The sequence below is a fragment of the Mitsuokella jalaludinii DSM 13811 genome, assembly GCF_000702905.1.
In the GTDB taxonomy this organism is placed as follows: domain Bacteria; phylum Bacillota; class Negativicutes; order Selenomonadales; family Selenomonadaceae; genus Mitsuokella; species Mitsuokella jalaludinii.
Genome location: NZ_JNKR01000013.1, coordinates 1 through 55,007 on the forward strand (window position 1 = coordinate 1; position 55,007 = coordinate 55,007).

General features: G+C 57.5%; 67 protein-coding genes (1 of these 67 running past the window's edge). 64 read left to right on the top strand and 3 right to left on the bottom strand.

All coding sequences use genetic code 11. The annotated features are described in order from the left end of the window. The first annotated feature begins 46 nt into the window (after positions 1 to 46). The 6 genes from T518_RS07325 to T518_RS07350 all read left to right on the top strand — a co-directional run bounded on the left by T518_RS07325 (position 47) and on the right by T518_RS07350 (position 5,964). Complete coding sequence (locus T518_RS07325; protein ID WP_081828461.1) at positions 47 to 703, top strand: carboxymuconolactone decarboxylase family protein; 657 nt, start codon at positions 47 to 49, stop codon at positions 701 to 703. 26 nt (positions 704 to 729) lie between these two features. Further along, positions 730 to 1,899, top strand: a complete 1,170-nt coding sequence (locus tag T518_RS07330) for an iron-containing alcohol dehydrogenase (RefSeq protein ID WP_036377602.1) — start codon at positions 730 to 732, stop codon at positions 1,897 to 1,899. Between the two features lie 148 nt (positions 1,900 to 2,047). Further along, positions 2,048 to 2,938 (top strand): LysR family transcriptional regulator, encoded by an 891-nt coding sequence (locus tag T518_RS07335; protein ID WP_036377605.1) that lies wholly within the window; start codon positions 2,048 to 2,050, stop codon positions 2,936 to 2,938. Between the two features lie 218 nt (positions 2,939 to 3,156). Then, entirely contained in the window at positions 3,157 to 4,245 is a 1,089-nt protein-coding gene (locus tag T518_RS07340) for an alpha/beta hydrolase (RefSeq protein WP_051652248.1), read from the top strand. 119 nt (positions 4,246 to 4,364) lie between these two features. Then, complete coding sequence (locus T518_RS07345; RefSeq protein WP_155948105.1) at positions 4,365 to 4,742, top strand: cyclophilin-like fold protein; 378 nt, start codon at positions 4,365 to 4,367, stop codon at positions 4,740 to 4,742. A gap of 40 nt (positions 4,743 to 4,782) precedes the next feature. Next, a complete protein-coding gene (locus tag T518_RS07350; RefSeq protein ID WP_036377607.1) occupies positions 4,783 to 5,964 on the top strand; it encodes an MFS transporter in 1,182 nt (393 codons plus the stop codon). A 9-nt stretch (positions 5,965 to 5,973) separates the two neighbouring features. On the opposite strand, the gene T518_RS07355 is transcribed toward T518_RS07350, so the two are convergent. Next, complete coding sequence (locus T518_RS07355) at positions 5,974 to 6,888, bottom strand: LysR family transcriptional regulator (RefSeq protein ID WP_036377610.1); 915 nt, start codon at positions 6,886 to 6,888, stop codon at positions 5,974 to 5,976. Between the two features lie 192 nt (positions 6,889 to 7,080). Between T518_RS07355 and T518_RS07360 the strand changes: the two genes are divergently transcribed. The 7 genes from T518_RS07360 to T518_RS07390 are packed head-to-tail and all read left to right on the top strand — an operon-like array spanning position 7,081 to position 11,198. Further along, positions 7,081 to 7,632, top strand: coding sequence for a flavin reductase family protein (locus T518_RS07360; RefSeq protein ID WP_036377613.1), 552 nt, complete (start codon positions 7,081 to 7,083; stop codon positions 7,630 to 7,632). Positions 7,633 to 7,649: 17 nt separating this feature from the next. After that, positions 7,650 to 7,883: a hypothetical protein gene (locus T518_RS07365; RefSeq protein ID WP_036377616.1), complete on the top strand. Its 234-nt coding sequence runs from the start codon at positions 7,650 to 7,652 to the stop codon at positions 7,881 to 7,883. Next, positions 7,873 to 8,559 carry a flavodoxin family protein gene (locus T518_RS07370; RefSeq protein WP_036377619.1) on the top strand — a complete coding sequence of 229 codons (687 nt, stop codon included), beginning with the start codon at positions 7,873 to 7,875 and terminating at the stop codon, positions 8,557 to 8,559. The genes T518_RS07365 and T518_RS07370 overlap by 11 nt, the downstream gene beginning before the upstream one ends. A gap of 28 nt (positions 8,560 to 8,587) precedes the next feature. Continuing rightward, complete coding sequence (locus tag T518_RS07375) at positions 8,588 to 9,595, top strand: aldo/keto reductase (protein ID WP_036377621.1); 1,008 nt, start codon at positions 8,588 to 8,590, stop codon at positions 9,593 to 9,595. A gap of 48 nt (positions 9,596 to 9,643) precedes the next feature. Then, positions 9,644 to 9,877, top strand: a complete 234-nt coding sequence (locus tag T518_RS07380; RefSeq protein ID WP_036377625.1) for a hypothetical protein — start codon at positions 9,644 to 9,646, stop codon at positions 9,875 to 9,877. Continuing rightward, a complete protein-coding gene (locus tag T518_RS07385) occupies positions 9,874 to 10,536 on the top strand; it encodes a hypothetical protein (protein WP_036377627.1) in 663 nt (220 codons plus the stop codon). The genes T518_RS07380 and T518_RS07385 overlap by 4 nt, the downstream gene beginning before the upstream one ends. A gap of 14 nt (positions 10,537 to 10,550) precedes the next feature. Then, positions 10,551 to 11,198 carry a flavodoxin gene (locus T518_RS07390; protein ID WP_248617170.1) on the top strand — a complete coding sequence of 216 codons (648 nt, stop codon included), beginning with the start codon at positions 10,551 to 10,553 and terminating at the stop codon, positions 11,196 to 11,198. Positions 11,199 to 11,237: 39 nt separating this feature from the next. Here T518_RS07390 and T518_RS07395 read toward each other — a convergent pair whose 3' ends face one another. After that, complete coding sequence (locus T518_RS07395) at positions 11,238 to 12,488, bottom strand: purple acid phosphatase family protein (protein ID WP_036377633.1); 1,251 nt, start codon at positions 12,486 to 12,488, stop codon at positions 11,238 to 11,240. Positions 12,489 to 12,652: 164 nt separating this feature from the next. On the opposite strand from T518_RS07395, the gene amrA reads away from it, so the two are divergent. Both amrA and amrS read left to right on the top strand, forming a co-directional pair. After that, on the top strand, positions 12,653 to 14,041 hold the full coding sequence (amrA, locus tag T518_RS07400; RefSeq protein WP_036377636.1) for an AmmeMemoRadiSam system protein A: 1,389 nt from the start codon (positions 12,653 to 12,655) through the stop codon (positions 14,039 to 14,041). Beyond that, entirely contained in the window at positions 14,034 to 14,906 is an 873-nt protein-coding gene (gene amrS, locus T518_RS07405) for an AmmeMemoRadiSam system radical SAM enzyme (RefSeq protein ID WP_036377638.1), read from the top strand. Before amrA ends, amrS begins: the two co-directional genes overlap by 8 nt. Here the strand turns inward: amrS and T518_RS07410 are convergent, their stop codons facing one another. Beyond that, the gene (locus tag T518_RS07410; RefSeq protein ID WP_036377641.1) at positions 14,907 to 15,605 is read right to left on the bottom strand and encodes a TVP38/TMEM64 family protein; all 699 of its coding nucleotides are present in this window, start codon (positions 15,603 to 15,605) and stop codon (positions 14,907 to 14,909) included. Positions 15,606 to 15,783: 178 nt separating this feature from the next. Here T518_RS07410 and T518_RS07415 point away from each other — a divergent pair, with 178 nt between their 5' ends. The 49 genes from T518_RS07415 to purF form a co-directional block, all read left to right on the top strand. Further along, entirely contained in the window at positions 15,784 to 17,055 is a 1,272-nt protein-coding gene (locus T518_RS07415) for a hypothetical protein (RefSeq protein WP_036377644.1), read from the top strand. Between the two features lie 31 nt (positions 17,056 to 17,086). After that, positions 17,087 to 17,971 (top strand): glucosaminidase domain-containing protein, encoded by an 885-nt coding sequence (locus T518_RS07420; protein ID WP_414683472.1) that lies wholly within the window; start codon positions 17,087 to 17,089, stop codon positions 17,969 to 17,971. Positions 17,972 to 18,054: 83 nt separating this feature from the next. After that, the gene (locus tag T518_RS07425) at positions 18,055 to 19,674 is read left to right on the top strand and encodes an ABC-F family ATP-binding cassette domain-containing protein (RefSeq protein ID WP_036377650.1); all 1,620 of its coding nucleotides are present in this window, start codon (positions 18,055 to 18,057) and stop codon (positions 19,672 to 19,674) included. A gap of 47 nt (positions 19,675 to 19,721) precedes the next feature. Further along, positions 19,722 to 21,323 (top strand): ABC1 kinase family protein, encoded by a 1,602-nt coding sequence (locus T518_RS07430; RefSeq protein WP_036377653.1) that lies wholly within the window; start codon positions 19,722 to 19,724, stop codon positions 21,321 to 21,323. Positions 21,324 to 21,486: 163 nt separating this feature from the next. Further along, on the top strand, positions 21,487 to 21,843 hold the full coding sequence (aroH, locus tag T518_RS07435) for a chorismate mutase (RefSeq protein ID WP_036377818.1): 357 nt from the start codon (positions 21,487 to 21,489) through the stop codon (positions 21,841 to 21,843). Positions 21,844 to 21,978: 135 nt separating this feature from the next. Next, entirely contained in the window at positions 21,979 to 23,982 is a 2,004-nt protein-coding gene (gene tkt / locus T518_RS07440; RefSeq protein ID WP_036377656.1) for a transketolase, read from the top strand. A 275-nt stretch (positions 23,983 to 24,257) separates the two neighbouring features. Beyond that, entirely contained in the window at positions 24,258 to 24,515 is a 258-nt protein-coding gene (locus tag T518_RS07445) for a ribosomal L7Ae/L30e/S12e/Gadd45 family protein (RefSeq protein ID WP_036377659.1), read from the top strand. A 70-nt stretch (positions 24,516 to 24,585) separates the two neighbouring features. Beyond that, positions 24,586 to 24,969: a 30S ribosomal protein S12 gene (rpsL, locus tag T518_RS07450; RefSeq protein WP_005842087.1), complete on the top strand. Its 384-nt coding sequence runs from the start codon at positions 24,586 to 24,588 to the stop codon at positions 24,967 to 24,969. Between the two features lie 56 nt (positions 24,970 to 25,025). Beyond that, positions 25,026 to 25,496, top strand: a complete 471-nt coding sequence (rpsG, locus tag T518_RS07455; RefSeq protein ID WP_036377662.1) for a 30S ribosomal protein S7 — start codon at positions 25,026 to 25,028, stop codon at positions 25,494 to 25,496. Between the two features lie 54 nt (positions 25,497 to 25,550). Continuing rightward, positions 25,551 to 27,629: an elongation factor G gene (gene fusA / locus T518_RS07460; RefSeq protein WP_036377666.1), complete on the top strand. Its 2,079-nt coding sequence runs from the start codon at positions 25,551 to 25,553 to the stop codon at positions 27,627 to 27,629. 17 nt (positions 27,630 to 27,646) lie between these two features. After that, entirely contained in the window at positions 27,647 to 28,840 is a 1,194-nt protein-coding gene (gene tuf / locus T518_RS07465; RefSeq protein ID WP_036377671.1) for an elongation factor Tu, read from the top strand. 175 nt (positions 28,841 to 29,015) lie between these two features. Then, positions 29,016 to 29,327: a 30S ribosomal protein S10 gene (gene rpsJ, locus T518_RS07470; protein ID WP_029540488.1), complete on the top strand. Its 312-nt coding sequence runs from the start codon at positions 29,016 to 29,018 to the stop codon at positions 29,325 to 29,327. Between the two features lie 18 nt (positions 29,328 to 29,345). Next, a complete protein-coding gene (gene rplC, locus T518_RS07475) occupies positions 29,346 to 29,990 on the top strand; it encodes a 50S ribosomal protein L3 (protein ID WP_036377679.1) in 645 nt (214 codons plus the stop codon). Between the two features lie 23 nt (positions 29,991 to 30,013). Further along, a complete protein-coding gene (gene rplD / locus T518_RS07480; protein WP_036377685.1) occupies positions 30,014 to 30,637 on the top strand; it encodes a 50S ribosomal protein L4 in 624 nt (207 codons plus the stop codon). Next, positions 30,637 to 30,918: a 50S ribosomal protein L23 gene (gene rplW, locus T518_RS07485; protein ID WP_005842100.1), complete on the top strand. Its 282-nt coding sequence runs from the start codon at positions 30,637 to 30,639 to the stop codon at positions 30,916 to 30,918. Before rplD ends, rplW begins: the two co-directional genes overlap by 1 nt. 23 nt (positions 30,919 to 30,941) lie before the next feature. Then, positions 30,942 to 31,769: a 50S ribosomal protein L2 gene (rplB, locus tag T518_RS07490; RefSeq protein WP_072003590.1), complete on the top strand. Its 828-nt coding sequence runs from the start codon at positions 30,942 to 30,944 to the stop codon at positions 31,767 to 31,769. Positions 31,770 to 31,818: 49 nt separating this feature from the next. After that, positions 31,819 to 32,100: a 30S ribosomal protein S19 gene (gene rpsS / locus T518_RS07495; protein WP_036377701.1), complete on the top strand. Its 282-nt coding sequence runs from the start codon at positions 31,819 to 31,821 to the stop codon at positions 32,098 to 32,100. A gap of 21 nt (positions 32,101 to 32,121) precedes the next feature. Next, complete coding sequence (gene rplV, locus T518_RS07500) at positions 32,122 to 32,457, top strand: 50S ribosomal protein L22 (RefSeq protein WP_036377705.1); 336 nt, start codon at positions 32,122 to 32,124, stop codon at positions 32,455 to 32,457. A gap of 17 nt (positions 32,458 to 32,474) precedes the next feature. Continuing rightward, positions 32,475 to 33,143: a 30S ribosomal protein S3 gene (gene rpsC / locus T518_RS07505; protein ID WP_036377712.1), complete on the top strand. Its 669-nt coding sequence runs from the start codon at positions 32,475 to 32,477 to the stop codon at positions 33,141 to 33,143. Continuing rightward, on the top strand, positions 33,143 to 33,586 hold the full coding sequence (gene rplP, locus T518_RS07510; protein WP_036377718.1) for a 50S ribosomal protein L16: 444 nt from the start codon (positions 33,143 to 33,145) through the stop codon (positions 33,584 to 33,586). Before rpsC ends, rplP begins: the two co-directional genes overlap by 1 nt. After that, positions 33,576 to 33,770, top strand: a complete 195-nt coding sequence (gene rpmC / locus T518_RS07515; protein ID WP_005842110.1) for a 50S ribosomal protein L29 — start codon at positions 33,576 to 33,578, stop codon at positions 33,768 to 33,770. Before rplP ends, rpmC begins: the two co-directional genes overlap by 11 nt. Positions 33,771 to 33,808: 38 nt before the next feature. After that, positions 33,809 to 34,066 carry a 30S ribosomal protein S17 gene (gene rpsQ / locus T518_RS07520; RefSeq protein ID WP_036377724.1) on the top strand — a complete coding sequence of 86 codons (258 nt, stop codon included), beginning with the start codon at positions 33,809 to 33,811 and terminating at the stop codon, positions 34,064 to 34,066. A gap of 30 nt (positions 34,067 to 34,096) precedes the next feature. Continuing rightward, the gene (gene rplN / locus T518_RS07525) at positions 34,097 to 34,465 is read left to right on the top strand and encodes a 50S ribosomal protein L14 (RefSeq protein ID WP_005842114.1); all 369 of its coding nucleotides are present in this window, start codon (positions 34,097 to 34,099) and stop codon (positions 34,463 to 34,465) included. A gap of 18 nt (positions 34,466 to 34,483) precedes the next feature. Then, positions 34,484 to 34,816 carry a 50S ribosomal protein L24 gene (rplX, locus tag T518_RS07530; protein WP_036377730.1) on the top strand — a complete coding sequence of 111 codons (333 nt, stop codon included), beginning with the start codon at positions 34,484 to 34,486 and terminating at the stop codon, positions 34,814 to 34,816. A gap of 20 nt (positions 34,817 to 34,836) precedes the next feature. Continuing rightward, complete coding sequence (rplE, locus tag T518_RS07535) at positions 34,837 to 35,376, top strand: 50S ribosomal protein L5 (protein WP_005842117.1); 540 nt, start codon at positions 34,837 to 34,839, stop codon at positions 35,374 to 35,376. 14 nt (positions 35,377 to 35,390) lie between these two features. Beyond that, positions 35,391 to 35,576: a type Z 30S ribosomal protein S14 gene (locus T518_RS07540; protein WP_036377733.1), complete on the top strand. Its 186-nt coding sequence runs from the start codon at positions 35,391 to 35,393 to the stop codon at positions 35,574 to 35,576. Between the two features lie 33 nt (positions 35,577 to 35,609). Beyond that, positions 35,610 to 36,008, top strand: a complete 399-nt coding sequence (gene rpsH, locus T518_RS07545; RefSeq protein WP_036377737.1) for a 30S ribosomal protein S8 — start codon at positions 35,610 to 35,612, stop codon at positions 36,006 to 36,008. Between the two features lie 22 nt (positions 36,009 to 36,030). After that, positions 36,031 to 36,582, top strand: coding sequence for a 50S ribosomal protein L6 (gene rplF / locus T518_RS07550; RefSeq protein WP_036377741.1), 552 nt, complete (start codon positions 36,031 to 36,033; stop codon positions 36,580 to 36,582). Between the two features lie 30 nt (positions 36,583 to 36,612). Beyond that, entirely contained in the window at positions 36,613 to 36,972 is a 360-nt protein-coding gene (gene rplR / locus T518_RS07555) for a 50S ribosomal protein L18 (protein WP_036377745.1), read from the top strand. Between the two features lie 25 nt (positions 36,973 to 36,997). Continuing rightward, the gene (rpsE, locus tag T518_RS07560) at positions 36,998 to 37,504 is read left to right on the top strand and encodes a 30S ribosomal protein S5 (RefSeq protein WP_036377748.1); all 507 of its coding nucleotides are present in this window, start codon (positions 36,998 to 37,000) and stop codon (positions 37,502 to 37,504) included. A 15-nt stretch (positions 37,505 to 37,519) separates the two neighbouring features. After that, on the top strand, positions 37,520 to 37,705 hold the full coding sequence (gene rpmD, locus T518_RS07565) for a 50S ribosomal protein L30 (RefSeq protein ID WP_036377750.1): 186 nt from the start codon (positions 37,520 to 37,522) through the stop codon (positions 37,703 to 37,705). A gap of 22 nt (positions 37,706 to 37,727) precedes the next feature. After that, entirely contained in the window at positions 37,728 to 38,168 is a 441-nt protein-coding gene (rplO, locus tag T518_RS07570) for a 50S ribosomal protein L15 (RefSeq protein WP_005842128.1), read from the top strand. Position 38,169: 1 nt separating this feature from the next. Further along, entirely contained in the window at positions 38,170 to 39,426 is a 1,257-nt protein-coding gene (gene secY, locus T518_RS07575) for a preprotein translocase subunit SecY (protein WP_036377753.1), read from the top strand. 14 nt (positions 39,427 to 39,440) lie between these two features. Continuing rightward, complete coding sequence (locus T518_RS07580) at positions 39,441 to 40,085, top strand: adenylate kinase (RefSeq protein ID WP_036377758.1); 645 nt, start codon at positions 39,441 to 39,443, stop codon at positions 40,083 to 40,085. A gap of 209 nt (positions 40,086 to 40,294) precedes the next feature. Continuing rightward, positions 40,295 to 40,513: a translation initiation factor IF-1 gene (gene infA / locus T518_RS07585; protein ID WP_009645081.1), complete on the top strand. Its 219-nt coding sequence runs from the start codon at positions 40,295 to 40,297 to the stop codon at positions 40,511 to 40,513. Between the two features lie 133 nt (positions 40,514 to 40,646). Beyond that, complete coding sequence (gene rpmJ / locus T518_RS11630) at positions 40,647 to 40,760, top strand: 50S ribosomal protein L36 (RefSeq protein WP_005842139.1); 114 nt, start codon at positions 40,647 to 40,649, stop codon at positions 40,758 to 40,760. A gap of 26 nt (positions 40,761 to 40,786) precedes the next feature. Continuing rightward, the gene (gene rpsM / locus T518_RS07590; RefSeq protein WP_036377765.1) at positions 40,787 to 41,158 is read left to right on the top strand and encodes a 30S ribosomal protein S13; all 372 of its coding nucleotides are present in this window, start codon (positions 40,787 to 40,789) and stop codon (positions 41,156 to 41,158) included. A gap of 17 nt (positions 41,159 to 41,175) precedes the next feature. Further along, a complete protein-coding gene (rpsK, locus tag T518_RS07595) occupies positions 41,176 to 41,568 on the top strand; it encodes a 30S ribosomal protein S11 (RefSeq protein ID WP_005842142.1) in 393 nt (130 codons plus the stop codon). Positions 41,569 to 41,587: 19 nt separating this feature from the next. After that, positions 41,588 to 42,181 (top strand): 30S ribosomal protein S4, encoded by a 594-nt coding sequence (rpsD, locus tag T518_RS07600; protein WP_005842145.1) that lies wholly within the window; start codon positions 41,588 to 41,590, stop codon positions 42,179 to 42,181. A 49-nt stretch (positions 42,182 to 42,230) separates the two neighbouring features. Further along, positions 42,231 to 43,190, top strand: coding sequence for a DNA-directed RNA polymerase subunit alpha (locus T518_RS07605; protein WP_036377770.1), 960 nt, complete (start codon positions 42,231 to 42,233; stop codon positions 43,188 to 43,190). 19 nt (positions 43,191 to 43,209) lie between these two features. Beyond that, complete coding sequence (gene rplQ / locus T518_RS07610) at positions 43,210 to 43,548, top strand: 50S ribosomal protein L17 (RefSeq protein ID WP_036377775.1); 339 nt, start codon at positions 43,210 to 43,212, stop codon at positions 43,546 to 43,548. A gap of 185 nt (positions 43,549 to 43,733) precedes the next feature. Further along, positions 43,734 to 44,624: an energy-coupling factor transporter ATPase gene (locus tag T518_RS07615; protein WP_051652247.1), complete on the top strand. Its 891-nt coding sequence runs from the start codon at positions 43,734 to 43,736 to the stop codon at positions 44,622 to 44,624. A gap of 1 nt (position 44,625) precedes the next feature. Further along, the gene (locus T518_RS07620) at positions 44,626 to 45,522 is read left to right on the top strand and encodes an energy-coupling factor transporter ATPase (RefSeq protein WP_036377778.1); all 897 of its coding nucleotides are present in this window, start codon (positions 44,626 to 44,628) and stop codon (positions 45,520 to 45,522) included. After that, on the top strand, positions 45,512 to 46,303 hold the full coding sequence (locus T518_RS07625) for an energy-coupling factor transporter transmembrane component T family protein (protein ID WP_036377780.1): 792 nt from the start codon (positions 45,512 to 45,514) through the stop codon (positions 46,301 to 46,303). Before T518_RS07620 ends, T518_RS07625 begins: the two co-directional genes overlap by 11 nt. A 42-nt stretch (positions 46,304 to 46,345) precedes the next feature. Next, complete coding sequence (truA, locus tag T518_RS07630) at positions 46,346 to 47,140, top strand: tRNA pseudouridine(38-40) synthase TruA (RefSeq protein ID WP_036377783.1); 795 nt, start codon at positions 46,346 to 46,348, stop codon at positions 47,138 to 47,140. A 186-nt stretch (positions 47,141 to 47,326) separates the two neighbouring features. Further along, a complete protein-coding gene (locus T518_RS07635) occupies positions 47,327 to 51,595 on the top strand; it encodes a 2-hydroxyacyl-CoA dehydratase (protein ID WP_036377785.1) in 4,269 nt (1,422 codons plus the stop codon). 858 nt (positions 51,596 to 52,453) lie between these two features. Then, on the top strand, positions 52,454 to 53,326 hold the full coding sequence (locus T518_RS07640) for a phosphoribosylaminoimidazolesuccinocarboxamide synthase (RefSeq protein WP_036377788.1): 873 nt from the start codon (positions 52,454 to 52,456) through the stop codon (positions 53,324 to 53,326). A 150-nt stretch (positions 53,327 to 53,476) separates the two neighbouring features. Beyond that, positions 53,477 to 53,962 (top strand): 5-(carboxyamino)imidazole ribonucleotide mutase, encoded by a 486-nt coding sequence (gene purE / locus T518_RS07645; protein WP_036377789.1) that lies wholly within the window; start codon positions 53,477 to 53,479, stop codon positions 53,960 to 53,962. A gap of 86 nt (positions 53,963 to 54,048) precedes the next feature. Further along, a protein-coding gene (gene purF, locus T518_RS07650; protein ID WP_036377791.1) for an amidophosphoribosyltransferase crosses the window boundary here: on the top strand, positions 54,049 to 55,007 show its 5' portion. The gene runs 481 nt beyond the window's last position; the window shows 959 of its 1,440 coding nt (coding positions 1–959); it begins with the start codon at positions 54,049 to 54,051; the stop codon falls past the right edge of the window.

The window sequence follows — 55,007 nt, forward strand, 5'->3', positions numbered from 1 at the left end:
TTACGAATTTTGTGTGGTAACTTAATTGTACTAGCGGCAATAGACTATGTCTATTTTTTATGAAATTGAATTTGCGAAATATATTTTACCTTATCTCGCGACGGTCTCGGCGCTTGTCGGCAAGGGCACTGCTGGTGACGCACTGCGCTACCACCTGCAGACGGCGCGGCAGCACGGTGTCACGAGAGAGGAGATGGCCGCATTGCTCACGCATCTGGCCTTCTACGCTGGCTGGCCGAATGCCTGGGCTGCCTTCCCCGTGGCCAAGGAAGTCTACGCCGATGCAACGGATGCAGAGGGGCGCGGCGGCTTCTTCGGACTCGGCGAGCCCAATGATGCCTACGCCAAGTACTTCACGGGGCGGTCGTATTTGAACGTCTTGTCGAAGCCGGGCGAGCCGCTTGTCATCTGCAACGTCACGTTCGAGCCGGGCTGCCGCAATTTCTGGCATATCCACCACGCGAAGCAGGGCGGCGGCCAGGTCCTCATCTGCGTCGACGGCGAGGGCTGGTATCAGGAAGAAGGCAAGGCGCCGCAGAGCCTCACACCAGGCGACATCGTCGAGATTCCCGCAGGCGTCAAGCACTGGCACGGTGCCAAGCAGCACAGCTGGTTCTCCCACCTCGCCTTTGAGATCCCGGGCACGGAGACGAGCAACGAGTGGTGCGAGCCCGTCACGGAAGCCGAGTATCCGCAGGATTGACGCCTTATGTTAGAAGGAGAAATACTATGTTAGGAAATTTTACGTACTGCAATCCAGCAAAGCTTTATTTTGGCGATCAGTCGCTCGATTACTTGAACACGGAACTGCCGAAGTACGGCAAGAACGTCGTCCTGATCTACGGCGGCGGCTCGATCAAGAAGAACGGCATCTACGATGATGTCATCAAGATCCTCGAGGCGCAGGGCAAGAATGTGGCAGAGATCGCGGGCGTCATGCCAAATCCGACGCTCGCGAAGCTCTATGAGGGCATCGAGATCGCGCGCAAGCATCAGGCGGATCTGCTCCTGGCCGTCGGCGGCGGTTCGGTCTGTGACTATGCCAAGGCGGTGTCCGTCTCAGTCAATTGCGAGGAAGATCCGTGGGAGAAATACTTCGTGCGCTTTGAGGAGCCGTCCTGCGAGACGCTGCCGGTCGGCTGCGTGCTGACGATGGTCGGGACGGGCTCGGAGATGAATGCAGGTTGTGTCATCACCAATCAGGAGACAAAGCAGAAAATAGGTCACGTCTTTGCAGACGAGAAGATCATCCCGCGCTTTGCCATCCTGAACCCGCGGTACACGATGACGTTGCCGCACCGCCAGATGGTAGCAGGCATCTACGATATCTTCAATCACATCTGCGAGCAGTATTTCTCCGGTGAGGATGATAACACGAGCGATTACATCAGCGAGGGCCTGATGCGCTCCGTCCTGCATGCCAGCCGCATTGCCAACAAAAACCCGCAGGACTACGAGGCACGCAGCAACCTGATGTGGACGGCGACCTGGGCGCTCAACACGCTGATTGCCAAGGGGAAAAGCACGGACTGGATGGTTCACATGCTCGGCCAGGCCGTCGGCGCCTATACGAATGCGACGCACGGCATGACGCTTGCAGCTGTCTCACTGCCGTACTACCGCTACATCCTGCCGTACGGCCTGCCGAAATTCAAGCGCTTCGCCATTGAAGTCTGGAAGGTCAACCCGGAAGGCAAGACAGATGAGGAGATTGCCGAGGAAGGCCTCAAGGCCATGGAAGATTGGATGAAAGAACTCGGGCTTGCCATGAAGATCTCCGAGCTCGGCGCGACAAAAGATATGATCGATGGCATCGCCGATGCTACGCTCCTACTCGAGGGCGGCTACAAGGTGCTGAGTCGTAAGGAAATCGTTGAAATTTTGGAGGAAAGTCTCTGATGAAAAAAGGCTCTCGCGGAGAGGGCCTTTTTGATTTTATAGGGTGGCGACGGAAGAGACGTTCCGTTCACCCCCTCGTCTATTTCATTTCTTTTATATATAATAGAGGAGGTGTACCAATCATAGAAGATGATGGAGGAGTGGGAAAATGGAGATACGCGTACTGCAGTACTTTATGGCGGTAGCCAGGCATGAGAACATCACCAAGGCGGCGGAGGAACTTCACCTGACGCAGCCGACGCTTTCGCGGCAGCTGTCGGATCTCGAGGACGAACTGGGCGTGCAGCTGCTCGTGCGCGGGAAGCGCAAGACGCAGCTGACGGAAGCCGGACTGATATTCAAGGCGAGAGCGCAGGAGATTCTCAGCCTGACAGAAAAGACGAAGGAGCAGTTTGCCAAGATGGATGAGCTCGTGGCGGGAGACATCTACATTGGTGCCGGCGAGACGCAGGCGATGGCCTGTGTCGCGAAAGTCCTGGCGCCGCTGCGCCGCTCCTATCCGCACATCCAGTTCCATCTGGTCAGCGGCGATGAAGACCGGATCTACGATTCTCTGCAGAAGGGATTGCTCGACTTCGGGATTGTCTGCCGGCCGGATGCACCGCGGGCGTATGTGTTTCGCCGCATCCCGCACGACGATGCCTGGGGGCTCATGATGCGGGCAGACAACCCTCTGGCGGTCAAAGAGGCCGTACAGCGCGCCAATCTCTTGCAGGAGCCGCTCATTGTATCGGAGCAGGCGATGAAGCATCACGAGCTGGATCATTATTTCGGCAGCGCAGCGGAGAAAATCGAGGTGGCCGGCACCTACAACTTGCTCTACAATACAATCTTCTTCATCGAGGCGGGCATGGGCAGTGCGCTTTGCTTCAAGGGCATGGCGGATGCCGTAGGTTCGTCACGCGGGCTCGTCTTCCGTCCCTTGGACCCCGTGATTCGCTCGGCGAATTATGTGGTCTGGCGCAGAGACCAGGTCTTCTCCCGCGCCGGTCGTCTCGTCGTGGCGGCCCTGGACGAGGCGTTCTCTCATCATGCCTAAAATGTATCATAGGTTATTAAAACCAAGTATTTGTAATCATATACCCCTTCTCTTATAATGAATGCATCAAGTAAAACAACCGGGCATGCAGCGGTGAGCTGCAACGATGCAACAATAAGGAAGGGGTTTTTTCCATGAAGACATTCAAGAGCAAGAAAAGAGCCGCTTGGCTGATGGCCGCTGTGATGATGGGGACGTTCACTTTTGGAGGGATGACGATGCATACGACTTATGCAGCCGTGCCGACGAAAACGCTTGTGCACGATTCACAGATGAAGCATGCGACGATCAAGGATCTGGACAACGACACGCGCGTCTTCGCCGTGGACAAGACGATTGAGGCCAAGAAGGTCACGTTCCAGAACCGTTACGGCTTCGATGTGGCGGGCCACCTCTACCTGCCGAAGGATTTCGATGACAAGAAGCAGTACAAGGCTGTCGTCGTGACGGGCCCGTTCGGCGCAGTCAAGGAGCAGTCCTCAGGCCTCTACGCACAGGAGATGGCCAAGAATGGCTTTGTTGCCGTCGCCTTCGATCCGTCGACCACGGGGGAGAGCAGCGGCAAGCGCCGCAATATGGGCTCGCCGGAGATCTTCACGGAAGATTACAGCGCGGCGGTCGATTTCGTCAGCAACCTCAAGTTCGTCAACCCGCAGCAGATCGGTGCCATTGGCATCTGTGGTCTCTCGGGCATGGCCATCACGGCAGCGACGAATGATACGCGCATCAAGGCGGTCGCGACCTCGGCTATGTACGACATGTCGGACAGCATCCGCAACCACTATCAAGGGGATTACTATACGCCGGAGCAGCGCGAGATTGTCAAGCACCACCTGGCCGAGATGCGCGATGAGGAGGCAAAGACAGGCAAGTCCATTCCCGGCTCGCATGAGCTCGCCGTCGATAAGGATGGCAAGGTGATCTCGACGAAGACGATGTTCCCCGACAAGCTGCCGGCGGATGCACCGGATGTCGTGAAGGGCTTCTACGATTATTACGTCGGCCGCGCTTACCATCCGCGCGCCATCAACTCCAACACGCTGGCCTGGGATTCGACGACGCCATACGGCTTCTTCAACTTCTCGCTGATGGATCACATCAAGGAACTCAGCCCGCGCCCGCTGCTGCTCATCACAGGGGACAAGGCGCATTCTAAGTACTTCTCGGATGCGGTCTATGAAGCGGCAGATGGTCCGAAGGAGGAGATTGTCGTTCCGGGTGCTACGCATACGGATCTCTACGACCAGATGGACAAGATCCCCTTCGACCGCCTCGTCGCGTTTTTCAACAAGTACCTCGGTGAATGATTGCTGGAAAGACGTACCCGGGAGGAAGATGTTTGATGAGCAGATTGTTCTTTTTCTGTTGTGCTCTGATTGCACTTCTCGTGCTGGGATGTGGCGGCCCCGGAGTGGCAGCCACATCCTTGTCCGGGAAGGAGGCAGAGATGCACGAGACAGGAGCAGCATCCCTACTAGTGGGCAGCAAAGCGTATGCTCTGAAGTGGGCTGACACGGAGGCTGCTGCCGAGCTGCGGCAGCAGTTGCCGCTGGCCAAGACGTTTACAGAACTCCATGGCAACGAGAAATACTACAAACTGCCGCAGCACCTGACAGCGGCGGACGAAGATGTCCGCGAGATCCATAAGGGAGATGTCATGCTGTTTGACGGCCAGTATGTCGTGGTGTTCTATCAGGATTTTCAGACGACCTACCGCTACACGCGTCTGGGTCACGTCGAAGCAGCCAATGATCTGGACGCTGCTCTGGGAGCAGGTGATGTATTCCTGACCTTGCAACCATGAGATGGGGAGAGCGGTCTGGAGGCGGAAAGGATGAGATGATATGAAACGACAGCAGCTATTGCTCTTGATCTTGGCATTTGGTGTGTTCAGCATCCTCAATACGGAGATGGGCATCATCGGTATCCTGCCGATGGCGGCGGAGATGTACCAGGTGGATATCGTACAGGCGGGGATGCTCGTCAGTCTGTTCGCGCTTGGCGTGGCCATCGCAGGGCCGACGATGCCGTTGCTGTTCTCGCGCTTCAATCGCAAGCACGTGATGCTGCTTGTGCTGGGCGTGTTCACGATCTGCAATGCACTGGCCGTCGTTGCGAGCGACTTCCAGCTCCTTTTAGTGCTGCGCGTCGTGCCGGCCTTTTTCCACCCGGTCTACTGTGCACTCGCCTTCAGCGTGGCCGCTGCCTCGGTGGCTCCAGAGGATGCGCCGCGGGCTGTGGCGCGCATCAACATGGGCGTCGCGGCCGGCATGGTCGTCGGCGTGCCCATCAGCAATGTCCTGGCAGCGACGTTTGACTTTTCGATGGCGATGGTCTTCTTTGCAGGCGTGACGGGGCTCATGTTTCTGCTGACACTGGCCTTTGTGCCGGACTTGCCGGTGACGCAGCCAATGCGCTACGGCGCGCAGCTTTCCGTTCTGAAGCGCCCGCCGGTCTGGCTGGCCATCGTGGCGGTCATCTGCCTCAACGGTTCCATCTTCGGTGTCTACAACTACCTCGCTGATTATTTGCAGAAGGTTGCGGCACTGCCGGGAGAGCTCATCGCAGCGCTGCTCCTCGTCTATGGCCTCTTGAACATCTGCGGAAGCTATCTGGGGGGCAATTTCCTCGCCAGGTGTCCCAGCACGACCGTACGCCTTTTCCCGCTGTGTACCATCGCGCTCTACTGCCTGCTCTTTGTGGGCGGTGGGAAGTTGCTGCCTCTTCTTGCGGCACTGATTGTGGCCTGGGGTATCCTCGGTGGCATCAATGCGAACATCAATCAGTACCTGCTGGCCTGCGTGGCATCGGATGCGCCGGATTTCAGCAACGGCCTGTTCCTGACAGCGGCCAATCTCGGCTGCATGGCGGGAACCATAATCAGCGGCTTTTTCATCCGCAGCCTCGGCCTGCCCTTCGTCGTCTGCGGTGGCCTGCTGCTGGCGGCCGCTGCCCTGCTACTCACAAAGTTCGTACACTGCCGGGCAGATGAGCAACAGGCGACGGATTGTCCTATCGGCTCGTAACAAGTGGTTTTATGGCAGATTGCTGTTCGTTTTTGACGCTTCGGCGATGTGCTTCCGGAGCTCTTCAAGGAAGACACTGCTGGATTTTGAGAGCAGGCGGTATTTCTTCCAGACGATGACGGCGCTGAGCGTGAGGGCGGGCTCGCGTGGGATGAACTTTAAGTGGCCGGTGTCGAGCTGCAGCAGTTCGTCGATGCCAATCGCATTCACGATGCCCGTGCGGATGAAGTGGGAAGCGTTGCTGATGAGGTCGAACTTGCCGACGATGTTCATCGTTTCAGCGGATACCTTGCCGCCCGACCATTGACGGTAGTCATAGCGGTTGAGCGACTGGCGTGAGGAGACGAGCAGCGGCATTGCGTTCAGGTCATCGGGCGTGATGCCGCTATTCTGCGCCCATTTGCTGTCATCGCGCGTCACGATGCCGACGCGCATCGTTTCGGGCAGCCGGATGAAGTGATACTGCTCGACGTTGAATGGTTCGATCATCAGCGCAAAGTCGATAAGGCCGTGGGCGAGTTTTTCCTCGACGGTGTCAGCATTGCCGGTGAAGAGCTCGACCGTCAGGCGCGGGTAGCGGCTATGCAGCTCGGCAAAGAGATCGGCGAGGATGTGCATGGCATGCGTCTCGCCTGCGCCGATGCGGATACAGCCCGCAAGGTCAATCGTGTCATTCTTCATCTCGTCTTCTGTCTGGTTGACGAGCGCGAGGATTTCCTCGGCCCGCTGGCGCAGGTGTATGCCGTCCTCTGTCAGCACGGTGCTGCGGCTCGTGCGCGTGAAGAGCTTCTTGCCGAGCTCGTCTTCGAGGTCGGCAATCTGGCGCGAGAGTGTCGGCTGCGTCACATGCAGCACATTGGCGGCCTCGGTCATATTCTGTTCCCTGGCCACGGCCAGGAAGTACGATAAGGTGCGCAGTTCCATCAAAGATTCCCCTTTCGTCCGTATGCGATAAAAGTACCTGCTTCTATTTTAGGGAGCAGGTACTTTTTTGACAAGCATTTAATAATAAAAATGTATGACGCAAGCTGAAATATAAGCATTTCACATTTCAATGTAGAGCAGGTAAGATAAGAGTAGCAAGAGACGAAGATAAGAACTGGGAGGACAATAGAAATGAAGAAAAATATTGGTAAAGCCTTGGCACTGTATCCGGCACCGCTTATCGTTGTCGGCAGCCTGGTCGACGGCAAGCCGAATTGGACGCTCGTCGCGCATGCAGGCATCATGGCTCACAGCCATCTGATGCTCTCGATGGTCGAGAGCCATTATACGAATCGAGGAATCCTGGCGACGAAGAACGTATCGGTCAATGTCGTGGATGAGAGCTGGCTCAAAGAAGCGGACTATATGGGCGTAGTTTCCGGGAACAAGACCGATAAGTCTGGGACGTTTGCCTATACGCTCGGAGAGCAGGGGACACCGCTCATCGACAAGGCCAAAGTCTCGATTGAGTGTTCTGTCATCGATGACTACAAGCTGGATGGATTCGATAATTTCATCTGCCGCATTGAGAATACGTATGCAAGTGAGACGATCCTCAACAAAGCAGGCAAGATCGATTACCACGTGTTCAAGCCTGTCCTGTTCGAATTCCCGACGTATGAGTACTTCGTCACGGGAGAAAAGGTCGGTGACTGCGCGCGCATGAATCGCAACGCTCAGTGACGGTATGAGGGAAGCATATGGATTTGAAATCAATGAACCGCGGATATCAACAGGGAATATGTGAGGCCGATGCCTGCCGGTGCGAGCTTTCATCGTTGCCGGACGATGCCGCGCGCATCTGTTTTCTCAAGCGTCATCGACGCAAGCTCATGGCAGCCTTGCATGAGGCGGAGGAAAAGCTCTCCTGCATCGACTACATGATCTATGAACTGGAGAGGAAGCAGAAAGGGGGCGGCTCTGATGAATCGTAGGGAATTCTTGAAACTGACAGGCATGGGAGCCATGACGGTATTCCTCAGCGGCTGTGGCCTTTCGGCACTGACGGGACAGGAAAAGGATGCTTCAGGTATGGCAGCGCATGAGAAAGGTGAGATTTCGGGAGGGAAAGCAATGAAGATTGTCGTGATCACAAGCAGTCCGCATCCACATGATGAATCAACATCCATCTATCTGGCTGACCGCTTCACAAAAGGAGCAACACAGGCCGGCCATGAGGTATTCACCTTTGACGCGGCCAACAGTGAGACGCATCCGTGCCGCGGCTGCGACCAGTGCCATATGGATGGCCCGTGTATCTGGAAGGACGACATCGAGAACGCCTTGATGCCGAAGATGCTGGAGGCAGATCTGCTCGTGCTGACGACGCCGCTCTATTACTTCGGCATGTCGGCACAGCTCAAGACAATCGTTGACCGCTTCTACTCGCGGACGGGCAGGCTGCACGGCAAGAAGTCCATCCTGATCGCGACGGCTTACAACCGTGACGATTGGACGATGGCGGCACTCGTCGATCACTACGACACACTGGTCCGCTATATGGAATGGCAGGATGTCGGCAAAGTACTCGGCATCGGCTGCGGTTCGCGCTCGCTCGTTGAGAACTCGAAGTTCGGCGACATGGCAGAGCAGATGGGGGCGAATCTTTGAGTAATAGGGTGAATGAAGGAGCAGGAATATGGAATACACGAGATTGGGCAAGACGGATATTGAGGTTTCGCGCGTATGCCTGGGCTGCATGAGTTTTGGCAAGCCGACGATGCATGCGTGGACGCTCGATGAAGCGGCGAGCGAGCAGGTGATCTGCCACGCGCTGGCCCTTGGCATCAATTTCTTTGACACGGCAAACTGCTACAGCAGCGGGACGTCGGAGGAGTACCTTGGTCGGGCGCTGCAACGCAATCATATTCCCCGGGATAAGGTTGTGTTGGCCTCGAAGGTCTACTTTAATGAAGGCCGTCTTTCAAAGAATGCCATCCAGAGGGAAATCGAGGGCAGCCTGAAACGCCTCGGCACGGATTACCTGGACCTTTACATCATCCATCGTTTCGATTATGACACGCCGATGGAAGAGACGATGGAAGCCCTGGATGGGCTTGTCCGGGTCGGCAAGGTACGGGCCATCGGAGCTTCCGCGATGTATGGGTACCAGTTTATGAACATGCAGCATATCGCTGAACAGCACGGTTGGACGCCGTTCTCTGTCATGGAGAACCACTACAACTTGCTCTACCGCGAAGATGAGCGGGAACTCATCCCCATCTGCAAGCAGATGCAGGTTTCATTGATGCCGTACAGTTCGCTAGCAGCCGGTCATCTGGCGCGCAGGACATGGCGTTCTGATTCCCTGCGTGGCAAGACCGACCGCGTGGCCATGGGGAAATATGACCGAAGCGAACAGGAGGACATGAAGATTGTCGAGCGTGTCTATGAGCTGTCGGAGCGCTATGGTGTCAAGATGCAACAGATTGCTCTGGCCTGGGAATGGGCGAAAGGTGTTGCCACCCCGATTGTCGGCGCGACAAAGACGAAGTATCTCGATGATGCAGTTGGCGCACTCGCCGTCTCGCTGACCGAAGAGGACATTGCCTATCTGGAGGAGCCTTACATTCCACACAGGGTTGTCGGGGCCATCCTCGAGAATCCGCCGCAGGGCGTCGTTCTGCTCGATGAAAAGAACGAATAAGAAAAGCATATATGAATCCATGAGGAAAGGAAACTGGGGGATGATGGTATGATTTTTCAGAGGAGCAGACCGGATTGGAAAGGGCGACTGGCCAACGTCCTCATCCTCTTTGGACTTGTCTATGCGTGGCTCTGCTTCACATGCGTCTTGCGTCAGGGCCATGTCTCGGAGGACGACTACGTGCGCATGACGCAGGAAATCGTCGAGCAGAGCTTGCCGAAGGATGCTGTGCCGGCTGGTTGGGAGCGTTCGGTAAGGGAGACGAGAGAGGTGCAGCCATGAGGTACGGCCTGGATATCTTGATGCTCGTCCTGCTGGTCGGTGAGATGATGTTCTTCTATCTGCCGCCTCTGGTACATGAAGCTGTAGGGGTGGCCTTCTTGTTGCCGATTGCCTGGCATCTCGCACTCAACCGCCGCTATGTCTCGTCGCTTGGAAGCGGACGGTGGAATGAGCCGCGGGCTCTTCGGTGCCTGCTGAACATCCTGTTCGCTGCTGCCTGCTTTTTGACGGTCATCAGCGGCTGCCTGACATCGAGCGAGCTCTTTGCAGATGTCGTGCCGTTCTCGCTGCGCGGCAATCCTTCGCTCTATCAGCTGCACAGCACGGCGGCGCGGTACTTCCTGGTCTTAGCGGGACTCCATCTCGGTCTGCACTTGAAGGCTTGGTGGCAGAAATGGCTGCACGCTGCAGGCATCCCCTCGCGGCCATTGCCTGCAAGGATGCTCCTATTGGGGTTCGGTATGCTGCTAGGGGCAGCCGGTATCTATGCAGCCCATCAAGATCGGCTCGTCGAGCACCTGCAGGGCGCACATATCTTCATGACGCCGGCACTTTCATATAATGGTGCGGGCTATGCGTTGACGCAGGCAGGCATCTTCCTGTTGTTTGCCGAGATTGGCTGGCTTTTATCGCTTTGGAAAGGAGTGCGGAAAAAATGAATCGCAGAGAGTTTTTGAGAATCGGTGGCATGAGCATGATGGCTCTGGTACTTGGCGGATGCGGACTGTCCTCGCTGACGGGGGAGTCATCGGGCGGACAGGCTGGCAGCAGCGCGGCCGCCGGCACGGCAGCGTCCTCCTCGTCGGGTACGGCAGCGGCGGCAGGCGGCAAGACGCTTGTCGTCTATTATTCCGCCACAGGACGCACGGAGCGGGTGGCTGAGGTCATTGCCAAGGAGCGTGGGGCGGATATCATGAAGCTTGTCCCTTCGCCGGACTACATGGAGGCAGACCTCGACTACAATGACGCGGGCAGCCGCGTGAGCCGCGAGCACGACGACGCTTCGCTGCGCGAGAAGATCCAGCTCCAGAAGGCGGTGCCCGACAACTGGGCCTCGTATGACACGGTCTTCATCGGCTACCCGATCTGGTGGGGGATTGCAGCCTGGCCGGTCGATGCTTTCGTCAAGGCCAATGATTTTTCGGGTAAGCAGGTTGTGACCTTTGCGACGGCTGCGAGCTCACCGCTCGGCAACAGCGGCAAACTCCTCGCCGAGATGGCCGGAGGCAAGGGCAGCTGGCAGGACGGCACGTGCTTCACGGGCAGCCTCAGCGATGCCAAGGTCAAGGACTGGCTCAAGTCCCTCAAGCTGTCAAACTAACAGAAACACCTCGATGCATGGACGGCATCGAGGTGTTTTTCATTTCGTCAGCGTGACGCGGTCAATCGTGGAGCCGTCTTCCAGGAAGCAGGTGGCGATGAGCTTTGCAGGCGTGACGGTGAGCGTCATGTAGTTGCGGTAGCGGTTTGGGTCGGACTGGTCGAGGCTGACTTTGTCAAAGGTCGTGTCGGGCGGCACGGTGTACCGCTCGTTGCCGGCGGGACCGAACATCAGGTAGACCGGACCGCGGCGGTCTGGCTGTTCGTTGTAGATATGGCCGCGGTTGCGGTAGGTGTGCATGTGGCCGGTGAGTACCAGGTCGATGCCGAGCGCATCGAAGGCCTTCATGAAGTCGTGGCCGACATCGCTGATGCCGCCTGCATGGCCCGTGCCCGGCTGGTACTCGTCGTAGGCGATGACGTCCTTGTGCATCAGGACGATGTTCCAGGGTTTTTGGGAAGATTCGGCATCGTGCTTGAGCCAGAGCAGCTCTTCCTGCAGGAGGCCGGGCTTCAGGTCGTCGAGCTCAGTGATCTGCGTGTTGAGCACGATGAAGTGGGCGGGGCCGTAGTCGAATGAATAGTAGTAGCCGGGGAAATTCCGACTGCCGTTATCGGGGACCGAAAAGGATGTGAGATAGCGGCGCGGCAGGGCAAACTGCCAGTCGAGACCGTAGCATTCATGGTTGCCCATGACGGGGACGAACGGCATGTCCTTCGCGCGGCCGCCCGTGAGCACGGAGAGAAAACTGTCCCAGTGCCAAGAGGATTGGCCGTTGTCGGTGAGGTCGCCGATGTCGGCGAGAAATGATGCCTGGGGATTGCGCGCAAGGGCTTTCTCGAGGAGCTGTGCGAAGGGTTCATATGTTTCGCCGCACTGGGAGTCGTCGATCAGCAGTGCCTCGAAGGCGGATACTTCACTGGCAGCCGTCACAATCGGCAGTGTGACGGTCTCATCTGCCATCCGGATGGTGCCCTCGTAATGCGTTGCGGGTGCCAGGCCCGTGAGGTGCACGGTGTAGAACGTCGTGGTCGTCGCGTCCTGCAGCAGGGTGTTGGCCTCTGGTGCATAGGGCTCAGGACTGCCGCCCGGCGCGGTCAGTACAAAGGCTGCATCCTGACGCCCGCCGTCTGCCTGCCACATGACGGTGCGGCTCGTGCTGGAGTCTGCTGTGATGATCTGGCGCGGGAACTGTATCGTGCGGCTCGCAGCAGATGCCGGGATGTATCGCCCGAGGCCGAGTGCTACGAGCGCGCTCGTGCAGAGTTTGAGGAAGGTTCTTCTGGACATTTTATGCATGATTTCCTCCTGTCGATTTCTTACTAGTATTATACGTCATTTGCCCCGCTGGGACAATTTTCCTGCGATGAAAGCAGGATTTTTTTGAAATTTCTCGTAATCTTTTTATTAGTGATGAATTGGATTTTGATTCCTGGTCAAAAGGAGGGATTCTTATGGCAGTCGTGGCTGCTATGGCGGTGCCACATCCGCCCATCATCCTGCCGGAGATCGGCAGGGGTGAGGAGAAGAAGATTGCGAGGACGACGGCGGCTTATCGCGAGGTCATGCGCCGTGCGGCGGCGCTGGAGCCGGATACGGTCGTCATCACGAGCCCGCACGCGACACTTTACAGCGATTACTTCCACATTTCACCGGGCAAGAAGGCTGTGGGGGATTTCTCGGCGTTCCGTTGCCCGGAAGTCAAGATCGAGGCGGCGTACGATGATGTCTTCTCAAAGGCACTGGCGGATTCCTGTGCGGCAGACGATCTTCCTGCCGGATTCCTCGGCGAGCGGGAGCCGGCGCTCGACCACGGCACGATGATCCCGCTCTACTTCCTGCAGCCGGAGCTCAAAAAGCCGGTCAAGGTCGTGCGCATCGGGCTCTCGGGCCTCGGCGCGGATGTCCACTACCGGCTCGGCGAGAAAATCGCAGAGACGGCAGAAAAGCTCGGCCGCCGCGTCGTATTCATCGCGAGCGGCGACCTCTCGCACAAGCTCAAGGAAGATGGCCCGTACGGCTTTGCCAAGGAAGGGCCTGTCTTTGACGAGAAAGTCACGAAGGCTCTCGGCGCGGCGGATTTCCTGTCTCTTCTGACGATCTCGCCGGAACTTGCTGAGGGCGCGGCAGAGTGCGGCCTGCGCTCCTTCTGGATCATGGCGGGCGCCTTTGACTGCCAGATGGTCCATGCGGAACTCCTCGCGCATGAGGGCCCGTTTGGCGTCGGCTACGGCGTCGCATACTTCACGCCGGAAGGCCGTGATGATTCGCGCGACATCGGCCGCCAGCTCATCGAGAAGGAGGCGAATGACATCGCGGCGATACGCGAGCATGAGGACGCTTATGTGCGCCTGGCGCGCGCGAGTCTCGAAACGTTTGTGCGCAGCCACGTCATGATGCCCCTGCCGAAAGACCTTCCTGAGGATCTGCAGGACAGGCGCGCGGGGTGCTTCGTCTCCATCAAGAAGGATGGACGCCTGCGCGGCTGCATCGGCACGCTGGCACCGGGCCGCCGCAATCTCGCCGAGGAGATCATCTGCAACGCCGTCTCGGCTGGCATGCACGACCCGCGCTTCCCGCAGGTCACGCCGGACGAACTTTCGAGACTAGTCTACGATGTCGATGTGCTGTCTGAGCCGGAGCCGATTGACTCGCCGAAGGCTCTTGACGTCAAGCGCTACGGCGTCATCGTGCAGAACGGTGAGCGGCGCGGCGTCCTGCTGCCGGATCTCGCGGGCGTCGATTCCGTCGAGCAGCAGATCGCCATCGCGCGCCGCAAGGGCAATATCGGCGCGAAGGAGAAGGTAACGCTCTGGCGCTTCGAGGTGAAGCGCCATGTCTGATGCAACTGGAGTACCTGGCAGAAAAGCTGTCTGCTGGCTCTGCCCGCACCGCTGCCATCTTTCTGATGGGCAGACAGGATTCTGCCGCGCGAGGCAGAATCAGGGTGGCATCATCCGCTCTCTGAGTTACGGCCTCTTGACGTCGGCGGCACTCGACCCCATCGAGAAGAAGCCGCTCTATCACTTCCGTCCCGGCAGCATGATCCTGTCGCTCGGCAGTTTCGGCTGCAATCTGCGCTGCCCGTTCTGCCAGAATTACACGATCTCACAGGCGGGGCGCGACGGATTTGAGGGACAGCAGCTGCCGATGGACCGCACATCGCCGAAGGAGATTGTGGCGGCGGCTCAGCGGCTCGAGGAGACGTCGGGCAATATCGGTGTGGCCTTTACCTACAACGAACCGCTCGTCGGCTATGAATTCGTCTGCGATACGGCACGCCTGCTCAAGGAAGCGGGCCTCGCCGTCGTGCTCGTGACGAACGGCCAGATCACGGCAGAGCCTTGGCTGCACTTGCTGCCGTATGTCGATGCGGTCAACATCGACCTCAAGGGCTTCACGCAGTCGTTCTACGACTGGATCGGCGGTGACCTCAAGACGACAAAAGCCGCCATCGAGATGGCGGCCGAAGCGGGCGTCCATGTGGAAGTCACGACGCTCGTGATACCGGGAAAGAACGATAGCGCCGAGGAGATGGCGGCGGAGGCAGAGTGGCTGGCGGGCATCTCAGCGGAGCTGCCGCTCCACCTCTCGCGTTACTTCCCGCGCTACCTTTCAGATATCCCCATGACGCCTGCTGAGACGCTGCAGCGACTCAGGCGGATTGCCGGAGCAAGGCTGCGCTTTGTTCACCTCGGCAATGTCTGATCACGCTTCTGGTGCGTGCTTGGCAGCTCGTTTCTCGTAGATCCAGGCGCCCACGACCAGGACGACGGCGAAGATGCAGACGACGATGAGGCGCGTCGGGTCTTCCTGATGCGTGAGCGTGTCGTGGCCAATGATGGCCTCGATGCCCGTCGAGGGGAATTTGCCGACGAAGGAGGCGATGACGTAATCGCGCATCGACATGGCGGAGAGTGCGCCGAGCGCATTGAGCAGGATGGAGGGGAAGTACGGCACCATGCGGGCAATCAGCATGACGACGAAGCCCCGCCTGCCGCTGTACTTATCGAGATTTGATAGGGTCGGGTGCTTGTTGATGATCTTCTCGGCCGCATCGCGGAAGAAGAAGCGCAGCAGCACGAAGCTCAGCAGGACGCCGACGGTCTCGGCGGTGACGGAGAGGAAGATGCCCCAGAAGATGCCGAAGATCAGCGTGTTGGCTGTCGAGAAGATGATGGCGGGCGGAAAGCCCAGCGCATTGACGAAGAGCGTCAAGAGGAAGCTGAAGACGACGGCCCATTTGCCGAAGGAGGCGATGTAGGCGGCTGTCTCCTGGATGTCGCCGCGTGCGAGCAGCCCGCAGAGGTGCGGCAGGAAGGCAGGGTCTGCCAGGTGGATGATGAGGAAGAGCAGGACGATGGCCAGTGCAGCAGCCACCTTGACCATGCCCATGGATTTTTTCATATGGTGATTCCTCCTAGAGTCAATCTTGCTGGTGTTTGTCTTTTCATTATAGCATCGATTCGATGGAGATTGCCTGAATCCCACCGACTTTTTGCAGGAGTTCCTGTACATCGATGGAGATTCCTTGGATTCTATGATAAAATAAAAAATATTAGTCTGATTTCAAGGAGGAGTTCTCATGCAGGAATTGCTGCCTGGATTTTTGGCAGCGCTCTCTCTTTCGGCCTCGCTGCTGCTCGTGCCGACGCTCCTGACACAGGTGGGGGCGCCGTTCATGGGCATCTACACGGCCTCGATGCTCATGGCCTTCGCGGGCACGCTGGCCTTCGGGAGGCTCGGTCTGCCCGTCGCTGCAGCGCCGGGAGCGGCGCTGACCTCGTGGCTCGTCGCCATCGTCATGCTTGCGCACGGCGTGAGCTGGCAGATGGTGCTCTTCATGGGCGCTGTCGTCTCGCTCGTCATGACGGCAGCACTCGCCTTCACTGTATTCTCGAAGCGGCCGGGACGGCTGGCGGGACTTGTTCAGCTTTTCCCCCCGTGCATCGCGGACGGCCTTCAGGGTGCTGTCGGCCTCATGCTGCTCGTGCAGGGCCTCTATCAGGGGCACCTCCTCATGGGCTCGCCGACGGGCCCTGTGCAGCTCGGCAATATGGCCGATCCTGTCGCGTATATCAGTCTCGTCGGCATCATCGCGATGCTCTCCCTCATGGCTGTCGGAGCGCGCTGGGCCGTGCTCGGCGGCGTTCTCACGAGCGCTGTTCTCGCTTTCTCTGGCGGCTTCTGGGTACTGCCGGACGCTCCTTTTTTCCTGCCGGAGGGCCTTGACCGCACCGGCCTTCAGCTCATATTCATGAACGGGTGGGAAAATATAAGGGTATGTGATTATGCAGACCTCTCGCTCGTCCTTGTGCTCTTCCTCATTCTCTCAGGGTGGGGAGGGCTCAAGGCACTTGCTCCGCATCTTGATGACGGGCAGATGGGACGGTCACTGCTATCCCTGAGTGGCCTGAGCTTCATCGCCTGCCTGCTCGGCACGATGCCGCTGACGGCGGCGCCGGAGTCGGCGGCGGGGCAGGCCACGGGCGGCCGCACGGGCCGCATGGCGTACTGGACGGCAGCCTTCCTCGCGCTCCTGCTCTTCATGGAGCCGACGCTGCAGTCGATGGCCTCATTCCCGAGCATCTTCGCTCCGGCCTTCGCCGGGGCAGGGCTCGTACTCCTGCTGCGCATGAAGCCGGTGTTCTCAGGCGGTCTTGCAGACAAGGTGGCAGCGGGGCTGCTCTTCCTCATCTTGCCGCTGACGCAGGACGTTGCGGCAGGTCTCGGGGCGGCCTGCATCGCTTACGTCAGCCTGACCCTGCTGTCGGGCGGGCACGTCAGCCGCTTCCTGCGCGTGCTGGCGGTGGCCTTCCTCTTGTATTTTTTCTATGGTTTCTGGTCAATCTTGTAACTCGTATATCGTATAAGGAGTGTTTCGATCCGTGTCAATGCATTGGAATTCGTATGGAAAATATCTGTTAACGGGAGTCGTTCTCGGCTCGTTCCTGCTTTATGCGCCGTCTGTCACAGAGGCAAAGCGCGCCCACAAAGCACCGCAGAACAGCGCTGAGGTCACGGTAGCCGTGCCGGATGTCATGAACGAGACAAAGCAGGCACAAAGACCTTCCCGCAAGCATCAGGCCGACCCGAAGATCGGCATCCGCCAGGATCTGCGCGGTGAGGATCAGCTGCACGCAACATCGGAAAAGGAACTGTCGGGCGGCAGCGACTTCCAGTCGCGCATCCACAACATCCTCTATCCGTCTGGACAGGCCGCTCAGCAGATGACACCGCTTGCCGTGCCGCAGACCATCTCGGCTTACGACAACTCGATCATCGGCACGCCGCTCGCGAGCCAGGAGCAGTGCGTGCGCTACCTCTTGAGCAACAACCCGAACCCGGACATCACCGTTTCGCCGCAGCAGCTCGTCTCGTACTACTATGAAGAGGGTGCGCGCGAGGGCATCCGCCCGGACGTCGCCTTTGCTCAGGCGCTCAAGGAGACAGGCTTCTTCCGCTACGGCGGCGATGTCATCCCGCAGCAGAACAACTTCTGCGGCCTCGGGACGACGGGCGGCGGCGTCAAGGGCGCTTTCTTCGCGACGGCGCAGCTCGGTGTCCGCGCGCACATCCAGCACCTCTTGGCGTATTCGTCGACGCGCGAGCCGAGCGAGCCGGTCATCGACCCGCGCTACCAGCTCGTGCGCGACTCCTACGGCACGCGCACGCTCGGCACGTGGGAAGACCTCAACGGCCGCTGGGCTGTGCCGGGATACACGTACGGCCAGAGCATCCTCTCGATGTTCCGAGCCATGCTGACCGAATGATGCAGGGGCATCTGAGCCCTCTGTCATGCATAAAGAAATCAAGATCGCAATTATTTCCAGATTGAAAGGGATGAAATCACTCGATGATTACAGTCAATAATGTCAGCCTCCAGTTTGGCAAGCGCGTCCTCTACAAGGACGTCAACCTCAAGTTCACGCCGGGCAACTGCTACGGCATCATCGGCGCGAACGGTGCCGGCAAGTCCACCTTCCTCAAATTGCTGGCAGGCGACATTGAGCCGACGGGCGGCACAATCGAGATTACACCGGGCGAGCGCCTCGCTGTCCTGCAGCAGGACCACTATGCCTATGATGACTACGAGGTCCTGCGCACGGTCATCATGGGCCACAAGCGCCTTGTGGAGATCATGGATGAGAAGGATGCGCTCTACGCGAAGCCGGATTTCTCCGAAGAGGACGGCATGCGCGCTTCGGAGCTCGAGGCGGAGTTTGCCGAACTCAACGGCTGGGATGCAGAGTCCGAGGCCGCACGTCTGTTGAACGGCCTCGGCATCCCCGAAGAGGAGCACACGATGAAGATGGCGGACCTCACGGCGAAGGAGAAGGTCCGCGTGCTGCTCGCCCAGGCGCTCTTCGGCAGCCCGGATATCCTGCTCTTAGATGAGCCGACGAACCATCTCGATGTTGAGTCGATCAACTGGCTCGAGAACTTCCTCGCCGACTTCCCGAATACGGTCATCGTCGTCTCGCATGACCGCCACTTCCTCAACCAGGTCTGCACCTACATCTGCGACGTTGACTTCGGCGAGATCAAGCTCTATGCGGGCAACTACGATTTCTGGTATCAGTCGAGCCAGCTCGCCCTGCAGCTGCAGAAGGAGCAGAACAAGAAGGCCGAGGAGAAGATCAAGGAACTGCAGACCTTCATCGCGCGCTTTGCCGCCAATGCTGCGAAGTCCAAGCAGGCGACGAGCCGCAAGAAATTGCTCGACAAGATCAAGGTCGAGGACATCAAGCCGTCTTCGCGCCGCTATCCGTATATCGCCTTCGCGCCGGACCGCGAGGCGGGCGACCAGCTGCTCCAGGTCGACGGCATCTCCAAGTCGGTCGACGGTGAGCAGGTCCTCAAGAATGTCAGCTTCACGCTGAAGCGCGGCGACAAGGTCGCTTTCGTCGGCCCGAACAGCATCGGCAAGACGATGCTCTTCAAGATCCTCATGGGCGAGGAGCAGGCGGACGAGGGTACGTTCAAGTGGGGCGTGACGACGACGCAGGCATACCTGCCGTCTGACAACTCGGCTTACTTCGACGGCGTCGACCTCAACCTTGTCGACTGGCTGCGCCAGTATTCGAAGGATCCGGATGAGACGTTCGTGCGCGGCTTCCTCGGCCGCATGCTGTTCTCGGGCGAGGAGAGCCAGAAGAAGGCATCGGTCCTTTCCGGTGGCGAGCGCGTGCGCTGCATGCTCTCGCGCATGATGCTCTCGGGCGCGAATGTGCTGCTCCTCGATGAGCCGACGAACCACCTCGACCTCGAGTCGATCACGGCACTCAACAACGGCCTGATCGCCTTCAAGGGCACGGCGCTCTTCGTCTCGCACGACCACGAGTTCGTCCAGACGATCGCGAACCGCATCATCGACATCACGCCGGACGGCGTTGTCGACCGCCTCTCGACGTACGATGACTTCCTCGCGAATGAGACGGTGCGCCAGCAGCTCCAGGAGAAGTACAAGAAGTAAGACGTTAGACACTGAAGATGTAAGGATGTAAGGATGGGCGATGACGGATGCTCGATAAATTCTTGCAGAATGCGATAGAGGATGCGGGCGCTACAGGGCGCCTGCGCGAGATGATCGGTGTCCTGCGCAGACGCGAAGTCGTGCGCGGCATGACGCCGGAGAAGCTGCGGCAGGTCCTCGAGGACCTCGGTCCGACATTTGTCAAGCTCGGCCAGATCATGAGCATGCGGCCGGACTTCCTGCCGCCGGAGTACTGCGATGAGCTCATGAAGCTGCAGTCCGGTGCGAAGCCGCTGCCGTTTCCCATCATCCTCGAGGTCATCGAGAAGGAGTACAGCCGCCGCTGGTCTCAGATCTTCCGCTCCATCGACGAGGAAGCGCTGGGTTCGGCGAGCATCGCACAGGTGCACCGCGCTGTGCTGACCTCAGGCGAGAAAGTCGTCATCAAGGTGCAGCGGCCGGGCATCTACGAGATCATGAGCAAGGACATCGTGCTCCTCAAGCGCGCGGCGACGCTATTGAAGATCGTCAGCCACTCGCAGGATGTCCTCGACTTCAACATGGTCCTCGACGAGATGTGGACGATCGCCAAACAGGAGATGGACTTCCTCATGGAGGCCGACCACATCGAAGAGTTCGAGCACCTCAACCGCGATGTCGACTATGTCAGCTGCCCACGGGTCTTCCGACAGCTCTCGACGCAGCACATTCTCGTCATGGAGTTTGTCGACGGCATCCGCATCGATGACTTCGACAAGCTGCGCGCGAATGGCTACGACATCAACCTGCTCGGGCGCCATCTCGGCGAGAACTACGTCAAGCAGATCATCGAGGACGGCTACTTCCATGCCGACCCCCACCCGGGCAATATCTGGGTGAAGAACGGCCGCATCGTCTGGCTGGACCTCGGCATGATGGGGCGCCTCTCGAGCCGCGACCGCATTGCCATCCGCAAGGCTGTGATGGCGCTGGCGAATCACGATACCTTTGAGATGAAAGCCGCCGTGCTCTCTCTGGGTGTCGTGCGCGGCCGCATTAACCACACAGCGCTCTATCAGGACATCGATTCGATGATGGCGCAGTACAGCTCACTCGACTTCAAGTCGCTGCAGATGGGCGTCTTGACGCGCCAGATCATGAATATCCTGCGCGTCCACCGCATCGCCTGCCCACAGGGGCTCTCGATGTTCGCGCGCGGTGTCCTGACGATTGAGGGCGTCATGCGTCTCTGCTGCCCGAAGGTCAGCTTCGTCGAGATCTTCGCGAAGAGCCTCGCCCTCGACTTCAAGAAGAACTTCAGTTGGCACGATGAGATGGACAAGGTCAAGCGCGAGGGCTTCCTGCTCATGCGCAAGTCCGCACAACTGCCGGAACAGATCTCGGACATCCTCAAGATGACGATGAGCGGCCAGACGAAGGTCAACCTCGACCTCACAGGCTCGGAGGAGCCGCTGAACCGCATGGACAAGATGATCAACAAGGTCATCATCGCCGTGCTCTGCGCAGCGCTGCTCCTCGGATCCAGCACGATCTGCACGACGAATATGACGCCGAAGATCATGGAGATTCCCCTGCTCGGTTTCCTCGGGTACCTCATCGCCTTTGTGCTGAGTATCCGCCTGATCTGGGAGATACACAAAGGAGCCTAGCTCCAAGACCCGCCGCACTGCGGCGGGTCTTTTTACGTGCGGCATGTGGCGGGATTCTGTGCGGCATGGTAAAATGATGACAGAGGTATAACCGTTGCAGGCAAATGGCAAGACCATGTGCGATGGTGCGTAGAGATGGAAAAGGAGCGATGCAGATATGGGCATGAGAGGTGTGCGCGGTGCGATCACCGTGGAACAGAACGAAAAGGAAGCAATCTGGCAGGCGGCCAAGGCGATGATGCAGGAGCTCATCGAGCGCAATGAACTGGCACCGGAGGATATCGGTGCGGTGATCTTCAGCATGACGGAAGATCTCACGGCGGCTTTCCCGACGGCTGGTGTGCGCCAGCTGCCGGGCTTCGACCTCGTGCCGCTCTTTGACGCGCGTCAATGTGCGATTGAGGGCAGCCTGGAGAAGTGCATTCGCGTGCTCGTGCTCGCCGATACGGGAAAAGCACAGCGTGATATCCACCACATCTATATGGGAAAGGCTGTCGCACTTCGTCCTGATATACGCTGAACACCATGGAATTGGTACCAAGTCATATAAAATTTCTACAAGCTACTGTACTTTTTATATAAAATCTTGTAGAATAGATGGAGTGAGAGGATTCATCAGGAATTTTCAGAATCAAGTGGTAAGGAGAGATACACTTTGAGTAACATCGATACGAAATGCGTCAACGCGATCCGCGTGCTCGCAGCAGATGCAATCCAGAAGGCAAAATCCGGTCATCCGGGCCTGCCGCTCGGCAGCGCTCCGATGGCGTATGAGCTCTGGGCAAATCACATGAACCACAATGCCAAGGACCCGAAATGGGCCAACCGCGACCGCTTCATCCTGTCGGGCGGCCACGGCTCGACGCTGCTCTATTCGCTGCTCCATTTCTACGGCTACGGCCTGACGATGGACGATATGAAAGAGTTCCGCCAGATGGGCTCGCTGACGCCGGGCCATCCGGAGTACGGTCACACGGTCGGCGTCGAAGCCACGACGGGCCCGCTCGGCGCAGGCATGGGCATGGCTGTCGGCATGGCGATGGCAGAGGCACACCTCGCTTCGATGTTCAACCGCCCGGGCTACCCGGTTGTCGACCATTACACGTTCGCGCTCGGCGGCGACGGCTGCATGATGGAAGGCATTTCCTCGGAGGCGTTCTCGCTCGCTGGCACGCTTGGCCTTTCGAAGCTCATCATCCTCTACGATTCCAACAAGATCTCCATCGAGGGCAATACGGACATCGCCTTCACGGAGGATGTCCAGGCTCGTATGCGTGCCTTTGGGTTCCAGACGATCACAGTCGAGGACGGCAATGATCTCGAGGCCATCGGCAAGGCCATCGAAGAAGCGAAGGCTGACAAGGAGCATCCGTCCTTCATCACGGTCAAGACGCAGATCGGCTACGGCTGCCCGGCCAAGCAGGGCAAGGCCAGCGCTCACGGCGAGCCGCTCGGCGAGGAGAACGTCAAGGCCATGAAGGAGAACCTCGGCTGGCCGGAACCGGACAAGTCCTTCAACATCCCGCAGGATGTCTACGACCACTATGCAGACCTCGCCAAGAAGGGTGAGGCGGCAGAGGCTGCCTGGAACAAGATGTTCGCTGAGTACTGCGAGAAGTTCCCGGAGGACAAGGCTCGCTGGGAGAAGTACCACACGGCTGTCAATGCCGAGGCGCTCTACAACAGCGATGAGTTCTGGGCTTATGAGGACAAGGCTGTCGCAACGCGCAATCTCTCCGGCAAGATGATCAACCGCCTCAAGGACATCATGCCGAACCTCATCGGCGGCAGTGCTGATCTCGCACCGTCGAACAAGACGCATATGGAAGGCGAGGGGGACTTCAGCAAGTTCAACTATGCGGGCCGCAACCTGCATTTCGGCGTCCGCGAGCTCGCCATGGCCGCGATTGCCAATGGCCTGATGCTCCACGGCGGCCTGCGCGCCTATGTCGCGACGTTCTTCGTCTTCAGTGACTACACGAAGCCGATGGTCCGCCTGGCTGCCCTGATGGGCCTGCCGGTGACGTACGTCTTCACGCACGACAGCATCGGTGTTGGCGAGGATGGCCCGACGCATGAGCCAATCGAGCAGATGGCCATGCTGCGCGCCCTGCCGAACATCAATGTCTTCCGCCCGGCTGATGCAACGGAGACGGCTGCCGGCTGGTACCTCGCTGTGACGTCTACGAAGACGCCGACGGCTCTCGTGCTCACGCGCCAGAACCTGCCGCAGCTCCCGGGCTCGAGCAAGGATGCCCTCAAGGGTGCTTATGTCGTCTCCGAGGCGAAGGATCCGGCGAACATGGCCGGTATCCTCATCGGCACGGGCTCTGAGGTATCGCTGGCCATCGAGGCACAGGAAGAGCTCGCCAAGAGCGGCATCGACGTCCGCGTCGTCTCGATGCCGTGCATGGATCTCTTTGAGCAGCAGAGCGCTGAGTATAAGGAGAGCGTCCTGCCGAAGGATGTCCGCGCGCGCGTCGCTGTCGAGGCGCTCTCGAGCTTCGGCTGGGGCCGCTACGTCGGCCTCGACGGTGCAACGGTCTGCATGGAGAGCTTCGGCGCTTCGGCACCGGCGGCACAGCTCTTCGAGAAGTTCGGCTTCACGAAGCAGCATGTCGTAGAAGTCGCCATGAAAGTCATTGCTGCCAATAACTGATCGAATTGCATAGTCTCAGGGCGGTCGAGCCGCTCTGTATACATAAAAGGTCCGCAGTCTGCGGGCCTTTTATTTTTTGTATACTTTTGCCAGCAATGTCCTCTGTACGAGGAATAAAAGTGCTGTTTTTGCGCGTGTCCATAAAAATGATACGCTAGACAGCGTGGACACACAAAACTTTATAAAATAAGTGTTGACAAGGGTTTTGGAGGGTGTTATATTATAGGAGTGCCTGATTCAAGCGCACGATTTAGTGATACAGGAGAGTGAAAGCAATGACACTGGATGCACTGAAAAGCGCCAGTCGGGTAATGGGTATCAAGCAGGTTTCCAAAGCTGTGAAGCGCGGAGATGCGGAATGCGTCTTCGTTGCCGATGATGCAGATGAACGCGTCATCGGACCGCTGCAGATTCTCTGCCGGGAACAGGATGTCTCGGTCGAGCATGCGGCGACGATGGCTGACCTCGGCAATGCATGTGGCATTGAGGTCGGCGCGGCAGCGGCGGCAGTCCTCAAGCAGCCTATTTGTTAAAAACTCAGGAGCTCTGCTTCGGGGTTTTAATAAATAATAAATTCTCAATATGAAGGAAGGAGGTGCATGTATGCCTACTATCAATCAGTTAGTTCGTAAGAGCAGAAAGAGCATGCAGGAGAAGTCCAAAGCACCAGCACTCAAGAATTGCCCGCAGAAACGTGGTGTTTGCACGCGTGTTTACACGTCTACGCCGAAGAAGCCGAACTCGGCTCTGCGTAAGGTTGCCCGTGTTCGTTTGACGAACAGCATCGAGGTTACCGCATACATCCCAGGCATTGGTCATAATCTTCAGGAGCATAGCGTTGTTCTGATTCGCGGCGGTCGTGTCAAGGACCTGCCAGGTGTTCGTTACCACATCATCCGCGGCTCGCTCGATACTGCCGGTGTGCAGGATCGCGGCCAGGGTCGTTCCAAGTACGGTGCGAAGAAAGCTAAAGCGAAGAAGAAGTAATGAAACGGTTCCTGCCCTGAGCAGGAAAATATGCTAATGAAGAAGGAGGTAAAACAATGCCAAGAAAAGGTTCCGTACCGAAGCGCGACGTACTGCCGGATCCGGTGTACCACAGCAAGACGGTTACGAAATTCATCAATAAGGTAATGCTCTCCGGTAAGAAGAGCGTTGCAGAGCGCGTCGTTTACGATGCGTTTGAGACGATCCGTGCCAAGACGGGCAAGGATCCTCTCGAGGTTTTTGAGACTGCTCTCAAGAACGTTATGCCGGTTCTCGAGGTTCGCGCACGCCGCGTCGGTGGTGCTAACTACCAGGTTCCGGTCGAGGTTCGTCCGGACCGCCGCATGACGCTCGGCATTCGCTGGCTCGTCAACTATGCTCGTCTCCGCGGTGAGAAGACGATGGATGAGCGTCTTTCCGGTGAGCTCATGGATGCTGCAAACAACACGGGTGCAGCAATCAAGAAGAAGGAAGACACGCACAAGATGGCAGAGGCCAACAAGGCTTTCGCTCACTATCGTTGGTAAGACTCAGTCTTCTCCTGCTGTGACGGGAGAAGAGTTCAAAGAAGGAGAACAAAAGTGGCAAGAGAGTATTCCCTTGAAAAGACTCGTAACATCGGTATCATGGCTCACATCGATGCCGGTAAGACGACGACCACGGAGCGTATCCTCTTCTACACGGGTGTCAATCACAAGATCGGTGAAGTACATGATGGTGCTGCAACGATGGACTGGATGGTTCAGGAGCAGGAGCGTGGTATCACGATCACGTCCGCTGCAACGACCTGCCATTGGAAAAATCATCGCATCAACATCATTGATACGCCGGGTCACGTGGACTTCACGGTAGAGGTTGAGCGTTCCCTGCGCGTACTCGATGGCGCTGTAGCAGTCCTGACTGCTCGCGGCGGTGTTGAGCCTCAGACTGAGACCGTTTGGCGTCAGGCTGAGAATTACAATGTTCCGCGTATGGCTTATGTCAATAAGATGGACATCACCGGCGCGGACTTCTTCAATGTCATCAAGATGATGAAGGAACGCCTCAATGCAAACGCAGTTGCAATCCAGCTGCCGATCGGCGCTGAGGACACGTTCAAGGGCATCATCGATCTCGTCAAGATGGAAGCCATCGTCTATGAAGACGACCTCGGCAAAGTCGAAGATGAAGTCGCGATCCCGGATGACATGAAGGATCAGGCTGAAGAATACCGTGAAATCCTCCTCGAGGCTCTTTCCGAGCTCGACGATGACTTCATGGAGAAATATCTCGGCGGCGAGGAGATCACGGAAGACGAGATCAAGGCTGTTATCCGCAAGGGTACGGTTTCCTGCAAGCTCTGCCCGGTCACCTGCGGTACTTCCTATCGCAACAAGGGTGTCCAGCCGCTCCTCGATGCAATCGTCGATTACATGCCGGCTCCGACGGATATCCCGCCGATCGCTGGCATCAACCCGGAAACGGGCGAAGAGGACCATCGTCCGTCGAGCGACGATGAGCCGTTCGCCGCTCTCGCATTCAAGATCATGACGGATCCGTACGTCGGCAAGCTCGCATTCTTCCGCGTATACTCCGGCATCCTCGATGGCGGCTCTTACGTGTACAACTCCACGAAGGGCAAGAAAGAGCGTATCGGCCGTATCCTGCAGATGCATGCGAACAACCGTAAGGAAATCGACCGCGTCTACAGCGGTGATATCGCTGCTGCCGTCGGCCTCAAGGATACGACGACGGGCGACACGCTCTGCGATGAAGAGCATCCGATCATCCTCGAGTCGATGGTATTCCCGGATCCGGTTATCTCCGTTGCGGTTGAGCCGTCGACGAAGAACGACCAGGAGAAGATGGGCGTAGCACTCCAGAAGCTCGCAGAAGAGGATCCGACCTTCCGCGTCCGCACGGACCAGGAGACGGGCCAGACGATCATCTCCGGCATGGGTGAGCTTCACCTGCAGATCATCGTTGACCGCATGCTCCGCGAGTTCAAGGTCGACTGCAAAGTCGGCGAGCCGCAGGTTGCATACCGCGAGACGATCCGCAAGTCCGTTGAGGCTGAAGGTAAGTTCGTCCGCCAGTCCGGTGGTCACGGCCAGTACGGTCACTGCTGGCTTAAACTCGAGCCGCAGGAGCCGGGCGAAGGCTTCTCGTTCGAGAACAAGGTTGTCGGCGGCGCTATCCCGAAAGAATTCATCAAGCCGATTGAAGATGGTGTCAAGCAGGCTATGGAAGCTGGCGTTGTCGCTGGTTATCCGATGGTCGACATCAAGGCAACGGTCTTCGATGGTTCCTTCCACGAAGTCGACTCCTCTGAGGCAGCCTTCAAGGTTGCCGGCTCCATGGCTTTCCGCAATGGTGCTGAAAAAGCAAATCCGGTTCTGCTTGAGCCGTATGTAAAAGTCGAAGTCACTGTACCGGAAGAGTACATGGGCGATGTCATCGGCGATCTGAACTCCCGCCGCGGCCGTATCGATGGTATGGAAGCGCGCAATGGTTCCCAGGTCATCACGGGCTTCGTTCCGCTCTCCGAGATGTTCGGTTACTCGACGGATCTGCGTTCCAAGACTCAGGGCCGAGGGAACTACAGCATGGAAGTTGCTTACTATGATGAAGTTCCTAAAAATATTGCTGACAAGATTGTCGCAAAAAACAAAGGTGAATAAGGGAGGAAAAAATCACAATGGCTAAAGAAAAGTTTGAAAGAACCAAACCGCATGTTAACATCGGCACCATCGGTCACGTCGACCATGGCAAGACGACGCTGACGGCTGCAATCACGAAGGTTCTCTCCGAGACTCCGGGTTGCAAAGCTTCTTTCGAAGATTACGCTGATATCGATAAGGCTCCGGAGGAGCGCGAGCGCGGTATCACGATCAACACGGCACACGTTGAGTATGAGACGCCGAAACGTCACTATGCACACGTTGACTGCCCGGGCCACGCTGACTATGTCAAGAACATGATCACGGGCGCCGCTCAGATGGATGGTGCAATCCTCGTCGTTTCCGCTGCTGATGGCCCGATGCCGCAGACGCGTGAGCACATCCTGCTCGCTCGCCAGGTCGGTGTTCCGGCAATCGTTGTCTTCCTCAACAAGGTTGACCAGGTTGACGATCCGGAGCTCCTCGAGCTCGTCGAGATGGAAGTTCGCGAGCTGCTCTCCAGCTACGATTTCCCGGGCGATGACATCCCTGTAATCGCTGGTTCCGCTCTGAAGGCCCTCGAAGGCGACGAAGAGCAGAAGAAGAACATCATCAAGCTCATGGAAGCTGTTGATGACTACATCCCGACGCCGGAGCGCGACAACGCTAAGCCGTTCCTGATGCCGGTCGAGGATGTCTTCACGATCACGGGCCGTGGTACGGTTGCAACGGGCCGCGTTGAGCGTGGTGAGCTCAAGATGAACGATACGGTTGAGATCGTTGGTCTGCAGGACGAGCCGCGTCAGACGGTTGTCACGGGCATCGAGATGTTCCGCAAGATGCTTGATTTCGCTGAGGCTGGCGACAACATCGGTGCTCTGCTCCGTGGTATCGACCGCAAAGAGATTGAGCGTGGCCAGGTTCTCGCAAAGCCGGGCACGATTCATCCGCACACGAAGTTCAAGGCTCAGGTCTATGTCCTGACGAAAGAAGAAGGCGGCCGTCATACGCCGTTCTTCACGAACTATCGCCCGCAGTTCTACTTCCGCACGACGGACGTAACTGGCGTAGTCAAACTGCCGGAAGGCACGGAGATGGTTATGCCTGGCGATAACGTCGAGATGGAAGTTGAGCTCATCACCCCGATCGCTATCGAGAAGGGCCTGCGCTTCGCTATCCGCGAAGGTGGTCACACGGTTGGTGCTGGCCGCGTAACGGAAGTCGAAGGCTAATCTTTCAACTTAATCTTTTCATAAGAGCGGCGCTCGCGTCGCTCTTATTTAAAGGTTAAAATCAATATGGTACCCCCCAATGCGATGACGTGGCAGATGGCTCGGGTGTACCCGAGGGAACTGTTACGGAGAAATGTTTGGGCCAAGAGCCTGGACGATAAGGAGGAAAAACAAATTGTCTAAACAGCAGAAAATCAGAATCCGTTTGAAGGCTTATGATCATAAAGCCCTCGATCAGAGTGCCGTAAAGATTGTCGATACGGCAAAGAAGACTGGTGCAATGGTATCCGGTCCGATTCCTCTTCCGACGGAAAAGAACATCTACACGATCCTGCGTTCCCCGCATGTCAACAAGGACAGCCGTGAGCAGTTTGAAATGCGCACGCATAAGCGCCTGATCGACATCCTGCAACCGACCAACAAGACGGTCGATGCTCTGATGCGTCTTGACCTGCCGGCAGGCGTAGACATCGAGATCAAACTTTAATCCGAGGAGGTGGAATGAATGTCGAAAGCTATCTTAGGTAGAAAACTTGGTATGACTCAGATCTTCACGGAAGAAGGCAAGGTTGTCCCGGTTACGGTCGTAGAGTCTGGCAACAACATCGTCATCCAGAACAAGACGGTTGAGTCCGACGGCTATAATGCAGTACAGCTCGGCTTCGGTGAAGTTAAAGAAAATAAAGTGAACAAACCCCTGAAAGGCCATTTCGAGAAGGCAGGCGTCAGCCCTGTAAAGTTCATTCGCGAGATGCGTCTTGCAGATGCTTCTGAATACAAAGTCGGTGACACCATCGGCGTTGACATATTTAGTGCTGGAGAACTTGTTGATGTTACGGGTACTTCCAAGGGCAAGGGTTTTGCCGGCGGTATCAAGCGTCACAACTTCGCTCGCGGTCCTATGGGCCATGGCTCCAAGTCCCATCGTGAGCCGGGTTCCACGGGTGCTATGATCTCCGGTCCTGGCGGACGTGTCCTCAAGGGCAAGAAGCTGCCGGGCCGCATGGGTGGCGAGCGCGTTACGGTTCAGCGCCTCACGGTCGTCCGTGTCGATGCAGACCGCAACCTCATCCTCATCAAGGGTGCTATTCCGGGCCCGAAGAAGAGCTTCGTTGTGATCAAGAACACCGTTAAGCCGGGCAAAAACTGATTGGAAGGAGGACACCAACAATTATGGCTACAGTAGCAGTTTATGACATCACCAACAATCAGGTTGGCGATATCGAATTGAATGACAGCATCTTCGGCGTAGAGATGAATGCAGGCCTCCTGCATCAGGCCGTCGTGATGCAGCTCGCAGCTCAGCGCCTCGGCACGCATGCCACGAAGACGCGCGGCTTTGTCCGCGGTGGCGGCCGTAAGCCGTGGAAGCAGAAGGGCACGGGCCGTGCACGTGCTGGTTCGACGCGCAGCCCGCTGTGGGTTGGCGGTGGTACGGTCTTCGGACCGCATCCGCGCAAGTATGCGTTCAGCATGCCGCGCAAGCAGCGTCGCCTCGCACTCAAGTGCGCACTCTCCGATAAAGTCAAGAGCGGCGACCTCATCGTTCTCGAGAGCCTCAACTTCGATGCTCCGAAGACGAAGCAGGTTGTCAAGATGCTCGGTGACTTCGGCGTCGATTCCAAGGCCCTCTTCATCACGGCTGATGAAGCTGAGAACGTCGAGAAATCCGCACGCAACATCCCGGGTGCGAAAGCCATCCAGGCTCTTGGCCTGAATGTCTATGATATCCTTCATCATGACAAGCTGTTCATCACGAAGGATGCCATCACCCGTATCGAGGAGGTATTCGCATAATGGAAGCACGTGATATCCTGATCCGTCCGCTGATCACTGAGAGAACGACTCAGCTCATGGCTGAAGGCAAGTACGTCTTCGTTGTTGCGAAAGCAGCCAACAAGATCGAGATTGCCAAAGCAGTCGCTGAGATCTTCAAAGTCAAAGTTGAGAAAGTCAATACGGTCAACGTACTTGGCAAAACGAAACGCATGGGCCGCACGTCTGGCAAGCGCCCTGACTATAAAAAAGCCATCGTGAAGCTCGCTGCTGGCGAAAGCATCGAGTTCTTCGAGGCATAATCGAGAAAAGGAGGTACATTTAAGTGGCAGTAAAGAGTTTTAAACCATATTCTGCAGGCCGACGCTTCATGACGGTCGCATCGTTCGATGAGATCACGGCAAGCAAGCCTGAGAAGTCCCTGACGGAACGCCTGAAGAAGAACGGCGGCCGTAACCAGCAGGGCCGCCTGACCGTCCGCCATCAGGGCGGCGGCCATAAGCGCCTCTATCGCGTGATCGATTTCAAGCGCACGAAGGACGGTATCCCGGCTCGCGTCGCTACGATTGAGTACGATCCGAACCGCAGCGCCCGCATCGCTCTGCTCAACTACGTTGACGGCGAGAAGCGCTACATCCTCGCACCGAACGGCCTCAAGGTCGGCGATCAGGTCGTTTCCGGCCCGGACGCTGATATCAAGGTCGGCAACGCACTCCCGCTCAAGAACATCCCGGTCGGCACGACGGTACACAATGTCGAGCTCAAGATCGGCAAGGGCGCACAGCTCGTCCGCAGTGCTGGTACGTCCGCACAGCTCATGGCTAAGGAAGGCGATTATGCACTCCTCCGCATGCCGTCTGGTGAGCTCCGCAAGGTGCACATCAATTGCCGCGCCACGATCGGCGAGGTCGGCAATCTCGAACACGAGAACATCACGATCGGTAAGGCTGGCCGTAACCGCTGGCTCGGCGTTCGCCCGGAGAACCGCGGCGTAGCGATGAACCCGAACGACCATCCGCACGGCGGCGGCGAGGGCCGCTCCCCTGTTGGCCGCAAGCACCCTGTTACGAAATGGGGCAAATGCGCTATGGGTGCAAAGACCCGTCGCAAGAAAGCATCCGACAAGCTCATCGTCAAAGGACGCACGAAATAATAGAAATCGACAGGCAGCCTAGTGCCGCCTGACGAAAGGAGGAGACACTTTGTCAAGATCTATTAAAAAAGGACCTTACGTTGCAGAGAGCCTGATGAAGAAGATCACGGCCCTGAACGAGGCTAACGATAAGAAGGTTGTCAAGACCTGGTCGAGAAGCTCCACGATTTTCCCGGATTTCGTCGGTCACACGATTGCCGTCCATGATGGTCGCAAGCACGTGCCGGTCTACATCACGGAAGACATGGTAGGCCACAAGCTCGGTGAGTTTGCACCGACGCGCACGTTCAAAGGCCATGCCGGCGAAGAGAGAAAGACCTCTCTGAGATAATTTTGCGAAAGGAGAATCCTTGTGGAATCTAAAGCAGTAGCTAAATATGTTCGCATCGCTCCGCGCAAAGTTCGTGTCGTCATGGATCTCATCCGTGGCAAGAACGTCGCTGAAGCGTTCGCGATTCTGAAATTCACGCCGAAGGCTGGTGCCGAGGTAGTTGAGAAAGTCCTGCGTTCTGCTGTTGCAAACGCTGAGAACAACTTTGATATGGACGTCGAGAAGCTCTACGTCAAGACGGCTTTCGCTGATCAGGGCCCGACGCTCAAGCGCATCCATCCGCGTTCCCGTGGACAGGCGTTCAAGATCTTGAAGCGTACGTCCCATGTAACCATCGTCGTTGACGAGAAGAACTGAGCAAGGAGGGAAACGGTTTGGGTCAGAAAGTAAATCCGCATGGTATTCGTCTTGGCGTCGTCAAGACCTGGGATGCTAAGTGGTATGCAGACAAAGATTTTGCAGAGAACCTGCATGAAGATATCAAAATCCGTGACTATCTGAAGCAGAGCCTTCAGGCAGCCGGTGTGTCCAGAATCGAGACGGAGCGCAGCAAGAACCGTCTGAAGCTCACGATCCATACGGCTAAGCCGGGCATGGTCATCGGCCGTGGCGGTTCGGGCATTGAGCAGATCAAAGAAGGTCTGAAGAAGTACACGACGAAGCGCGTGGACATCAACATCGCAGAGATCAAGCAGCCGGATATGGACGCTACGCTCGTCGCTGAGAACATCGCTCAGCAGCTCGAGCGCCGCATCGCTTTCCGCCGTGCGATGAAGCAGGCCGTTGGCCGCACGATGCGTCTCGGCGCTAAGGGCATCAAGATCGCTTGCAGCGGTCGCCTTGGCGGTGCTGAGATCGCACGTAAGGAATCCTATCGTGAAGGAAGTATCCCACTTCATACGCTCCGCGCTGATATCGATTACGGTACGGCAGAAGCTCACACGACTTATGGCCGCATCGGCATCAAGGTCTGGATCTTCAAGGGCGAAGTTCTTCCGGAAAGAAAGCAGGCTAAGACTGCAGCTGAAGGGAGCGAAGCTTAATGTTATTACCAAAGAGAGTCAAATACCGTAAACAGTTCCGTGGCCGCATGAAGGGCAAGGCTCATCGCGGCAATACGCTGAGCCATGGTGAGTTCGGTCTTGTAGCACTGGAGCCGGCATGGATCACGAACCGCCAGATCGAGGCAGCTCGTATCGCCATGACGCGTTACATCAAGCGCGGTGGCCAGGTCTGGATCAAGATTTTCCCGGATAAGCCGGTAACGGCAAAGCCGGCTGAGACACGCATGGGTTCCGGTAAAGGTTCGCCGGAGTACTGGGTAGCTGTCGTGAAGCCGGGCCGCGTGCTCTTCGAGATGGATGGTGTTTCCAAGGAAATCGCTATGGAAGCAATGCGTCTCGCAGGCCACAAGCTCCCGATCAAGACGAAGTTCGTTGTGAAGGAAGACAATAAAGCAGAGGGCGGTGAAGTAAATGAAGGTTAATGAGATTCGCGAGATGAACGCTGAGGAGCTCAACCAGAAGCTTGCTTCGCTCAAAGAGGAACTTTTCAACCTCCGTTTCCAGCTCGCCACCGGCCAGCTCGAGAACCCGATGCGTATCAAGGAAGTAAAGAAGACGATCGCCCGCATCAAGACGATCCAGCGTGAGAACGAGCTCAAGGCTTGATCACGGAAACTGATATGCAGAAGGAAGGAGGCTCCCTGATGAGCGAAAGAAACGTACGTAAGACTAAGATTGGTAAGGTCATCTCCGATAAGATGGACAAGACCGTTGTTGTTGCAGTCGAGGAACTCGAGCAGCACAAGCTTTACAAGAAGCCGGTCAAGAGAACGGTCAAATTCCACGCACACGATGAGAAGAACGACGCACATGTTGGCGACAAGGTTTCCATCATGGAAACGCGCCCGCTGTCCAAGACGAAGCGCTGGAGAGTCGTTGAAGTCGTAGAACGCGCGAAATAATCCCAAATTATCGAAGAAGGAGGTCAAACAATGATCCAACAGCAAACCATCCTGAATGTTGGTGACAACACTGGTGCAAAGGAAATCATGTGCATCCGTGTTCTCGGCGGTTCCTACCGTAAATACGCTAACATTGGTGATATCATCGTAGCTGCAGTCAAATCTGCTGCTCCGGGCGGCACGGTCAAGAAGGGCGATGTCGTAAAGGCAGTCGTAGTCCGCAGCGTCAAGGGCCTGCGCCGTGCAGATGGCTCCTACATCCGTTTCGACGAGAATGCAGCCGTCATCATCAAGGACGACAAGACGCCGAAAGGCACGCGTATTTTTGGACCGGTAGCCAGAGAGCTTCGCGATAAAGACTTCATGAAGATCGTTTCCCTGGCTCCTGAAGTACTTTAATTGTGAGGAGGTGCTATTTTGTCACTCGTAAAACTGAACGTTAAGAAGGGCGACACGGTTCTCGTGCTGTCCGGCAAAGATAAAGGCAAGCAGGGCAAAGTCATCGCAGCTATGCCGAAGAAGGGTAAGGTTGTCGTCGAAGGCGTCAACAAAGTGAAGCGTCACACGAAGCCGAACCAGAAGGCTCCGCAGGGCGGCATCCTCGTCAAGGAAGCTCCGATGCATGCATGCAAAGTCATGCTCGTCTGCCCGGCATGCCAGAAGGCAACGCGCGTTGCTCACAAGGAAGTCAATGGCAAGATGGTCCGCGCTTGCAAGAAGTGCGGCGAAGTCATCGACCAGACGAAATAATCACGAAAGGAGGAGCATAAGTGGATAGATTACAGGAAAAATACCAGAACGAAGTCTGCAAGGCTATGACGGAGAAGTTCGGCTACAAGAACGTCATGCAGCTTCCGAAAATCGAGAAAGTCATCATCAACATGGGTGTCGGTGAAGCCGTTGGCAACCCGAAGGCCCTCGATGCTGCCGTGAATGATCTGACGATCATCTCGGGCCAGAAGCCGCTCCTGACGCGTGCGAAGAAGTCCCTCGCCGCTTGGAAACTGCGTGAAGGCATGCCGATCGGCTGCAAGGTAACGCTGCGCGGCACGCGCATGTACCAGTTCCTCGATAAGTTCATGAACGTCGCTCTCCCGCGCGTCCGTGACTTCCGCGGTGTATCTGACAAGGCTTTCGACGGCCGTGGCAACTACGCTGTCGGTCTCAAAGAGCAGCTCATCTTCCCGGAAATCGAATACGATAAGATCGATAAGATCCGTGGCATGAACATTGTAATTGTTACGACGGCACAGACGGATGAAGAAGCCAGAGAGCTCCTGAAACTCATGGGTATGCCGTTCAAAGCATAAGGAGGTAAGGAAACTTGGCTAAGAAGTCTATGATTGAGAAGTGGAGCAAGGAACCGAAGTTCTCCACGCGCGGCTACAACCGCTGCAAGATCTGCGGCCGTCCGCATGGTTATATGCGCAAGTTCGACATGTGCCGTATCTGCTTCCGCGAGCAGAGCTACAAAGGTGCTATCCCTGGCGTAACGAAAGCCAGCTGGTAATTTTGACATTTTGAAAGGAGGATATCGGTTCACATGGTAATGACTGATCCTATTGCAGATATGCTGACCCGTTTGCGCAATGCAAACTCTGTATTCCACGAGAAGGTGGAAATCCCGGCTTCCAAGATCAAGACCGCTATTGCAGAGGTCCTGAAGGAAGAGGGCTTCATCAAAGACTACACGTTCACGGAGGACAACAAGCAGGGCGTTCTCACGATCGACCTCAAGTACGGTCCGCAGCGTGAGAAAGTCATCTCCGGTATCAAACGCATTTCGAAACCGGGCCTTCGCCAGTACGCAAAGCACGATGAGCTTCCGCGTGTCCTGGGCGGCCTTGGCATCGCCATCATCTCCACCTCGAAGGGCATCATGAGCGACAAGCAGGCCCGCAAGGCTGGTCTCGGCGGCGAAGTCATCGCTTACGTTTGGTAATTAGTAGTCAGGAGGTGTACAGATGTCAAGAATTGGTAGAGCACCGATTGAAATCCCGGCTGGCGTAACGGTTACGCTCGGCGAGGACAATCTGGTGAAAGTAAAGGGCCCGAAAGGTGAACTTTCCCGCCACATTCATCCGGATATGAAAGTAACCGTCGAAGGCAATGTTATCACGGTAACGCGTCCTTCCGACGATAAAACGCACAGATCTCTCCATGGTCTCAGCCGTACGCTGATCCACAACATGGTCGTCGGCGTAACGGAAGGTTTCTCCAAGAACCTCGAAATCAACGGCGTTGGTTATCGTGCCCAGAAGCAGGGCAAGAACCTCAACCTCTCCCTTGGTTTCTCCCATCCGGTCGTCGTTGAGCCGCCGCAGGGCATCGAGTTCGATGTTCCGTCGGCCAATGCCATCACGGTCAAGGGCATCGACAAGGAAGTTGTCGGCCAGATCGCTGCGGAGATCCGCAGCTTCCGTGAGCCGGAGCCGTACAAAGGCAAGGGTATCAAGTACGCTGGTGAGCACATCCGCCGCAAGGAAGGTAAAGCCGGCGCTAAGGGCAAGAAATAAGGACCAAATTCTAGAAAGGAGTGAATCTCTGTGCTTCTTAAAGCAGATAAGAACAAGGCACGCCAGAAACGTCATCTGCGCGTCCGCAACCATATCGCAGGCACGGCGGCTCGTCCGCGCCTCAACGTATATCGCAGCCTCGCAAACATCTATGCGCAGGTCATCGATGATGAGAAGGGCGTAACGCTCGTCTCTGCAAGCTCCCAGGACAAGGGTTTCGAGAACTACGGCGGCAACATCGAAGCAGCTAAGGCTGTCGGTGCAGAAGTCGCTAAGCGCGCTCTCGAAAAGGGCATCACGGAAGTCGTATTCGACCGTGGCGGCTATGTTTACCATGGCCGTGTCGCCGCACTCGCTGAAGCAGCCCGTGAAGCTGGGCTGAAATTCTAAGACAAAGTCCAAAGGAGGTAAATGAATGGCTAGAAATATGGACAACGAGACTCCTGAGTTCGAGGAGAAAGTTGTATATATCAATCGAGTTGCAAAAGTCGTCAAGGGCGGCCGCCGCTTCTCGTTCAGTGCCCTTGTTGTCGTCGGCAACAAGAAAGGCAAGGTAGGCGTTGGCCTCGGCAAGGCTGCTGAGGTTCCGGAGGCAATCCGCAAGGGCGTCGAGGATGCGAAGAAGAACCTCGTCGAAGTCGCCCTCTACGACAACCGCACGATCCCGCACGAGATGATCGGCATCTTCGGTGCTGGCAAAGTCATGATGAAGCCGGCTGCCAAAGGTACTGGTGTCATCGCTGGCGGCCCGGCTCGTGCCGTCCTCGAGCTCGCTGGTATCCGCGATATCCTGACGAAGTCTCTCGGCTCCGCAAACCCGAACAACATGGTCCGCGCAACGATGGAAGGCCTCAAGGCACTCAAGCGTGCTGAGGCTGTCGCTGAGCTCCGTGGTAAGACGGTTCAGGAAATCTTAGGTTAATAGGAGGCTCACAAAATGGCAAAAGTTAAAGTCACGCTGAAGAGAAGCTTGATCGGTCGCCCGGAAACGCAGCGCAGAACCGTTCGTGCTCTTGGACTGCGCAAGATCAACTCTGTTGTTGAGCTTCCGGATAACCCGGCCATCCGTGGCCAGCTCCACAAAGTAGAGCATCTGATCAAGGTAGAAGAAATCGCAGACTAAGACGAGACAGGAGGTGCACTAGATGAAGTTACATGAATTACAGCCAGCAGCTGGTTCCCGCAAGGTCCGCAACCGCGTCGGCCGCGGCCTCGGCTCCGGCAATGGCAAGACGGCTGGTCGCGGCATGAAAGGCCAGAATTCCCGCAGCGGCGGCGGCGTTCGCACGGGTTTTGAAGGCGGCCAGATGCCGATCTACCGTCGTCTGCCGAAGCGCGGCTTCAAGAATGTCTGGGCTAAGACGTTCGCAGAAGTCAACGTTGAGACGCTCAACCGCTTCGAAGACGGCACGACGGTCGATCCGGTCGTGCTCGTTGAGTCCGGCATCCTGAAGAATGTTCAGGATGGCATCCGAATCCTCGGCAACGGCGAGCTCACGAAGAAGCTGACGGTCCGTGCCAACGGCTTCACGAAATCCGCAGAGGAGAAGATCACGGCAGCAGGTGGCAAAGTCGAGGTGATCTGAGGTGCTTTCAGCCCTTGGCAACATCTTTAAGATACCCGAACTTCGCCAGAAGATCATCTTCACGTTGATCATGTTCGCCATCTTCCGGATGGGGACGCACATCCCCGTCCCGGGAGTTGATCCGACCGCGATCGAGAAGCTCTTCGCAAACGGCAATCTGTTCGGTCTCTTGGACCTTTTTTCCGGTGGTGCGTTCAGTAAGTTCTCCATCTTCGCGATGAGCATCACGCCGTACATCAATGCGGCCATTATCATCCAGCTCCTCAATGTCGTCATCCCGACCCTCGAGCAGTGGTCGAAGGAAGGCGAGGAGGGGCACAAGAAGACGACGCAGGTCACGCGCTATCTGACCGTCGTGCTCGCCTTCCTCCAGGCAATCGGCATGTCCATTGGCCTGAAGGAAGCCATCCTGAATCCGAACCCCGTCAACATCCTGATCATCGCGATCACGCTGACGGCCGGTACGGTATTCCTCATGTGGGTGGGCGAGCAGATTACGGCGCAGGGTGTCGGCAATGGTATCTCGCTTATCATCTTTGCCGGCATCGTTGCGGCCCTGCCGAAGAACATCGGAACGATCTACCATTATGTGCAGGCTGGCACGATCAGCTATTTCAGTGTGTTCCTGTTTGGCGTCATCGCCCTGGCGATGGTCGTCTTCGTCATCCACATTGAGACGGGCTTCCGCCGCATCCCGATTTCCTACGCCAAGCGCGTGGTCGGTCAGAGAGCGTATGGCGGTCATTCCAGCCACATCCCGCTGAAAGTCAATCAGGCGGGCGTCATTCCCATCATCTTTGCGTCATCCGTGCTGATGTTCCCGGTGACCGTGGCCCAGTTCATCGATGTGCCCTGGGTCAAGACGGTGGCCAGCTATCTCGAGTGGGGCAAGCCGCTTCAGACGACGCTCTACGTCGCGCTGATCATCTTCTTCACGTATTTCTACACGGCTGTTACCGTAAAGATCCCGGATATGGCGGACAATCTGAAGAAATACGGTGGCTTCATCCCTGGCATCCGCCCAGGCCAGCCAACGGCAGATTATCTGGATCATGTCCTGACGCGTATCACGCTGGCAGGTTCCGTGTTCCTGGCCTTCATTGCCGTCCTTCCGAATATGATTGCTGCGGCAACGCATATCGAAGGTGTCTATTTCGGCGGTACGGCCCTGCTCATCGTCGTCGGTGTTGCACTGCAGACGATGAAGCAGATTGAGTCCATGGTCGTCATGCGTCATTACGAAGGGTTCATGAAATAAGAGGAGGAAGCATCATGCATATCTTGTTAATGGGCCCCCCGGGTGCCGGTAAGGGCACGCAGGCGGCTGAGCTCGTCAAAGCCTTCGATATCCCGCACATCTCCACGGGCGATATGTTCCGTGCAGCGGTCAAAGAGGGAACGGAGCTCGGCAAGCAGGCGAAAGCGTGCATGGACGCAGGCAAGCTTGTACCGGATTCCGTCACGATCGGCATCGTGCGCGAGCGTCTCTCTAAAGACGATTGCAAGAAGGGATTCATCCTCGATGGCTTCCCGCGCACGGTCGAGCAGGCAGATGCCCTGACGGGAATCCTCAAGGATCTCGGCCTCACGCTCACGCGCGTCCTGAACATCAACGTCCCGGCTGAAGACCTCATCGAGCGCGCAGTCGGACGCCGCATCTGCAAGAAGTGCGGTGCTACGTATCACACGAAGTTCAACCCTCCGAAGAAAGAGGGCATCTGCGATGTGTGCGGCAGCGAGCTCTTCCAGCGTGCGGATGACACGGCAGAGACGATGAAGAATCGCCTTTCCGTATACGAGGCTTCGACGAAGCCGCTCATCGACTACTACAAGGCAGCCGGTGTCTATACGGAAGTCGATGGCAGACAGTCCATCGAGAAAGTCACGCAGGATCTCATCGAGACACTGAAGGCTTGACCGGAGGCTGTCGGTGATTCCCATCTGCATGGGATCACCACCGAATGATAGATGTTATTGTAAGGGCGGCCATTGGCCGCCCATTACAATGATATATGCATTTTTTAGAAGAATAACCTGTTGTTGGGCATGGCATTAGAAAATCACACTCCTTAGATGAGATGACTTTGGCCCAACCAATTTCCATGAAGCATAAAGGGAGAAATGACATGTCGAAGCAAGATGTTATTGAAGTAGAAGGCAAAGTCCTGGAAGCACTGCCGAATGCGATGTTCCAGGTTGAGCTGGAGAATGGTCACGTTGTACTGGCGCATGTATCCGGTAAGATCCGCATGAATTTCATCCGCATCCTTCCCGGTGACAAAGTCACGATCGAACTCACGCCTTATGACTTAACGCGCGGCCGTATAACCTACCGATTCAAATGAGCCAGGCTGTTCATTTTGCCCATCGTGAAAAAATATTTGACTTTTTTCGCTCCTGCCACTAGGCAGAACCGTGGAAACATGGTATACTAGCAAAATGACAAGGCTGACAATATCGAAAAGGGGGCATATAACGATGAAGGTAAAACCGTCAGTAAAGCGGATTTGCGAGAAGTGCAAGATCATCAAGCGCAAAGGCCGTGTAATGGTCATCTGCGAAAATCCGAAACACAAACAGAGACAAGGTTAATGAATGAATAAGGAGGTGCTTTATTAATGGCACGTATTGCCGGTGTAGATTTACCCCGTGACAAGAGAATTGAAATTGCTTTGACGTACATTTTTGGTATTGGTCTCAAGACTTCTCAGGATCTCCTGAAGATGACTGGCATCAATCCGGATACTCGTACGCGAGACCTCACGGAGGACGAAGTTGTAAAACTTCGTGATGTCATCGATAAGAACGTCGTGGTCGAAGGTGACCTTCGCCGCGAGCGCCAGATGAACATCAAGAGACTCGTTGATATCGGCTGCTACCGTGGTCGTCGCCACCGTCTTGGTCTTCCTGTCCGTGGACAGAACACAAAGAACAACGCCCGCACGCGTAAAGGCCCGAAAAAGGCTGTAGCAGGCAAGAAAAAGGACTAATAAAGGAGGGTTAACTGGTGGCAGTTAAGAAAGCAGTTCGCACGAAGAAAAAAGTTCGTAAGAACATTGAATATGGCGTAGCACATATCAGCTCTACGTTCAACAACACAATCGTTACGCTCACCGATAAGAGCGGTAATGCACTTTCCTGGGCCAGCGCTGGCGGCCTCGGTTTCCGCGGCTCCCGCAAGAGCACGCCGTTCGCTGCACAGATGGCAGCTGAGACGGCTGCTAAGGCAGCTATGGAACACGGCCTCAAGCAGGTCGAAGTTTACGTCAAGGGTCCTGGTGCCGGCCGTGAAGCCGCAATCCGTTCCCTGCAGGCAACGGGCCTCGAGGTCAACATGATCAAGGATGTTACCCCGATTCCGCACAACGGATGCCGTCCGCCGAAGCGTAGAAGAGTATAATAGGAGGTGCATTTAACCGATGGCAATTGATAGAGTACCAGCCCTGAAGAGATGCCGTGCCCTCGGCCTCGAGCCGGCTGTTATTGGTCGTTCCAAAGAATCGAAGCGTCAGCTCCGTCGCACGAACCGCAAGGTTTCTGAGTACGGCACGCAGCTGAAGGAAAAGCAGAAAGCAAAGTTCATCTACGGCGTGCTCGAGAAGCAGTTCCGTGGATACTACGATAAAGCAAAGAAGATGCAGGGCGTCACGGGTGAAAACCTCCTCGGCCTTCTCGAGCGCCGTCTCGACAACGTCGTTTACCGCCTTGGCCTCGCCAACACGCGCCGTCAGGCTCGTCAGCTCGTCCGTCATGGCCACTTCACGGTCAACGGCAAGCGCGTTGACATCCCGTCCGCACTCGTGAATGCCGGCGATGTCATCGCTGTGGCAGAGAAGAGCCAGAGCAATGCATTCTTCAAGGAGCTCAAAGAGAGCAGCAACGCACTGTCTGCTCCGGCATGGCTCCAGGCCGATCAGGCCAACCTCACGGGTACGGTAACGCGTTTCCCGAACCGTGATGAGATCGATGTTCCTGTCAATGAGCAGGCTATCGTCGAGTTGTACTCCAAATAATGAATATTTGTGCCTGTGCGCATAGTGTTATTGAGGAGGTTCATTCAAGATGATAGACATCGAGAAACCGAAAATTGAAATTGCGGAAATCAGTGAAGACAACCGCTACGGCAAGTTCATCTGCGAGCCGCTCGAGCGCGGTTACGGCACGACGTTCGGCAACAGCCTGCGCCGCATGCTGCTGTCTTCTCTCGAAGGTGCTGCGATTACCTCCATCCGAATCGATGGCGTTCTCCACGAGTTCTCCACGATTCCGGGCGTCCGGGATGATGTGACGAACATCGTCCTCAACCTCAAAGAGCTCTGCCTCAAGATGACGGGCAATGAGCCGCGAATCATCCGCATCGATGTTGAGGGAGAAAAAGAGGTAACGGCTGCCGACATCATCTGTGATGCCGACATCGAGATCCTTAACCCGGACCTCCATATTGCTACGGTCAACGAAGACGGCAAGCTCAAGATTGAGATGACTGTCGAGCGTGGCCGTGGCTACGTCCCGGCAGACAAGAACAAGAAGCCGGACGACACGATCGGTGTCATTCCGATCGACTCCATCTTCTCCCCGGTCAAACGCGTGAACTACACGGTACAGGATACGCGTGTAGGCAATGTCACGGACTATGACCGCCTGATCCTCGAAGTCTGGACCGATGGTTCGCTTCGCCCGGAAGAGGCCGTCAGCAAGGCCGCTGGCATTCTTGTCATGCATCTCAAGCTGTTCCAGAATATGGATGGCCTCCCGGAGGAAGAGGAGGAAGAGGAAGCAACCTTCCCAGAGGAGGAAGAAGACGATTCTTCCAAGGTTCTCGATATGACGATCGAAGACCTCGACCTCTCCGTACGTTCCTTCAACTGTCTCAAGCGCGCCAATATCAACACGGTCGCTGACCTTGCTGAGAAGACGGAAGATGACATGATGAAGGTCCGCAACCTCGGACGCAAATCTCTTGAGGAAGTCAAGAAGAAGCTCGAGGAACTCGGTTTAACGCTCAAACAAAACAACGACTGACAGGAAAGTAGGGAAATCAATGAGCTACAGAAAATTAGGACGTAACTCCGCAGCCCGCAAGGCGCTGTTCACGAGCATTCTCACTTCCTTCTTCAGATATGGCCGCATTGAGACGACGGAAGCTAAGGCAAAAGAGCTCCGCAAGTTCGCTGAAAACCTCATCACGCTCGCAAAGCGCGGTGACCTCAGCGCTCGTCGCCAGGCAATCGCTCAGCTGGCTGATGAAGATGTAGTAAGAAAGCTTTTCGATGAGATCGCAAGCAAGTACGCTGACCGCCAGGGCGGTTACACGCGTATCCTCAAGCTCGGCGTTCGCCGCGGCGATGCTGCTCCGATGGTCATCATCGAGCTCGTGTAATCCACATACGGATATACGGACCATACAAAGGCTGTCTGCCCACGCAGGCAGTCTTTTTTTTGCGCTCCTCGCGGCATGCAGCGTACTGAAAGCGTACTATTCTTCCGTCAACTTTGTTTGGCGTTTGTGTTGACCGTCAATCTGCGGTATAATAAGACCATTGATTCGAAAGGGAAGGTGAAGGTATGGCATGGATTGAGCTGGAACATCTCTCGCACTGCTATCAGGCCGGCACGGAGCAGGAGCACCGTGCACTCGACGATGTGAGCCTTGCGGTCGAGGAGGGGGCATTCGTCGCGGTGCTCGGCGCGAATGGCTCGGGCAAATCGACGCTCGCGAAGCACCTCAATGCACTCCTGTTGCCGACGTCTGGCGTCTGCCGCATCAACGGGCTTGACACGGCTGCGGCAGCCGATACAGGTGAGCTCTGGAAGATCCGCCAGCAGGTCGGCATGGTCTTCCAGAATCCCGACAACCAGCTCATCGCAGCTGTCGTGGAAGATGACGTCGCCTTTGGACCCGAGAACCTCGGCATGCCGCCGGATGAGATCCGCACGGCTGTGCGCGAGGCGCTCGCCTGTGTCAACATGACGCATTACCGCAAGTTTGCGCCGCATCTGCTCTCAGGCGGCCAGAAACAGCGCGTGGCGATTGCGGGGGCACTGGCGATGAAGACGCGCTGCCTCGTGCTCGACGAGCCGACGGCCATGCTCGACCCGCAGGGGCGCGCCGAGGTCATGGAGACGGTCTGCCGCCTGCACGAACAGCAGGGCATCACGATCGTGCTGATTACGCATTTCATGGAGGAGGCGGCGCTGGCAGACCGCGTCATCGTCATGGCGGACGGCCGCGTCGCTGACGACGGCACGCCGCGCGAGATTTTCCGGAAGGCCGCTGCGCTCAAGGCGTTCGGCCTCGATGTGCCGCTGGCGACAGAGCTCGGCCTGGAGCTTCGCGCGTCCGGCCTCGACGTGCCGCAGGACATCCTGACGGATGATGAGCTCACCTCTGCGCTCGTCACACTCGCGGATTATCCGCACGGCTTGACTGCTGCCACAAGAGAGGGGAGGGGTTGACTTGTCCATCACGTTAAAACATGTCGCGTATGTCTACATGCCCGGCACGCCGTTCGAGCATCAGGCGCTCGGCGATATCTCTGCCGTTATCGAGGAGGGCTCACTGACGGCCATCGCCGGCCACACGGGGTCGGGCAAGTCGACGCTCCTGCAGCAGTTCAACGGACTCTTGCAGCCGACGGCAGGCCGCGTGCTCGTCGATGATGTCGACATCAACCCCAAGGCGAAGAAGGATCGCGCGGCGGCCAGGGCCATGCGCCTCAAGGTCGGCATGGTCTTCCAGTACGCCGAGCAGCAGCTCTTCGAGGAAACCATCGAGAAGGACATCGCCTTTGGCCCGAAGAGCCTCGGGCTGTCCGAGGAGGAGACGGCAGAGCGCGTCAAAGAGGCGATGCGGCTCATGCATCTCGACTATGAGACGTACCGCAAGCGCTCGCCGCTCGCGCTCTCAGGCGGCCAGATGCGCCGCGTGGCGATAGCAGGCGTGCTGGCCCTGCGGCCGAAGTACCTCGTCCTCGACGAGCCTGTCGCCGGCCTCGACCCGCGCGGCCGTGAGGAACTGGTGAAGACCATCCGCCATCTGCACGATAGGGAACACGTCACGATCATCCTAGTCTCCCATAATATGGACGATATCGCGCGGCTGGCCGACCACGTGCTCATCATGAACCAGGGACGGCTCGTCTGCGATGCTTCGCCGCGCGAGGCCTTCGCGCAGGAGAATCTGCTCGAAGGGGCCGGCCTCAAGCTGCCACACGTCATGGCGCTGATGAAAGAGCTTCGCGCCAAGGGCCTGCCGGTGCGCATGGACTGCCTGACCATCGAAGAGGCGAAGCGGGAAATCTTGAACGTCTTGAAGGCTGTGAAGGGCAAAGGAGGCAAAAAACATGCTCAGTGACATCACGATCGGGCAGTACTTCCCCGGCAATTCCATCCTGCACCGGCTTGACCCGCGCACGAAGGTCGTGCTGCTCTTCTTCTACCTCGTCCTGATCTTCCTCTGCAAGAGCGGCATCTCCTATGGCGTGATGACGGTGTTGACGGCAGTCTTGATGCTGCTCTCCAAGGTGCCCATGCGCATGATGCTGCGCTCGCTGAGACCGCTCTGGTGGATCATCCTCTTCACCTTCGTCGTGCACATCTTCAGCACGCCGGGCGAGGAACTCTGCAAGGTCGCCTTCCTGAGCGTGACAGCGGAGGGCATCGTCGAGGGTTTCTATATCTGCCTGCGCCTTGTGCTCTTGATCCTCCTATCCTCGCTGCTGACCTTCACGACGAGCCCGCTGAAGCTCACAGATGCGATGGAGGCCCTGCTCTCGCCGGGCAAGCGCGTCGGCGTGCCGGCACATGAGCTCGCGATGATGATGACGATTGCCCTGCGCTTCGTGCCGACGCTCATCCAGGAGACGGACCGCATCATGAAGGCGCAGCAGTCGCGCGGTGCAGATTTCATGACCGGTAGCATCATGAAGCGCATGCAGGCATTCGTGCCCGTGCTCGTGCCGCTCTTCCTGTCGGCCTTCCGCCGCGCCGATGACCTCGCGATGGCGATGGAGGCGCGCTGCTACCGCGGCGGCGAGGGCAGGACGCAGATGAAGGCCCTGAAGATCACGAGCATCGACTATGTGGCCTGGGGCTTCAGCATCCTGCTGATTGCGGCAGTGCTGGCCCTCCGATGAATCGATGAACTCTATGAACAACAGAAAGGACTTCATGCAGCGATGAAACGAGAACACAAGGCGGAAATGAAGGCGCGCGCGCGCAATATCGTCCTCAAGGTCGCCTATGACGGCACGGCCTACCACGGCTTCCAGCGCCAGACGCCGCCAGTCGTTGCCGTGCAAAATATATTGGAAGAGAAACTGCAGGTGGTCTTCGGCGATTCCATCGAGCTCGCGGCATCGGGCCGCACGGATGCCGGCGTCCATGCCTACGGTCAGGTCGTCAACTTCTTCACGGATGGGCGCATCCCCACGGACCGCATTGTGCGCGCTGTCAACAGCCTGCTGCCCTCGGACATCGTCGTGCGGGCGGCGGGGGAGGCAGACCGCGACTTCAGCGCGCGCCACAGTGCGAAGAGCAAGACGTACATCTACCGCATCCAGCGCGGCGAAGTGCCTGATCCCATGACGGCGCGCTACGCCTGGTACATCCGGCGGCCGCTCGATGTCGCCGCCATGCGCGAGGCGTTCGGCTACATCCTCGGCACGCACGATTTCTCCGCCTTCCGCGCGAGTGGCGGTGCGCCGATGAGCCCCGTGCGCACGATGTACGAAGCGGCCGTCGAAGAAGCGGCGGGCAATCAGCTCGTCTGCCGCATCCACGGCAATGGCTTCCTCTATCACATGGTCCGCAACATCATCGGCACGGTCGCGAATGTCGGCCTCGGCATCATCACGCCGCAGCGCTTCCAGGAGATCCTCGACGGATGCGACAGGACGAAGGCTGCGGCGACAGCGCCGGCCTGCGGCCTCTTCCTCGAAGAAGTCGACTACGGCGAGCGCTTCCATTTCTGATCCAGCAACTTCTCCGCGTTTTGAGCCGCTCTGCTCCAGACTATTGGCAGAACGGCTCGTTTTGTGCTGTGATGTCCGGACTTGCGAACGAGTCGCAGATGGGTTAGAATAAAATGTGACCCTCGAAACAGGGGGGCTTATTCACTTATTTTCCAGAATCAATTCAAGACACTAGGTGGTGTGAATATGAAATCTGTATTGAATGTGGGGATTGATGTCGGTTCGACGACCATCAAGCTCGTCGTTCTCGACCATGAGAAGAAGATCCTCTACAAGAATTATGCGCGCCATTTCTCGGAGATCGGCAATGCCTTGCAGGAGAATCTGACGCATCTGAAATCCATCGTCGGCGAGAAGAAGTTCTCGTTTGCCCTGACGGGTTCAGCCGGCATGGGCATCGCTCAGCGCATTGGCCTGCCCTTCGTACAGGAGGTCATCGCCTGTGCCGCAGCGGTCAAAGCGCTCATCCCGCAGACGGATACCGTCGTCGAGCTCGGCGGCGAGGATGCGAAGATCACGTACTTCGGCGATGCGCCGGAGCAGCGCATGAATGGCGTCTGCGCCGGCGGCACGGGCTCGTTCATCGATCACATGGCCTCGCTCTTGTCGACCGATGCCAAGGGGCTCGACGACCTCGCGGTTAAAGGCAAGCAGATCTACACGATCGCCTCGCGCTGCGGCGTCTTCGCCAAGACGGATATCCAGGCGCTCATGAACGACGGTGCCGAAAAGGCGGATATTGCGCTGTCGATTTTCCAGGCGGTCGTCAATCAGACCATTGGCAACCTCGCGCAGGGCAGGCCGATAAGCGGCCACGTCGCCTTCCTAGGCGGCCCGCTGCACTTCCTGCCGGAGCTGCGCAAGCGCTTCATCGAGACACTGAAGCTCGACGATGAACATGTCGTTCACGTCGACTACGGCAATTACTTCGTCGCCATGGGTGCGGCGCTCTCTGACGAGGCAGAGGTCATCGACGTCGCGCGCCTCGAGCAGAGCATCGCGAAAGCGAAGGAAGCTGCTGCAAGGGAGACGCGCAAGGCGGACTTCACGCTGTTCGAGGACCGCGCGGACTATGAGGCATTCAAGGCTCGCCACGACAAGGACAAGGTAAGGCGCGGCGACCTTAGCGCGTACCGCGGCCCTGTCTACATCGGCATCGATGCGGGCTCGACGACGACGAAAATCACGGCCATCGGCAAGGACAAGGAGATCCTCTACACCTCGTACGGCAGCAATCAGGGCTCGCCCTTAAAGACGGTCGTCAAGGAGATGAAGGGCCTCTATGCGGCGCTGCCGGAGGGCACGCAGATTGCGGGCGCGATGACGACGGGCTACGGTGAGGCCATTGTCAAGGCTGCCCTGCACGCTGACGGCGGCGAGGTCGAGACGTTCGCACACCTGCGGGCGGCACAGGAATTCTGCCCGGATGTCACCTTCGTGCTCGACATCGGCGGCCAGGACATGAAGTGCTTCTTCGTCAAGGACGGCAGTATCGGCAACATCACGCTCAACGAGGCGTGCTCGGCCGGCTGCGGCTCCTTCATCCAGAACTTCGCCGAGGGCCTGCACATGACGCCGGCGGAGTTCGCGGCCAAGGCCATCGACTCGAAGGCACCTGTCGACCTCGGCACGCGCTGCACGGTCTTCATGAACTCGAAGGTCAAGCAGGCGCAAAAAGAGGGCGCTGACGTCGCCGACATCTCGGCCGGCATCGCGTTCTCCGTCATCAAGAATGCGCTCTTCAAGGTCATGCAGCTCAAGGATGTCCGCGAGCTCGGCGACCACATCGTCGTGCAGGGCGGCACATTCTACAACGACGCCGTGCTGCGCTGCATGGAGAAACTCCTGGACCGTGACGTCATCCGCCCCGATATCGCGGGCCTGATGGGCGCCTATGGCGCGGCCATCCTCGCGATGGAGGCGGCAGAGGAAGCCGGCACGCAGCAGTCGAGCCTGCTGTCGCCAGATGAGCTCGACCATTTCTCTGTCGCGACGAGTTCCTACCGCTGCCGCGGCTGCGGCAACAAGTGCCTGATCACGATGCAGAAGTTCCCGGACGGCGGCAAGTACTTCACGGGCAACCGCTGCGAGCGCGGCATCGGCGGCCAGAAGAAGGACTCCGACACGCCGAACATCTACCAGTACAAGTACGAGCGTCTGTTCAAGTACTACGAGCCGCTCGAGCAGCCCGTGCGCGGCACGATCGGCCTGCCGCGCGTGCTCAACATGTACGAGGACTACCCGTTCTGGTTCACGTTCTTCACGAAGCTCGGCTACCGCGTCGTGCTCTCGGGCAAGTCGAGCGCGAAGATGTACTTCAAGGGCATGGCGACGGTGCCGTCCGACTCGCTCTGCTACCCGGCCAAGATTGCACACGGCCACATCATGGACCTTATCGAGAAGGGCATCACGAAGATCTTCTACCCGTGCGAGCCCTACAACATGGTCGACGACAAGCACCCGTCTGAGAACCACTACAACTGCCCGATTGTCGCTTCGTACGCTGAGAACATCCGCGGCAACATGGACATCCTGCGCGAGAAGCACATCGACTTCCTGCAGCCGTTCCTGCCGATCAACGACGAGAAGCGCATGGCCGCGCGCCTCTACGAGGAACTCGGCGCCCATGAGGGCTTGAAGAAAGAGGAGATTGTCGAGGCTGTCGACGAGGCCTACAAGGAGCTTGCCCAGTACCGCCAGGATGTGCGCGACTACGGCGCCAAGATCCTCGAGCGCGTCGAGAAGACGGGGGAGCAGGTCATCATGCTCGTCGGTCGCCCCTATCACATCGACCCGGAGATCAACCACGGCATCCCGGAGATGATCCAGAGCTACCATCTGCCCATCATCTCGGAAGACGCCGTCTACCACGTGCCGGTCAAGGCGGCGAAGCTCAAGATCGTCAACCAGTGGAGTTACCACGCGCGCCTCTACCATGCGGCGCAGTTCGTCGCAGAGCACCCGAACTTCACGCTGATCCAGTTCAGCTCGTTCGGCTGCGGCCTCGATGCGCTGACGACGGGGCAGGTCAAGGACATTCTCGAGGCTCACAACCGCATCTACACGATGATCAAGCTCGATGAAGTCTCGAACCTCGGCGCCGCGCGCATCCGCCTGCGTTCCCTGATGGCCGCGCTCGCGCGCCGCAAGCCCGTGCCGTATCAGGAAGTCAAGCCAATCGAGCGCCCGCACTTCACCGCGGAGTGCAAGAAGACGCACACGATTCTCGCACCGCAGATGGCCCCGATACACTTCGAGCTCATCAAGTCGGTCATGCGCGACTATGGCTACAATCTCGTCGTGCCGGAGATGCCGGACAAGGCGGCCATCGACCTCGGCCTGCGCTACGTCAACAACGACATGTGCTACCCGTCCATCGTCGTCATCGGCCAGCTCATCGCCGCGCTGAAGTCGGGTGAGTACGACCCCGACCACACGAGCATCGCGATGTTCCAGACCTGCGGTGCCTGCCGCGCGACGAATTACATGAGCGTCCTGCGCCAGGCCCTCAAGTACGCGGGCTTCCCGCAGGTGCCGGTCTTCGCCGTGCACGGCCTGCCGGAGGAGACGGATGCCTTCCGCCTCACGCGCCCGATGCTCATCGCCGCCATCAAGGCCGCGATCTTCGGCGATCTCCTGCAGAACGTCAAGAATCGCATGATGCCGTATGAGCTCCAGAAGGGTGAGACGCAGCGTCTCTTCGACAAGTGGATGGCAAAGTGCAAGGACGTCCTCAAGGACGGCGGCTACTTCAAGTTCCAGCGCACGATCAAGCAGATTGTCAAGGAATTCGACAATATCCCGATCGATGAAGAACTCTGGAAGCCGAAAGTCGGCATTGTCGGCGAGATCCTCGCGAAGTACCATCCGGTCGCGAACAACCACATCGAGAAGGTCCTGATGGAGGAGGGCGCGGAGGTCGTCATGCCGGACTTCGTTGACTTCTTCCTCTACTCGGCCTACGACCCAATCGTCAAGCACAGGCTGCTCGACGGCAAGAAGCGGAACAGCTTCTTCGGGCGCATGTTCATCAACATCATCAACTTCTACCGCGCGCCGATGCGCAAGGCCCTCAAGAACAGCCGCCACTTCCTCGCACCGCACAAGATCGACGAGACGGCCAAGCTCGCCTCGCGCCATGTCAGCCTCGGCAACATGGCAGGCGAAGGCTGGTTCCTGACGGGCGAGATGGTCAAGCTCATCGACGAGGGTGTGCCAAATGTCATCTGCCTCCAGCCTTTTGGCTGCCTGCCGAACCACATCACCGGCAAGGGCGTCATGCACGAGCTGCGCGAGAGTTACACGGGAGCCAACCTCACCGCCATCGACTGCGATGCAGGCTCTTCTGAGGTCAATCAGCTCAACCGCATCAAGCTCATGCTCGCCGTCGCCAAAGAGCGCGGCCCCAAGCAGGAGAAAGAGGCGGAGAAGAGCAGCGAGGGAATGCGAGGGTGATTGGCGGTGCTGATTCGTTGAGGTGAGAGGCGTTTGGCAAAGGGATGGATTACCGGTGCTGGATTCGTTGAAATGAGTAGCGGTTGGCAAGGGGCCAGGGTGGTATGTCCCGGCTTCGTCGCTCCGTTAAATGGGGCCCATGCCGATGCGTAGCGCTAGGCTGCTTCGCCGCCTGCCGCGGCGCCCTACACGGTAATAGAGGCTGAAAAGTCCTCGGGCCCCATCCCTGCGGGCAATCACTGCGCTCCTGCAGGCGGTACACACCACCCCGGCCTCAGCTCATACCGCTTTCTAAGAGTCCGCTCTAGCTCCATTTTTGCAGATGGAGTAGAGCGGGCTCTTTTTGATTGCCGATGCTGGATTCGCTGAAGTGAGTCGCATTTGGCAAGGGGCCGGTGGGACATGTTCCGGCTTCGTCGCTCTGCTAAATGGCCCCTATGGTGTTTCCAGCAACGAAGGAGCTTCGCCGCCTGCCGCGGCGTTCTTACATTGCGACTTGAGGCTAATGGAGTGTTAGGGGCCATCCCTGCGGGCAGCCGCGCCGCTCCTGCAGGCGCAACATGTCCCCCCGACCTCGATGTCAAAGCGCCGCGGCAGGCGGCGAGGTGTGGGGGCGGTGGGGCGTTTCATGCGGCTCATTTAACGGAGTGACGAAACCGGAAGGGCACCACCCCGGCGCTTCGCTGCTCGATGAAAGAAGAGGGCGGCAGCGACGAAGCCGAAATACATGCCCTCTCCCTACGATACGAATCCTGACTTCAAGGACATCTGACCCATTTCTTGACATTTTTCCCATCTGCCGTTATGATGGAGGTATGAAAATCCTATCTATCTTTATGTGACGGGAGACGATAACACATGAAAGAGTATAAGCCGTTCAAATCCGGAAAAGTTCGTGAGGTTTACGATGCAGGCGACAGCATTATCATGGTTGCGACAGACCGCATCTCCGCATTCGACCACATCCTCAAGAACAAGATCACGAAGAAGGGCAAAGTCCTGACGCAGATGTCGAAGTTCTGGTTCGACTTCACGAAGGACATCATTCCGAACCACATGATCTCGGTGGACAATAACGACATGCCGGAGTTCTTCCAGCAGCCGCAGTTCCTCGGCAACAGCATGAAGTGCAAGAAGCTCACGATGCTGCCGATGGAGTGCATTGTCCGCGGCTATATCACGGGCAGCGGCTGGGCAAGCTATCAGGAGAACGGCACGATCTGCGGCATCAAGCTGCCGGCTGGTCTCAAGGAATCCGAGAAGCTGCCTGAGCCGATCTTCACGCCGAGCACGAAGGCAGAGCTCGGCGACCACGACGAGAATGTCTCCCTCGAGCAGGGCGCTGCTGTCTTCGAGAAGGAGTTCCCTGGCCATGGCATGGAGTATGCCGAGAAACTGCGCGACTATACGATTGCCATCTATAAGAAGTGCGCTTCGTATGCTCTTTCGCGCGGCATCATCATCGCCGACACGAAGTTCGAGTTCGGCCTCGATGAGGATGGCAAGATCGTCCTTGGCGACGAGGTCCTGACGCCGGACAGCTCCCGCTTCTGGCCGCTCGAAGGTTATGAGGCAGGCAAGCCGCAGCCGTCGTACGACAAGCAGTTCGTCCGCGACTGGCTCAAGGCAAATCCGGATAGTGACTACAAGCTGCCGCAGGATGTCATCGACAAGACGATTGCCAAATACGTAGAAGCCTACAAGATGATTACGGGCAAGGATCTCGACTGACCCTTGTCTCTCGCTCCCGGCTTGGCCGGGGGCTTTTCCTTTTGCGCAAGGACACCTGTCCTGTTTTTTGTTGACAGCCCAGATTTTTACCGTTATCATTAATGTATGAAATGATGTATTGCTTGAGTGTATAACAGGAGATGATAATCCATGAAAGCAGCTGTTATCATGGGAAGCGACTCCGACTGGCCAATCCTGAAGCCAGCCGTTGAGCTCTTGAAACAGTTTGGTATCGAGTCGGAAGTGACAGTCGCCTCCGCGCACCGCACGCCGGCCAAGGTCCGTGAATTCGTCGAGTCGGCTCCCGCCAAGGGCGTCGGCGTCTTCATTGTCGGTGCAGGCGCTGCCGCACATCTCGCCGGTGTCGTGGCAAGCTACACGACGCTGCCGGTCATCGGCGTGCCGATCAATGCGACGTCGCTCAACGGCATGGACGCACTGCTCTCGACGGTGCAGATGCCGTCGGGCATCCCCGTGGCGACGATGGCCATCAACGGTGCGAAGAACGCTGCCATCTTTGCTGTCGAGATGTTCTCGATTGCAGATGATGACCTTAAGAAGAAGCTCGCTGACTACCGCGCCGATATGGTCGCCGGTGTCGAGAAGAAGGCTGCACGCGTTGCGGCTCAGCTCTGAGCCGCGTCTTAGCGGCCTTCAGGCTCCATCAAGTCCCTTTGATAAGAAAATGTATCGTCAAGAGAAAAGGAAGAAGCAGAACAACCATGTATGATAATGGCTACAACCCAGAACCGAAGTGGAAAGAGGAATGCGGCGTTTACGGCGTGTACTCCCATACGGAAGATGTCTCCGGTCTGACGTATCTCGGCCTCTACGCCCTGCAGCATCGCGGGCAGGAGAGTGCCGGCATCGCCATCACGGATGGCGCCTGGATGGATGTGACGCGCGGCATGGGCCTCGTCAATGAAGTATTCCGCCATCAGGTCCCGCACATGGAGAATCAGTGCATTGCCGTCGGCCATGTGCGCTATTCGACGACGGGCTCGAGCCTGCTTGCTAACACGCAGCCGCTGCTCGTCAACTATGCGGGCGGCAAGATTGCGCTTGCCCACAACGGCAATCTGACGAATGCCGCTGAGATCCGCCATGACCTTGAGCAGCAGGGCACGATCTTCCAGACGTCCATCGATTCGGAAGTCATTGTGAACCTTGTCGCGCGCTCCCACAAGGAGACGATCGAGGAGCGCATCATCGAGAGCCTCAAGAAGGTCAAGGGCTGCTACTGCCTGACCATCATGACCGAGGAGAAGCTCATCGGCGCCCGCGATCCGCAGGGCTTCCGTCCGCTCTGCATCGGCAAGACGGAGGAGGGCAGCTGGATCCTCTCGTCGGAGACTTGCGGCCTCGATGTCGTCGGCGCTGAGTTCGTGCGCGATGTCCTGCCGGGTGAGATGGTCGTCATCGACCAGGACGGTCTCAAGTCGTATCCGTTCGCGACGGACGAGAAGAAGGCCGGCTGCATCTTCGAACACATCTATTTCGCACGTCCGGACTCCGTCATCGACGGCCAGAGCGTCCACGAAGCGCGCTTCCTCATGGGGCGCGAGCTCGCGCGCGAGTCGGGCTTCAAGGGCGATATCGTCATCTCCGTCCCGGACTCCGGCACGACGGCAGCGACGGGCTTTGCCTATGAATCGGGCATCCCGTTCGTCGAGGGCCTGAT

What these genes read in the sequence shown, in the direction of transcription:
- amrS (WP_036377638.1), top strand. Translation starts at nt 14,034, where the DNA reads ATGTCTGATGCAACTGGAGTACCTGGCAGAAAAGCTGTCTGCTGGCTC.
- T518_RS07350 (WP_036377607.1), top strand. Translation starts at nt 4,783, where the DNA reads ATGAAACGACAGCAGCTATTGCTCTTGATCTTGGCATTTGGTGTGTTC.
- amrA (WP_036377636.1), top strand. Translation starts at nt 12,653, where the DNA reads ATGGCAGTCGTGGCTGCTATGGCGGTGCCACATCCGCCCATCATCCTG.
- rpsL (WP_005842087.1), top strand. Translation starts at nt 24,586, where the DNA reads ATGCCTACTATCAATCAGTTAGTTCGTAAGAGCAGAAAGAGCATGCAG.
- T518_RS07325 (WP_081828461.1), top strand. Translation starts at nt 47, where the DNA reads ATGTCTATTTTTTATGAAATTGAATTTGCGAAATATATTTTACCTTAT.
- rpsE (WP_036377748.1), top strand. Translation starts at nt 36,998, where the DNA reads ATGGCTAGAAATATGGACAACGAGACTCCTGAGTTCGAGGAGAAAGTT.
- T518_RS07625 (WP_036377780.1), top strand. Translation starts at nt 45,512, where the DNA reads ATGCTCAGTGACATCACGATCGGGCAGTACTTCCCCGGCAATTCCATC.
- T518_RS07335 (WP_036377605.1), top strand. Translation starts at nt 2,048, where the DNA reads ATGGAGATACGCGTACTGCAGTACTTTATGGCGGTAGCCAGGCATGAG.
- tuf (WP_036377671.1), top strand. Translation starts at nt 27,647, where the DNA reads ATGGCTAAAGAAAAGTTTGAAAGAACCAAACCGCATGTTAACATCGGC.
- T518_RS07635 (WP_036377785.1), top strand. Translation starts at nt 47,327, where the DNA reads ATGAAATCTGTATTGAATGTGGGGATTGATGTCGGTTCGACGACCATC.
- rpmD (WP_036377750.1), top strand. Translation starts at nt 37,520, where the DNA reads ATGGCAAAAGTTAAAGTCACGCTGAAGAGAAGCTTGATCGGTCGCCCG.
- T518_RS07380 (WP_036377625.1), top strand. Translation starts at nt 9,644, where the DNA reads ATGATTTTTCAGAGGAGCAGACCGGATTGGAAAGGGCGACTGGCCAAC.
- rpsM (WP_036377765.1), top strand. Translation starts at nt 40,787, where the DNA reads ATGGCACGTATTGCCGGTGTAGATTTACCCCGTGACAAGAGAATTGAA.
- T518_RS07615 (WP_051652247.1), top strand. Translation starts at nt 43,734, where the DNA reads ATGGCATGGATTGAGCTGGAACATCTCTCGCACTGCTATCAGGCCGGC.
- rplN (WP_005842114.1), top strand. Translation starts at nt 34,097, where the DNA reads ATGATCCAACAGCAAACCATCCTGAATGTTGGTGACAACACTGGTGCA.
- rplF (WP_036377741.1), top strand. Translation starts at nt 36,031, where the DNA reads ATGTCAAGAATTGGTAGAGCACCGATTGAAATCCCGGCTGGCGTAACG.
- infA (WP_009645081.1), top strand. Translation starts at nt 40,295, where the DNA reads ATGTCGAAGCAAGATGTTATTGAAGTAGAAGGCAAAGTCCTGGAAGCA.
- rpsG (WP_036377662.1), top strand. Translation starts at nt 25,026, where the DNA reads ATGCCAAGAAAAGGTTCCGTACCGAAGCGCGACGTACTGCCGGATCCG.
- T518_RS07580 (WP_036377758.1), top strand. Translation starts at nt 39,441, where the DNA reads ATGCATATCTTGTTAATGGGCCCCCCGGGTGCCGGTAAGGGCACGCAG.
- rpsD (WP_005842145.1), top strand. Translation starts at nt 41,588, where the DNA reads ATGGCAATTGATAGAGTACCAGCCCTGAAGAGATGCCGTGCCCTCGGC.
- rplC (WP_036377679.1), top strand. Translation starts at nt 29,346, where the DNA reads ATGTCGAAAGCTATCTTAGGTAGAAAACTTGGTATGACTCAGATCTTC.
- T518_RS07640 (WP_036377788.1), top strand. Translation starts at nt 52,454, where the DNA reads ATGAAAGAGTATAAGCCGTTCAAATCCGGAAAAGTTCGTGAGGTTTAC.
- T518_RS07410 (WP_036377641.1), bottom strand. Translation starts at nt 15,605, where the DNA reads ATGAAAAAATCCATGGGCATGGTCAAGGTGGCTGCTGCACTGGCCATC.
- rpmJ (WP_005842139.1), top strand. Translation starts at nt 40,647, where the DNA reads ATGAAGGTAAAACCGTCAGTAAAGCGGATTTGCGAGAAGTGCAAGATC.
- truA (WP_036377783.1), top strand. Translation starts at nt 46,346, where the DNA reads ATGAAACGAGAACACAAGGCGGAAATGAAGGCGCGCGCGCGCAATATC.
- T518_RS07330 (WP_036377602.1), top strand. Translation starts at nt 730, where the DNA reads ATGTTAGGAAATTTTACGTACTGCAATCCAGCAAAGCTTTATTTTGGC.
- rpmC (WP_005842110.1), top strand. Translation starts at nt 33,576, where the DNA reads ATGAAGGTTAATGAGATTCGCGAGATGAACGCTGAGGAGCTCAACCAG.
- T518_RS07395 (WP_036377633.1), bottom strand. Translation starts at nt 12,488, where the DNA reads ATGTCCAGAAGAACCTTCCTCAAACTCTGCACGAGCGCGCTCGTAGCA.
- T518_RS07445 (WP_036377659.1), top strand. Translation starts at nt 24,258, where the DNA reads ATGACACTGGATGCACTGAAAAGCGCCAGTCGGGTAATGGGTATCAAG.
- T518_RS07365 (WP_036377616.1), top strand. Translation starts at nt 7,650, where the DNA reads ATGGATTTGAAATCAATGAACCGCGGATATCAACAGGGAATATGTGAG.
- purE (WP_036377789.1), top strand. Translation starts at nt 53,477, where the DNA reads ATGAAAGCAGCTGTTATCATGGGAAGCGACTCCGACTGGCCAATCCTG.
- rpsH (WP_036377737.1), top strand. Translation starts at nt 35,610, where the DNA reads ATGGTAATGACTGATCCTATTGCAGATATGCTGACCCGTTTGCGCAAT.
- T518_RS07370 (WP_036377619.1), top strand. Translation starts at nt 7,873, where the DNA reads ATGAATCGTAGGGAATTCTTGAAACTGACAGGCATGGGAGCCATGACG.
- T518_RS07355 (WP_036377610.1), bottom strand. Translation starts at nt 6,888, where the DNA reads ATGGAACTGCGCACCTTATCGTACTTCCTGGCCGTGGCCAGGGAACAG.
- rplQ (WP_036377775.1), top strand. Translation starts at nt 43,210, where the DNA reads ATGAGCTACAGAAAATTAGGACGTAACTCCGCAGCCCGCAAGGCGCTG.
- rplO (WP_005842128.1), top strand. Translation starts at nt 37,728, where the DNA reads ATGAAGTTACATGAATTACAGCCAGCAGCTGGTTCCCGCAAGGTCCGC.
- T518_RS07385 (WP_036377627.1), top strand. Translation starts at nt 9,874, where the DNA reads ATGAGGTACGGCCTGGATATCTTGATGCTCGTCCTGCTGGTCGGTGAG.
- T518_RS07425 (WP_036377650.1), top strand. Translation starts at nt 18,055, where the DNA reads ATGATTACAGTCAATAATGTCAGCCTCCAGTTTGGCAAGCGCGTCCTC.
- T518_RS07375 (WP_036377621.1), top strand. Translation starts at nt 8,588, where the DNA reads ATGGAATACACGAGATTGGGCAAGACGGATATTGAGGTTTCGCGCGTA.
- aroH (WP_036377818.1), top strand. Translation starts at nt 21,487, where the DNA reads ATGAGAGGTGTGCGCGGTGCGATCACCGTGGAACAGAACGAAAAGGAA.
- T518_RS07340 (WP_051652248.1), top strand. Translation starts at nt 3,157, where the DNA reads ATGCATACGACTTATGCAGCCGTGCCGACGAAAACGCTTGTGCACGAT.
- T518_RS07415 (WP_036377644.1), top strand. Translation starts at nt 15,784, where the DNA reads ATGCAGGAATTGCTGCCTGGATTTTTGGCAGCGCTCTCTCTTTCGGCC.
- T518_RS07605 (WP_036377770.1), top strand. Translation starts at nt 42,231, where the DNA reads ATGATAGACATCGAGAAACCGAAAATTGAAATTGCGGAAATCAGTGAA.
- rpsQ (WP_036377724.1), top strand. Translation starts at nt 33,809, where the DNA reads ATGAGCGAAAGAAACGTACGTAAGACTAAGATTGGTAAGGTCATCTCC.
- T518_RS07430 (WP_036377653.1), top strand. Translation starts at nt 19,722, where the DNA reads ATGCTCGATAAATTCTTGCAGAATGCGATAGAGGATGCGGGCGCTACA.
- T518_RS07360 (WP_036377613.1), top strand. Translation starts at nt 7,081, where the DNA reads ATGAAGAAAAATATTGGTAAAGCCTTGGCACTGTATCCGGCACCGCTT.
- rplD (WP_036377685.1), top strand. Translation starts at nt 30,014, where the DNA reads ATGGCTACAGTAGCAGTTTATGACATCACCAACAATCAGGTTGGCGAT.
- rplP (WP_036377718.1), top strand. Translation starts at nt 33,143, where the DNA reads ATGTTATTACCAAAGAGAGTCAAATACCGTAAACAGTTCCGTGGCCGC.
- rplW (WP_005842100.1), top strand. Translation starts at nt 30,637, where the DNA reads ATGGAAGCACGTGATATCCTGATCCGTCCGCTGATCACTGAGAGAACG.